We start from the raw sequence: 57,671 nt of genomic DNA on the forward strand, positions 1-57,671 counted from the left end.
CGGAAGGACTGGTGGAGCGCTTAGAAGTGAGAATGCCGGTATGAGTAGCGAAAGATGGGTGAGAATCCCATCCACCGTATGACTAAGGTTTCCTGAGGAAGGCTCGTCCGCTCAGGGTTAGTCGGGACCTAAGTCGAGGCCGACAGGCGTAGACGATGGACAACAGGTTGATATTCCTGTACCACCTCCCCGCCGTTTGAGTAATGGGGGGACGCAGTAGGATAGGGTAAGCGTGCGATTGGTTGTGCACGCCCAAGCAGTAAGGCGTGGAAGTAGGCAAATCCGCTTCCTGTAACGTTGAGCTGTAATGGGGAGCTCTTTAAGAGCGAAGTACCTGATTTCACACTGCCAAGAAAAGCCTCTAGCGAGGCGGGAGGTGCCCGTACCGCAAACCGACACAGGTAGTCGAGGAGAGAATCCTAAGGTGTGCGAGAGAACTCTCGTTAAGGAACTCGGCAAAATGACCCCGTAACTTCGGGAGAAGGGGTGCTCTCGAAAGAGAGCCGCAGTGAATAGGCCCAGGCGACTGTTTAGCAAAAACACAGGTCTCTGCAAAACCGTAAGGTGACGTATAGGGGCTGACGCCTGCCCGGTGCTGGAAGGTTAAGAGGAGGGGTTAGCGTAAGCGAAGCTCTGAATTGAAGCCCCAGTAAACGGCGGCCGTAACTATAACGGTCCTAAGGTAGCGAAATTCCTTGTCGGGTAAGTTCCGACCCGCACGAAAGGCGTAACGATCTGGGCACTGTCTCAACGAGAGACTCGGTGAAATTATAGTACCTGTGAAGATGCAGGTTACCCGCGACAGGACGGAAAGACCCCGTGGAGCTTTACTGTAGCCTGATATTGAATTTTGGCACAACTTGTACAGGATAGGTAGGAGCCAGAGAACTCGGAGCGCCAGCTTCGAGGGAGGCGTCGGTGGGATACTACCCTGGTTGTGTTGAAATTCTAACCCGTACCCCTTATCGGGGTAGGAGACAGTGTCAGGTGGACAGTTTGACTGGGGCGGTCGCCTCCTAAAAGGTAACGGAGGCGCCCAAAGGTTCCCTCAGAATGGTTGGAAATCATTCGTAGAGTGTAAAGGCACAAGGGAGCTTGACTGCGAGACCTACAAGTCGAGCAGGGTCGAAAGACGGGCTTAGTGATCCGGTGGTTCCGCATGGAAGGGCCATCGCTCAACGGATAAAAGCTACCCCGGGGATAACAGGCTTATCTCCCCCAAGAGTCCACATCGACGGGGAGGTTTGGCACCTCGATGTCGGCTCATCGCATCCTGGGGCTGTAGTCGGTCCCAAGGGTTGGGCTGTTCGCCCATTAAAGCGGTACGCGAGCTGGGTTCAGAACGTCGTGAGACAGTTCGGTCCCTATCCGTCGTGGGCGTAGGAAATTTGAGAGGAGCTGTCCTTAGTACGAGAGGACCGGGATGGACATACCGCTGGTGTACCAGTTGTCTTGCCAAAGGCATCGCTGGGTAGCTATGTATGGACGGGATAAGTGCTGAAAGCATCTAAGCATGAAGCCCCCCTCAAGATGAGATTTCCCATTACGTAAGTAAGTAAGATCCCTCAAAGACGATGAGGTAGATAGGTTCGAGGTGGAAGTGTGGCGACACATGGAGCTGACGAATACTAATCGATCGAGGACTTAACCACTAACTTGAATGGTCGTTAGTCAATGTCTTTATCCAGTTTTGAGAGAACAAAAATTATTTTTAAAAAGTATTGCTTTTTTAAGAAAAAAGTAATATAATAATTCTTGTCTCAAATAAGTGATTCGAAAATATGATAGAATTCACTTGAGTCTAGTGATGATGGCAAAGAGGTCACACCCGTTCCCATACCGAACACGGAAGTTAAGCTCTTTAGCGCCGATGGTAGTTGGGGGCTTCCCCCTGCGAGAGTAGGACGTTGCTAGGCATAATACCCAGGAGGATTAGCTCAGCTGGGAGAGCACCTGCCTTACAAGCAGGGGGTCGGCGGTTCGAGCCCGTCATCCTCCACCATATTAAGCCGGTGTAGCTCAACTGGTAGAGCAACTGACTTGTAATCAGTAGGTTGAGGGTTCAAGTCCTTTCGCCGGCACCATTTGTACGAGCCATTAGCTCAGTGGTAGAGCATCTGACTTTTAATCAGAGGGTCGAAGGTTCAAGTCCTTCATGGCTCACCAGTTTTATTTAAATTTACGCGGGTGTGGCGGAATTGGCAGACGCACTAGACTTAGGATCTAGCGCCGCAAGGCGTGGGGGTTCGACTCCCTTCACCCGCATTAATGTTATAAAAATGCACATGCGGAAGTAGTTCAGTGGTAGAACACCACCTTGCCAAGGTGGGGGTCGCGGGTTCGAACCCCGTCTTCCGCTCCAAATGTGCCGGGGTGGCGGAACTGGCAGACGCACAGGACTTAAAATCCTGCGGTAGGTGACTACCGTACCGGTTCGATTCCGGTCCTCGGCACCATTTATATGCGCCCGTAGCTCAATTGGATAGAGCGTCTGACTACGGATCAGAAGGTTGTGGGTTCGACTCCTGCCGGGCGCGCCATATATACGAGAAGTAGCTCAGCTTGGTAGAGCACTTGGTTTGGGACCAAGGGGTCGCAGGTTCGAATCCTGTCTTCTCGACCATTTTTATTGGGGCCTTAGCTCAGCTGGGAGAGCGCCTGCCTTGCACGCAGGAGGTCAGCGGTTCGATCCCGCTAGGCTCCACCATGAACTTTGAAAACTGAACAACAAAACGTTAATGAATATAGTTTCTCATTAAATTGAGGAACAAAATTTTGGACATCAATTTTGATGCCAGCAATTTTTTGAGCTTTATCAAATTCTTTTATGGAGAGTTTGATCCTGGCTCAGGACGAACGCTGGCGGCGTGCCTAATACATGCAAGTCGAGCGGACCTTTAGAAGCTTGCTTCTGAAGGTTAGCGGCGGACGGGTGAGTAACACGTGGGCAACCTGCCCTATAGTTGGGGATAACTCCGGGAAACCGGGGCTAATACCGAATAATTCATTTCATCACATGTTGAAATGATGAAAGATGGTTCTGCTATCGCTATAGGATGGGCCCGCGGCGCATTAGCTAGTTGGTGAGGTAACGGCTCACCAAGGCGACGATGCGTAGCCGACCTGAGAGGGTGATCGGCCACACTGGGACTGAGACACGGCCCAGACTCCTACGGGAGGCAGCAGTAGGGAATCTTCCACAATGGACGGAAGTCTGATGGAGCAACGCCGCGTGAGTGAAGAAGGTTTTCGGATCGTAAAACTCTGTTGTAAGGGAAGAACAAGTACAGTAGTAACTGGCTGTACCTTGACGGTACCTTATTAGAAAGCCACGGCTAACTACGTGCCAGCAGCCGCGGTAATACGTAGGTGGCAAGCGTTGTCCGGAATTATTGGGCGTAAAGCGCGCGCAGGCGGTCCTTTAAGTCTGATGTGAAAGCCCACGGCTCAACCGTGGAGGGTCATTGGAAACTGGAGGACTTGAGTGCAGAAGAGGAAAGTGGAATTCCAAGTGTAGCGGTGAAATGCGTAGAGATTTGGAGGAACACCAGTGGCGAAGGCGACTTTCTGGTCTGTAACTGACGCTGAGGCGCGAAAGCGTGGGGAGCAAACAGGATTAGATACCCTGGTAGTCCACGCCGTAAACGATGAGTGCTAAGTGTTAGGGGGTTTCCGCCCCTTAGTGCTGCAGCTAACGCATTAAGCACTCCGCCTGGGGAGTACGGTCGCAAGACTGAAACTCAAAGGAATTGACGGGGGCCCGCACAAGCGGTGGAGCATGTGGTTTAATTCGAAGCAACGCGAAGAACCTTACCAGGTCTTGACATCCCATTGACCGCTATGGAGACATAGCTTTCCCTTCGGGGACAGTGGTGACAGGTGGTGCATGGTTGTCGTCAGCTCGTGTCGTGAGATGTTGGGTTAAGTCCCGCAACGAGCGCAACCCTTGTTCTTAGTTGCCATCATTTAGTTGGGCACTCTAAGGAGACTGCCGGTGACAAACCGGAGGAAGGTGGGGATGACGTCAAATCATCATGCCCCTTATGACCTGGGCTACACACGTGCTACAATGGACGGTACAAACGGTTGCCAACCCGCGAGGGGGAGCTAATCCGATAAAACCGTTCTCAGTTCGGATTGTAGGCTGCAACTCGCCTACATGAAGCCGGAATCGCTAGTAATCGCGGATCAGCATGCCGCGGTGAATACGTTCCCGGGCCTTGTACACACCGCCCGTCACACCACGAGAGTTTGTAACACCCGAAGTCGGTGAGGTAACCTTTTGGAGCCAGCCGCCGAAGGTGGGACAGATGATTGGGGTGAAGTCGTAACAAGGTAGCCGTATCGGAAGGTGCGGCTGGATCACCTCCTTTCTAAGGATATTAACGGAATATAAGCCTAGGGCTTATACCATTAACGTTTTGTGTTCAGTTTTGAAGGTTCATTAGAAAAGCGGAAAACACCGCTTAGCTGAACCGGATACTGGAAGTCTTGAGTAGAAATGCTTGCATTTCGCACGAAAGACTGAAGTAGACGCGTCAGCTGGTGTTTGGAGCTAGACATTAATAGAACTTTCTTTATATTGTTCTTTGAAAACTGGATAAAACGACATTGATAGCAACAAACAAAATTCAAGTAATTTATTGTAAGTTCTTAAAATCTTCTCTGTTTGAGAAGTGTAACTAACTTTTAGGTTAAGTTATTAAGGGCGCACGGTGAATGCCTTGGCACTAGGAGCCGATGAAGGACGGTACTAACACCGATATGCTTCGGGGAGCTGTAAGTAAGCTTTGATCCGGAGATTTCCGAATGGGGGAACCCACTGCTCGTAATGGAGCAGTATCTTGACGTGAATTCATAGCGTCATGATGGCACACCCAGGGAACTGAAACATCTAAGTACCTGGAGGAAGAGAAAGAAAATATTCGATTCCCTGAGTAGCGGCGAGCGAAACGGGAATAGCCCAAACCAAGAGGCTTGCCTCTTGGGGTTGTAGGACACTCTATATGGAGTTACAAAAGAATGGATTAGGCGAAGCGATTTGGAAAGATCCGCCATAGAAGGTAAAAGCCCTGTAATCGAAAGTCCATTCTCTCTTGAGTGTATCCTGAGTACGGCGGAACACGTGAAATTCCGTCGGAATCCGGGAGGACCATCTCCCAAGGCTAAATACTCCCTAGTGACCGATAGTGAACCAGTACCGTGAGGGAAAGGTGAAAAGCACCCCGGGAGGGGAGTGAAATAGAACCTGAAACCGTGTGCCTACAAGTAGTTAGAGCCCGTTAATGGGTGATAGCGTGCCTTTTGTAGAATGAACCGGCGAGTTACGATTACGTGCAAGGTTAAGTTGAGAAGACGGAGCCGCAGCGAAAGCGAGTCTGAATAGGGCGAAAGAGTACGTGGTCGTAGACCCGAAACCAGGTGATCTACCCATGTCCAGGGTGAAGGTGAGGTAACACTCACTGGAGGCCCGAACCCACGCACGTTGAAAAGTGCGGGGATGAGGTGTGGGTAGCGGAGAAATTCCAATCGAACTTGGAGATAGCTGGTTCTCTCCGAAATAGCTTTAGGGCTAGCCTCGTGATGAGAATACTGGAGGTAGAGCACTGTTTGGACTAGGGGGGCATCTCGCTTTACCGAATTCAGACAAACTCCGAATGCCAGATATTTATACACGGGAGTCAGACTGCGAGTGATAAGATCCGTAGTCAAAAGGGAAACAGCCCAGACCACCAGCTAAGGTCCCAAAGTAATCGTTAAGTGGAAAAGGATGTGGCGTTGCTTAGACAACCAGGATGTTGGCTTAGAAGCAGCCATCATTTAAAGAGTGCGTAATAGCTCACTGGTCGAGTGACGCTGCGCCGAAAATGTATCGGGGCTAAACGATTCACCGAAGCTGTGGATGTGCATCTAAGATGCACGTGGTAGGAGAGCGTTCTAAGGGCGTTGAAGTCAGACCGGAAGGACTGGTGGAGCGCTTAGAAGTGAGAATGCCGGTATGAGTAGCGAAAGATGGGTGAGAATCCCATCCACCGTATGACTAAGGTTTCCTGAGGAAGGCTCGTCCGCTCAGGGTTAGTCGGGACCTAAGTCGAGGCCGACAGGCGTAGACGATGGACAACAGGTTGATATTCCTGTACCACCTCCCCGCCGTTTGAGTAATGGGGGGACGCAGTAGGATAGGGTAAGCGTGCGATTGGTTGTGCACGCCCAAGCAGTAAGGCGTGGAAGTAGGCAAATCCGCTTCCTGTAACGTTGAGCTGTAATGGGGAGCTCTTTAAGAGCGAAGTACCTGATTTCACACTGCCAAGAAAAGCCTCTAGCGAGGCGGGAGGTGCCCGTACCGCAAACCGACACAGGTAGTCGAGGAGAGAATCCTAAGGTGTGCGAGAGAACTCTCGTTAAGGAACTCGGCAAAATGACCCCGTAACTTCGGGAGAAGGGGTGCTCTCGAAAGAGAGCCGCAGTGAATAGGCCCAGGCGACTGTTTAGCAAAAACACAGGTCTCTGCAAAACCGTAAGGTGACGTATAGGGGCTGACGCCTGCCCGGTGCTGGAAGGTTAAGAGGAGGGGTTAGCGTAAGCGAAGCTCTGAATTGAAGCCCCAGTAAACGGCGGCCGTAACTATAACGGTCCTAAGGTAGCGAAATTCCTTGTCGGGTAAGTTCCGACCCGCACGAAAGGCGTAACGATCTGGGCACTGTCTCAACGAGAGACTCGGTGAAATTATAGTACCTGTGAAGATGCAGGTTACCCGCGACAGGACGGAAAGACCCCGTGGAGCTTTACTGTAGCCTGATATTGAATTTTGGCACAACTTGTACAGGATAGGTAGGAGCCAGAGAACTCGGAGCGCCAGCTTCGAGGGAGGCGTCGGTGGGATACTACCCTGGTTGTGTTGAAATTCTAACCCGTACCCCTTATCGGGGTAGGAGACAGTGTCAGGTGGACAGTTTGACTGGGGCGGTCGCCTCCTAAAAGGTAACGGAGGCGCCCAAAGGTTCCCTCAGAATGGTTGGAAATCATTCGTAGAGTGTAAAGGCACAAGGGAGCTTGACTGCGAGACCTACAAGTCGAGCAGGGTCGAAAGACGGGCTTAGTGATCCGGTGGTTCCGCATGGAAGGGCCATCGCTCAACGGATAAAAGCTACCCCGGGGATAACAGGCTTATCTCCCCCAAGAGTCCACATCGACGGGGAGGTTTGGCACCTCGATGTCGGCTCATCGCATCCTGGGGCTGTAGTCGGTCCCAAGGGTTGGGCTGTTCGCCCATTAAAGCGGTACGCGAGCTGGGTTCAGAACGTCGTGAGACAGTTCGGTCCCTATCCGTCGTGGGCGTAGGAAATTTGAGAGGAGCTGTCCTTAGTACGAGAGGACCGGGATGGACATACCGCTGGTGTACCAGTTGTCTTGCCAAAGGCATCGCTGGGTAGCTATGTATGGACGGGATAAGTGCTGAAAGCATCTAAGCATGAAGCCCCCCTCAAGATGAGATTTCCCATTACGTAAGTAAGTAAGATCCCTCAAAGACGATGAGGTAGATAGGTTCGAGGTGGAAGTGTGGCGACACATGGAGCTGACGAATACTAATCGATCGAGGACTTAACCACTAACTTGAATGGTCGTTAGTCAATGTCTTTATCCAGTTTTGAGAGAACAAGCTCTCTACAATGAAATAGGAACTTCGCCTAAGAGCGCAACATCCATGTTGCAACGGCGAAGCCAGTACATCCTTGTACAAGTCTAGTGATGATGGCAAAGAGGTCACACCCGTTCCCATACCGAACACGGAAGTTAAGCTCTTTAGCGCCGATGGTAGTTGGGGGCTTCCCCCTGTGAGAGTAGGACGTTGCTAGGCAAATAAAAACCACCACTATAATTTAGTGGTGGTTTTTCGTATGTGTAATAATTTCAAAAAGGACGAAGCACTACAAGCAGCATCGCCCTCAAGCATAATTTCTTCTCCTATTAGAACTCCAATACTTTTCTTAAATCATTAATATATGATTGACTTACTGGAAGCTCTATCCCACTTTTTAACTCCACAATAAAATTCGATGCTAAATCTTTAGAAATCCTTTTAATAAAATAAATATTAAGGATATATGAGCGATGTATTCTTACAAAAAACTCAGGCAGCTTTGTTTGTAGTTCCTTCAAAGTAATATTTGTTTTATATTGTTCATTATGCGCGTAGAACCATGTTCGTTTTTGTAAACTTTCAATATATGAAATTTGTTCAATGGGTATCGGTGTCCAATCTTCTTCTTGTTTTCCCGTTAAAAACTTATAAGGCTTTCGCTTTTCCTCTGTATATGAGGATGGAAGAATAACGATTAAGGCGGCTTCTTGCTGTTTGAAATAAATTGGATACCCTATTGCATAATAGGGTTCACCCAAAACTGTATGATCCATAAGTGCTTCTGTTTTTTTTCTTGTTTTGAGGACACGTGAAGCAATGCTCTCTGGATGAATAGAACTTTCCAAATCTAAGTGAAAATGATGTTTACTCTTCGAATGGTAAACATACGAATCCCCCATAGCAATCGCGATTGAAGCATCTTTAGATATCCAGTCTTCTAATATAACTTTAAATTGATCAAATTCTTCCCTCGAAATTTGAAAATTTTCATTCCCCATGTAAAAATATCCCCCTTTGTTTCTTTCTTAATTTGAACTTCATCTTACTTAAATACCCTTTTATCCCAAAAAAACACTATTTCGTCAGAAAATAATGAAAATATTTAAATACTGTTATATATTAATTTACAACAAATACTTCTGTTATGGAACAGTTAAAAATGAATTATTTCACAAAACAGAGTATTTAAACAAAGGGGAAGGTGTTTATATAATGGTAACAAGACAAGAAAGAATCGATGCAATTAAGAAAGATTGGGCAGAAAATCCTCGTTGGAAAGGGATTGAACGCGGATACACTGCTGAGGAAGTAGTAAAATTACAAGGATCATTCGTTCAAGAGCAAACTTTAGCTAAACGTGGTGCTGCTCGCCTATGGAAATCTTTACATGAAGAGCCATTCATTAATGCGCTAGGAGCACTAACAGGTAATCAAGCAGTACAACAAGTAAAAGCTGGTTTAAAAGCAATCTACTTATCTGGTTGGCAAGTAGCTGCAGATGCAAACGTAGCTGGTCAAATGTATCCTGACCAATCATTATACCCAGCAAACTCTGTACCACAAGTTGTTAAACGTATCAATCAAGCTTTACAACGTGCAGACCAAATCGATCACGCTGAAGGTCGCGAAGATGGTTTTGATTGGTTCGCTCCAATCGTAGCAGACGCTGAAGCTGGTTTTGGTGGACCATTAAACGTATTCGAACTTGTTAAGGGTATGATTGAAGCAGGTGCATCAGGCGTACACTTAGAAGACCAATTAGCTTCTGAGAAAAAATGTGGTCACTTAGGTGGTAAAGTATTACTTCCAACACAAAATGCTATTCGTAACTTAATTGCAGCTCGTCTTGCTTGTGACGTAATGGGTGTAGATACAATCTTAATCGCACGTACAGATGCTGATGCTGCTGACATGGTAACATCTGATATTGACCCACGCGATGCAGAATTCTTAACTGGTGAACGCACTCCAGAGGGATTCTATCGCACAAAAGCAGGTATCAAACAAGCAATCGCACGTGGTTTAGCATATGCACCATATGCTGACTTAATCTGGTGTGAAACTTCACATCCATCATTAGAGGAAGCTCGTGAATTCGCTGAAGCAATCCATGAGAAATTCCCTGGAAAAATGTTAGCTTATAACTGCTCTCCATCATTCAACTGGAAAGCAAAATTATCTGATAAAGAAATCGCAGAATACCAACGCGAGTTAGGTAAACTTGGATACAAATTCCAATTCATTACACTTGCTGGTTTCCACAGCTTAAACTACTCAATGTTCGAGCTTGCGCATGATTACAAAGATAACGGTATGGCTGCATACTCAAAATTACAACAAGCTGAATTCGCTGCAGAGTCTAAAGGCTACACAGCAACTCGTCACCAACGTGAAGTAGGTACAGGTTACTTTGATGAAGTGGCACAAACAATTTCTGGTGGTCAGTCTTCAACTACAGCAATGGCTGGTTCAACTGAAACAGAGCAATTCGTATAATAATTATGGAGTGCCTTGGATAAAATCTATTAATTAATCAAATATGTAAGAGATTTATCAGAGGTACTTTAAATATAAAGATAGTTTTGGTACTTAAAGCACAATGTTCGTTGATGTACTTATAGCAAAACAAAGGGAATTTATTGGGGATAAAAGAGCGATTTAAACATGGGGTTCAGATTATCAAAAGGTTGCCTCCTAAATTGATAATCTAATAAATAATTCAATAGCAAATGGGGATGTCTGCCTTACTAGTAACTTTTCTAGTAAGGCTTTCTTTATAACAATAACTATTAAAAGAGCTTTGAAAAAGGGATTTTTGTGGATTTGTAGAATATAAGACTAAACTTCATACATAGCAAAGGGGAGATTATGGATGAGAAATAAAGAATTACTTTTGGTACCGGGTCCTACACCGGTAGTAGATGAAATCTATGATGCATTAGCAAGTGAAACAAGGGGGCATACAGATCCTCGCTTTGTATCAATTTATAAAAGTGCCATCGAGAGAACAAAAGAATTACTGCAAACAGATGGGGAAGTATTTGTAGTAGCAGGTTCTGGCACTCTTGCAATGGAAATGGCCATAGTCAATACAGTTGGCAAAGGGGAAAAATTACTTGTCATTAGTCACGGATATTTTGGAGACCGATTTACACCACTGGCTAAAAGTTTTGGCATTGAAGTTGAAGTTCTACAGTCGGAGTGGGGCAAACAAGTTGATACAGCTTTAGTTGAAGCAAAGCTAGCAGAAGGGCAATATAAAGCTGTTACGATTACCCATGCAGATACTTCAACAGGGGTTGTATCGGATTTAGATGTTCTTGTACCAATCATTAAGGCTTCAGGAGCATTAGTAATCCTCGATGGTGTTGTAGCGACTGCAGCACTTGAAGAAAATATGAGTAAATCATATGGGGAGCCTGACTACAAAATTGATGTAGTATTAACAGGGTCCCAAAAAGCAATAGGGATTCCTCCAGGGCTTGCAATTGTTGCGTTTAATCAGACAGCATTAAAAGCGAGAGAAGAATTGGGACAAGTATCTGCTTATTATAGCGATATATATAACTGGCTACCGATTATGCAAGATCCATCAAAATACTTTGCAACACCTCCTGTTAATTTAATTTATGCTTATGATACAGCATTAAAAATTGTACTTGATGAAGGCATTCAAAAGCGTGAAATACGTCATATTGCTTTCGGTCAAGGAGTACGTGCAGCATTACGTACTTATGGAATGGTCCCTCTAGCTTCTGAAGAAGTTGCAGCTCCAACTTTAAGCTGTATTTTATATCCAGATGGAGTAAATGATACAGCTTTTCGTTCAAAACTTGCTGAAAGAGGCGTAATTGTTGCTGGTGCTCTAGCTCATTTAGCAGGCAAAGCTTTCAGAATTGGACATATGGGGAATACAACAGCCCAAATGCTTGAACAAGCTATTCAAACAATTGGTGAAGTTCTTCAAGAGCAAGGATTAAAAGTTAATCCAGAAGCTGCCGTAAATGCTCTGAATAATGTAATAGGTGAAGTTGTTAATTCTTAAATAAATCAAAAGGCTCCTTAAAAACAATTTGTTTCTAGGAGTCTTTTCATATTAAGAAGTTTAATTAAATATATTATCAGAAGTAATAATATGGCTAGAGAAGGAGCTGTTAAGATGGATGTCCAAAAATTAAAGAAGCAAATTGATTTTTCACAAAATAGAGTTGAGGCAGATTTTATTTTAAAGAACGCTAATATTGCAGATGTCTTTTCACTCTGTTGGAGAAAAGCTGATATTGTTGTAGCGAACGGCATGATTGTTGCACTGGATGAGCAAGAAAAGTTTAATGCAAAGTCAATTGAAGATGCGAATGGAAAATATGTCGTTCCAGGACTTATTGATGCACATATTCATATAGAATCTTCTATGTTACCTCCTTCTCAGTTTAGCGAAATTTTATTACCCCATGGAATTACTTCAGTTATTTCAGACCCTCATGAAATTGTTAATGTATCAGGTGCAAAGGGTATGCAGTTTATGTTGGATGATGCAAAAAATGCACTAATGGACATCTATTATATGTTGCCATCAAGTGTACCAAGTACCTCTTTTGAGCATGCAGGTGCCACTATGAAAGCAAAAGATTTAGCTCCATTCATTCAAAATGAAAATGTATTAGGTCTTGCAGAAGTCATGGATTTTCCAGCGGTATTAAATACTGATTTCGATATGTTAGATAAACTATCTTTAGCAAAACAATATAATAAGGTTATTGATGGCCATGGAGCAGGTTTAACTGGTGAACAACTTCGAGGATATCGTGCTGCAGGAATTCGCACCGATCATGAATGTGTTACTGCAGAGGAAGCTAGGGAGAGAATTAAACAGGGGATGTATGTTTTAATTCGTGAAGGCTCTGCAGCTAAAAATTTGCAGGATTTATTGCCCGCTGTTACACCTATCAATGCCCGCCGTTTTGCTTTTTGTACGGATGATAAGCATTTGGATGAGTTAATGGAAGAGGGAAGTATAAATTATGCAGTAAGCCTTGCAATTAAGTATGGCATGAATCCTCTTCAGGCAATTCAACTTGCAACCATTAATGCTGCTGAATGTTATCGTCTTGATGGTAAAGGTGCTATTGCAGAAGGGTATATTGCTGATTTTATTATGCTAGATGATTTACATAAAATGAAGATTGCAGCCGTTTGGAAAAATGGTGAGAAAGTTGTTACAGATGGAAGTTTACTAAAGACGTGTAAGCAAACAAAGGAGATTGATCAAACTATACTTCATTCAGTTAATATTCCAAAGCTATCAAAAAAAGATTTCGAAATTCGATTTAATGAAGGGAATCGAGCAAATGTTATCGAAATAATACCAAACCAGATAATAACCAAGCATGTTGTGAAAGAAGTCGATGTACAAAATGGAGTGTTTATCCCTTCAATTGAAAATGATTTACTGAAAATTGCAGTGATAGAACGACATCATTCTCTTGGTTTAAAAGGGCTTGGGATTGTTCACGGATTAGGTTTAACAAAAGGTGCAATCGCCACAACCATTGCCCATGATTCGCATAATGCGATTGTTGTTGGAACAAATGATGAAGATATGTTAACTGCACTTGAAGCGTTACAATCGATGCAAGGTGGTTTAGTCGTAGTAGAGGGAGGAAAAGTAATTGGCTCATTAGCTTTACCAATTGCAGGGTTAATGACAACACTATCTCCTGAAGAAGCTGCTATAAAACTTAAAGAGGTTCATGATGCACTAAATGAAGTACATCATGATATATCATTTCATCTATTTTTAACTGTTTCATTTTTAAGCTTACCAGTAATCCCAGAGTTAAAGTTAACGGATACAGGTTTGTTTGATGTTAAAAGTTTTCAACATATACCAGTGGAAGTAGTTTCTAAGAATACTGTTGTGTAGGGCAGTATTCTTTCGTTTCCATTGAATTCCAAAGTTTAGAGAGATAGAATTTATTATAGGTTTAAAACTTTTTACAGAGGGGATGCACTGTGGTAAGAACAGTTGTAGTTATACCTGCACTTAATCCATTAAACTTAATCATAGATTATGTGATTAAGTTAAAAGAATTAAATATTGATAAAATTATTATTATCAATGATGGTAGCGATGAAAAATATAATACGATATTCAAAAAGCTACAGAATATTGAATGGTGTATTGTATTAGATCATAAAGAGAATTTAGGTAAGGGTAGAGCATTAAAAACAGGCTTTTTATACGTCTTAACTCAATATAAAAAAGTAGATTCAATTATCACTGTAGGAGCGCATGGACAACACAGAATTGAGGAAGTAGGACAAATTCTTCATCATGCGGAACTTTTTTCAGATGGAATAATTCTTGGCGTAAGAAATTTTCATACAAAAGATATGCCTCTTATTAGTACAATCGGAAATAAAGCTGCTTCCGTGTTATTTGAACTGTTCTTCCATAAACGTTTGCTTGATACACAAACAGGCTTACGTTGTATTCCAAAGCAAGCTCTTCCTTGGTTAATAAAGGTAAAAGGGGAAGATTTCAGTTTTGATACAAATATGTTGGTGGAGGCATTGAAAAGAAAGGTACCAATATATGAAATTCCGATAGGTCATGCGCGGGTTAAGAAAAATTCAATTATGTTTTATGATGAAATTACAAATGCACATAAACTGATTCAACAAATTATTACTACATATACAAGAAGTAAGAAGCAACATGAGTAAATGGAACCTTTGCTCTTCCAACTCGTAAACATAGATGTACTGCAAAAAGGGCTGATTTATAAAGTATCTTTATGTAGTACTTTTTTAATTAGTTGGTAATGCTATAAAAGACAGCACTGTATGTACTTAAGGAGGATGTAACATGGATGAAAAGTTGGAATTAGAAACCGTTATAAAAGGAAAAGGAAAACATTATGCGCCTAATAAATTTATAAATAAAGTGAAAACTTATGGACTAAATTTAGGTTTTAGAGCTTTACATGCAGCGGCTACATTATTTAGTGCGTTGAAAAGTCCAGATTTACCAAAAGAACAAAAGCTGTTGATTCTTGGTGTTTTAGGATACTTTATTCTGCCGATTGACCTTATAGCGGACTTTTTACCAACAGTTGGTTTAGCCGATGATGCGGTTGTTATATTTAAAGCCTTGTCTGTTGTATATTCTTCCATTACTGATGAAATGAAAGAAGAAGGTCATGAATTATTAAAGAAATTGTTAGGTGATAAATATATGCCGACAATTGAGTATGAAATTTAAACTTGTTTAAAATCCAAAGCCGAAATCTCTGAGGTGAAGTACTGTGTTAAAACGAATAACATTTCTCGTCATTGTCATTGTACTTATTAAGCCGACGTATGATTTCGGCTTAACTTTCTTTGAAGAAGCAAAGCAATACTTCAACGAGAACAATATTACGATTGAAGATGCAACTACCCAAGTAATTTCTACTGTATCCAATACTGCTAAGGATACGCTTATTTATACCGCTGCAACTGTGAAAAATGCTGAATTACCAAGCACAGTGAAAACAGTTGATGAACTAGCTGATGCGTTTTACTACTATTTTAGTAATTGGGTAACAGATTTTGAAATAACCTATGTAGGTAGTACAACGGATATAGAAAACTTAATTGAGAGTGCGGTAGAGTTAGCTGCGCAGCGGGATCATTATATTCTAGGACACTTATCAAATCGAAAAATTGAATACGAGTATGGCCGCTTTGATGCAAAAATTAAAGTTCATCAAACGTATTTAACAAATGCTGCCCAGGAACAAATCGTTAATGAAAAAGTAGCATCAATCCTTGCAACAGCAACACCAGAAACAATGTCTGATTTTGAAAAAGTAAAATTTGTAAACGACTATATTGTGAAAAATACAGTGTACAGTGAAGATTCTATCGCTAGTCCACATAGTGCATGCGCGGTAGTTGCTGAAGGAAAAGGTGTTTGCCAAGGATACGCGCTCTTAGCTTTAAAATTGTTGCAAGGCTTAGGTATCGAAACGAAATACGTTGTAGGTGAGGTTTATACAGGTGGACATGCTTGGAATCTAGTAAAGGTTGATGGAGAATGGTATCATCTCGATACAACGTGGAATGACCCAACGCCAGATCGTAAAAATGTTGTTCGTTATGAGTATTTTTTAATGAATGACGCAAAGATGAAAGAAGACCATACGTGGATTTTATCTGATTATCCAAAAGCAACTAGTAATAAATATGCTTTTATGGCACAAATCGATCATGCCTATGAAGTAGACGGGATCATTTATTATAGCAATGTAAATGAGGATAATATTCTTTACCGTATAAATCTAAACACAGGTGAAAATGATCGTTTAACCGATAGTCGAGCTCAGTATATTGTAGGATTTGGGGATTGGATTTACTTTAGTAATTATTCAAAAGGAGCATATTTATCGAGAATACGAAAAGACGGCTCAGATGAAATGGTTTTATATAGAGAAAAAGTAGAAGACTTATATATACAGGATGGGTATCTATACTTTTCGACAGATGATGGATTAAAAAGGTTTGAATTATAGAAATCGCGGCTTACAATGGTAGGCCGCGATTTTTCGCTCTTCGTACAATATATTCAATTGGAGGTTCTTCACATAAATGAAAATGAATCATTGGGAAGTGATCATTCATTAACCTTTGAAATTGGCTTAAAATATATGGATGATATCTAAAGATACTTCCATTTAAAAATAATGTGAAGGATTCATCAATGCTAGGTAACTTTTTCAACGTTGAAACAGCTAACTCTGCTAGTTCTTTAGCAGCTTGTTGACTAATCGTAAGTGCCACTTCATCACTTAACTCAACTGCTTTAGGTAATACGGCACTAATGCTAGCAAGCTTTGCATTCGTATAATCTGGAGCATATAGCCAGGTCATAAGTTGTTCGGTATTTTTTATATTTAATTTTCCGAATACAAGTTCCTTTAAAATGGTTGGCGTTTGATTGCGCCCGTCTTCTAAGCGAAATAAGGAATTTACGATTTCTTTTCCAATCCAATAGCCGCTACCTTCATCACCAGTACGATGTCCCCAACCACCAGTTCGATAAATATTATCTTCCTGGTCTGTTGCAAAGCAGATTGCCCCTGTACCAGAAATAATTAAAGCCCCACATTTGTTTGAGTCGACTAATCCTAACAAAGTGGCTTGAACATCATTCTCAACAATGATTGTGTTAATGGCTAGGGGGCTTTTTTCAATTGCATTTATAATCATCTCTTTGACAATGGTTAAATCCTGCTCTGTATCAATACCCGCCATGGCAAAAATAGCTACATCTATCGTTTTAAGTTTAGTAGAGTTATAAATATCGATAAGCAGTTGTTCAATTAATTTCTCCACTTGTTCTATTCCTATTGCTTGATAATTAGAGCCTGTAGCTGTTTTTTCGAAGATACATTCTCCGATACAAGAACGTACCGAAATAGTCGTTTTCGTGGCGCCACCATCAACGGCTAACAGTATTGGATTAGTCATGTTTATTCCAGCCTTCAAGGAATTGATACAGCTGTTTTTCGCAATTTTGAAGGTGTGTTGTTTTTCCTGTTAACCAGTTTTCAAGTAAAGGGGAAACTGCTTGAGCTTGAGTTAAGGAATTACGCATTGTTTCTGGCGCAGGTCCACCTGTTAATGAACGTACATGGACAAAAAATTCGGGTTTTAACACTTTATAAAACTCTTCTTTTGATATTTTCAAAGGTTTACCTGTAATTTCAAGGGATTTTTCATTGGCCAATTCCCACGTTAATTTTTCTAACGATTCTTCTTTAGAATTTAATAGCGTTTTAACGCAGCTGCTCACAATACGATGTGATTGACGGAATGAAATACTCTCCGAACGAACTAATGAATCCGCAAGTTCCGTTACATTAGCAAAGCTATTTTCTGCCCGTTTCAGTAATTTTTCTTTGTTAACATCCATCGTAACAACTACACTGCCAAATAGCTTATAAATGCCTCTTAACTTTTCCATAGCACGCCATAAATAGGGCTGCATATCGTCTTCTGTATCTACAATATCCCCGAACGGTGTATTATGAATCATTTGTAGCACGGTAGAGGCATCACCATACACAGAGGATAAAAGGGATCTTGTATGCTCTATAGAAACTGGATTGCGTTTTTGAGGCATAATAGAACTTACTTGCACATATGGACTTGCAAGATTAATAGCATTAAACTCTTGAGTAGCCCAAAGTAAGAAATCTTGCGAAGTGCGACCAAGATTCAATGCAGCTAGTTGTACGACACCTGCTAATTCAGCAATATAATCTGCACCCGCAACAGCGTCCCACGCATTTTCAATAACACCGTCAAATCCGAGGAGTTCTTTCATTCGATCACGATTAATATTAAAACCGGTAGTTGTTAATGCAGCTGCCCCCATACTACTTTGATTGACTGTTTCATATGCTGCCTGCATCCGTTTAAAGTCTCGAGAAAGTTGGTCAATTACTGCTTTTAAATAATGGGCAAAAGTAGTTGGTTGTGCTTGCTGTGTATGTGTATAACCAATCATAATTGTATCCACGTGTTCCTGTGCAAAAGCAATTAATGATGATCTAAGGGCAAGTAGTTCCTCCATTAATGCAAGCAATTTTTCTCTTAGAGTCATACGATAAATAGCAATGCCCATGTCGTTGCGAGAACGTCCAATGTGTAAGTTTCCCGCAACATCACCAGCTAATTCAATCAGTTTATTTTCAATACGGAAAAATAAATCTTCAAACTGAGGGTTATAGTCTCTTTGTTCAAAATAATTTAAATCCAGTTTAGCTATCGCCTGCCCGATTTGCTTAGCATCCTTATGTGAGATAAGTTGCTGTTCCTCAAGCATTTTTAAATGGGCGATATGTATATGCACCATCGACTTTAAAAAATGCTTTTTTGCTTCGTCATAGGCAGGTTGAAGCACCATTTGACGATAACTATTAGAAGGAAATCGGTCTCCTTCGATTTTATTTATTCGGCTCCTAAAATCTTGAAACACCATAGAATCGCCTCCGAAAAAATACATATCCATCCCCATTTTATCTAAATTGAAGCCTACTTGTACTATATATCAACGCTTTAAAGCACAATATTATGAACATGATACTTACTACTATTAGATGTTAGATTAATTTTTTTCTTTGGGCTAGTACAGTTGGTAAGGTCATGCCAATAAGAACTAGTACAATCCCGAAAATTTGTAACATTGTTAATTTTTCATGTAGTACAAGACTTGCTGCTAGTATTGCAACAGGTAATTCCATCGCACTTAAAATAGACGATAGCCCTCCACCAACTTTAGGACCTGCAATAGAAAATAATAGAATAGGCAGGATAATTCCAAAAAATCCTAGTGCTAAGCCAAACCACAGTAAGTTCGTTTGGATTAATGTACCATTCCAAATAATTTCTGGTGTTAAAAAGATGCTGATCATAATGAGTGCGACAAAGGACATGAAAAATGTACGAGTGATGGTCGAAATGCCCTCAACTTGTCGTGAATTGATTTGTAAAAAGATTGCAAAGCTTAGTGCTGATGCTAAACCGAATACCCATCCTTGCCACGGGATATTGGATAAGTCAACATCCAAAACGCCTGCTGAAAGAATTGTTCCAGCAAATAAAAAAAGAAGGGAAAAACCTTCTGGACGACTAGGTAATCTTTTTCGTCTGATACAATCGATGAGCATTCCAATCCATGTAAACTGAAATAACATAACAACTGCAAGAGAGGCTGGTAAATAGTCTAACGATTTGCCATAAACAATACCTGTTGTTGATGTGAAAATACCTGCAAAAATTATCGTTATTACACCGGCTTTCGTTAAGCGCGGCATTGTTCTTTGTGTAATGAGAAATAAAATAAGCGCTAAAATAAAACCGACTACATATTGACTTGTTACAGCTTCGGCAGAAGTAAACCCATATCCCATCGCTACTTTAATAATTGTGGATAAGATTCCATAGCTACTAGATGCTATTACAATAAGAAGTGCATAAATTAGTTGTGAATTCATGTTGTGACCTACCTACTATTTAATTAGATTTTCTTGACCATATGATAAAAAGGTTCATCAATAATCGTCCATGGTTCTGTAATGACATACCCAACTCGTTCGTATAAATTGTGTGCTTGCTCCTTTTGAATTTCGACATTTAAAGATATTTTTGAAAAGCCTTTGCTCTTTGCTACTTGTTCTGCAAAGTTTAGCAATTTTGTTCCAATTCCTTGTCCTCGTGCAGAATCGTGTACACAAATGGTATCCACATAAAATTCATCATCATGCGCTTCAATTTCAATGGTTGTTACGGGAGCGTTTTTTGATTTAAGACGTTTTTCTAACGATTTATCTAATTTTCTACCATCTAAACCACTGTACACCACAAGGATTCCTGCTATATCTGTTGTCTCAATATTAACTGCAACATACGTATTTAAATAGGAGTGACGATTATCCGTATGGGTAAATAACGTTTCTAGTTCATCAATAATTTGATTGTAATCAGATTGACCTGTTAAACGATTTGCAATTTCCCCGATTGCATCATAAATTAATGGTGCTACATACTTTGCATCATCTGGTTCTGCTTGTCTTATGGAGATATTCATATAATCCTTCCTTTCAAAAGAATTATAGCAAAATATTGAAGGGAATTATGACTTTTTCCCTTGTCTGAATAGTTTAAAACTTTAAGGCTGTGTAAATTTTATGGTAATCTTATTTCAGCACATATTCGGAGGTCAGACAACTTTATGAGTCACCCAAACAAAGACTTTGTTTTAGTATACGGAGACGCTTTTGTTGATTATATAGCGAATGATAAAACAAACACATCCTTTACAACTTTTTTAGGTGGGGCAACTGTGAATGTAGCAGCAGGTATTAGCCGAATTGGTGCACCTTCAGCACTAATCACTATTACTGGCGATGATGAAACATCAGAATTTGTTCGATCTGAAATTAGTAAAGAGGGCGTAAATATAGATTATTCCATTATCGTTCCAGAAAAACGTGTTAGTGGGGTATATGTACATTTAACAGAAGAGTGTGAGCGAGTATTTAAAGATTATGTAGATGAGACGCCAGATTTACAAGTAGAACCACATCAGTTAAATGAAGAGGCTTTTAAAAGAGCATCGATTTTTAATGTTTGTTCTGGTACAATGTTTCATCCAACAGCTCTAGCTACAACTAGAAAAGGTGTAGAAATGGCTAAGGAGAAGGGCGCTATTATTGCTATTGATGCAAATATTCGTCCTTTACGTTGGAGTAGTGAAGAAAATTGTAGAGAAACAATCATATCCTTTTTTGAGGATGCTCATATTTTAAAATTAACAGATGAAGAACTATTTTTCTTAACACAAACCGATAATCTTCAAGATGGCATAGAAATACTTAATCAATATTTGGTGTCAATTGTGTTAATAACTGTTGGTGCTGATGGAGCATATGCAGTGTTAAATGGTGAGGTTATTCATGTGCCAACTGAAAGAGTAGAAGCAGTTGATACTACTGGAGCAGGAGATGCATTTATGGCGGGAGTATTACGAACTGTCCATTACAATGGGTTACCAACTACTCAAGATGAACTAATCAAATGTGTTAGTTTTGGAAATAAACTTGGTGCATTTGCTGCAACAAAGGCAGGCGCATTATCAGCGCTTCCTAAATTAGTAGAAGTCAACCAATGGTTATAAAAATCGACCGCCGACAACGATTGTTCCGTTGTCGGTTTTTTTATTCAAAATTATACTTAAGGTAACAAATGAAAAGTATAGGAGTGGAGAAAATGGGAGAGTTACAAGCAGTTCCGTGGGCGTTAATTGCTCCATTATTATTCATACAATTAATCTTAATGGTTGTAGCTTTAATTGATTTATCAAGAATCCATGCAACAAACGGACCGAAATGGCTATGGGTGATTATTATCATTTTTGGTAATTTACTTGGATCTATTGTGTACTTTATTATAGGGAGAAAACAATCATGACTCTTATTACCGTATCGGATTTAACAAAAACTTTTGGCAATCAAACAGTAGTTGACAATATATCTTTTTCCATTGAGCCTAATACGTCAACAGCGTTAATCGGACCAAATGGAGCAGGAAAGACAACGACTTTGTCCATGCTAACAGGTTTATTGAGCCAAACATCCGGTAGTATTAAGATGGAGGGCGTAAAAGATATGCGTTCTGTTATTGGATTTTTGCCCCAGTATCCAAAATTCTTTTCATGGTTATCCGCTCTTGAATATACAGAAATGGTCGCGAAACTAAGCGGTGTAGAAGTAAAACAAGCAAAATTACAATCACAAAAAATATTAGAGTATGTTGGTTTAGGTGCTGCCCTTCATAAAAAAACAGGTACGTTTTCTGGGGGAATGAAGCAACGTTTGGGTATTGCACAAGCCCTTGTCCATAAACCAAAATTACTTTTATTAGATGAACCGGTTTCTGCTCTTGATCCAGTAGGACGTAGAGAAATTATGAATTTATTAAAGGAAATTCAAAATGAAACGACAATTCTTTATTCTACTCATATTTTAAATGATGCAGAAGAAATGACAGATCAACTTCTCTTTTTAAGAGGTGGGAAATTAGTAGAAAAGGGATCTTTAAAAGAAGTGCGAGCTCGTTTTGAAGAGCCTCGATTCAAAATTAAATTTAGCTCCAGTCAACAAGCATTACAATTTGCTAGTCAGTCAGAACTTCATTGTCATGTAGAAGGAGAAAAGGTTTTTGTAGAAATTGTTCATGAGCAACCAACGATGCAACATATGCTAAACCGTCTTGCAAATAGTCAGTTCTCCATTGAAAGCATTGAAAAGGTCACAGCAAGTTTAGAAGAAATCTTCATGAAGGTGGTTGGAAGCTATGAGTCAGTTTAAAGTATTAGTAGGTAAAGAGTTACGTGAGAGCTGGCGTAGTTTTAAATTATTATGGCTTCCCCTTGTGTTTATTTTACTAGGTGTGAGTGATCCAATATTAAATTATTACATGATGGATATTTTAAAGGCAGTGGGAGGTATGCCAGAAGGATTTCAAATGGTAATGCCTGAATTTTCAGCTGCCGATATTATTGCAGCATCAACAGGCCAATTTCAATCAATTGGATTAATAGTTTTAATTGCAACCTTTGTTGGTACGATTAGTAGAGAGCGCCAAAATGGAACTGCAACGCTTTTATATGTTCGCCCTATATCACATAGTGCGTTATTTTTAAGTAAATGGTTTGTGGCGACTCTTGTGGCAATGATTAGTGTTATTGCAGGGTATGCAGCAAGTTTATATTACACAGTAATTTTATATGGTCCTGTAGAATGGAATCGTTTTATCGCAATGCTTGCAACCTATTTATTATGGATTTGTTTAGTAATGGCTTTAACAGTAGCAATGAGTGCTTCTTTTAAAACCGTTGTTGCAGCAACATTAACGATTTTTCTCGTAATCGGTGGTACAATCTTTGAAAGTTTAGTTGGTAGTTTTACATCTGTTTCACCATGGAAATTACCAAGCTCATCCTTAGCATTATTAAGCGATTTTTATGATGGAACAGATTTTATAATAAATTTATGTTTATCCTTTGGGTTGCTAATTATCTTTATCCTGATTGGCATAATGATGTGCAAACGTAATGCATCGACAACTAAAATTTAAACTATAGTCTATCACATATACGTGATGGGCTATTTTATTTAGATTTCAATTGGAATATAATAGAATTTGACTATAAATATCCAGATTTTTCTTAAAATAAGATTGGGAGGTGGATTGGATGACTACCAAGTTAAGAAATTCAGATCGCTTTTTAATAGCTTTTAATCGAATTAGTTTAACATTAAGGGAAATTATTGAAGCAAAAGAGTTTATGCCCTTTTACCGATTAGTAGATTACGGAAAAAAGAAAAGTGCATTAGTCCGAAAATATGAAGATGATTTACGCTCATTTGCAGATTTACGCAACGCCATCGTTCACCATCGTACGTCAGCAGAATTTGTCATTGCTGAACCTCACACAAAAGTAGTAAGCCGAATTGAATATATTGATCACGTATTATCAAAGCCAAGATTAGTAGGACAAGTTTTTCACAAGAAAGTGCTTTGTTTTCAAATAAACGATTCATTAAAGTATGTATTAAACGTTATTCGTCAACGAAAGTTTACGCAATTTCCAGTTTATGAAGGTCACGAATTTCGTGGACTTGTTACAACAGTAGGTATTACCAATTGGTTAGCGACTACAATTTCAGGCAACCAAATTCCGAAAAAGATGCCTACATTATACGATATTTTGCACCACGAGAAAAATCGTGTAAATTATAAATTTGTTAGTCGATACATAACAATTTACGATGCTGAGGAAATTTTCAAACAGGGTGTAGAGCGCGGGAAACGTTTTGAAGCACTGTTAATTACTGAGCATGGAAAACCACAACAAAAACTGTTAGGCATTATCACACCGATTGACATTATGAAAGTAGATTAAAAAATAAAGTGGTAAAGTTAATTAGGTTCTTTACCACTATCATTTCGTAGGCTAATATACAATGAGCCATTTTCAAGCACTTGTGCATAATAAACATCTTTTAAATTTTGTATTTTTTTCTTACGAAGCTTATTCAAAACCCATTCTTCTGTTAATCCAATCTCCGTTAAGTTTTCTGAGAGTATTTTGCCATTTGAAATTACCTCGGTTGGAGCGTAGGGAGGAATGGATACGTCAGCTTTCACATCTTGCTTTGTTGCTGAATCATGGGCAGGCTTTTTTAATACACTGAGTTCTCCATTTGTTTCGAAAATTGCATAATGAACTTCATCGAAGGAGAAGATACTTTGCTCTCTTAATAACATGGCAAGTTCATCAACATGTAAGCGAGACTTCTTCAAAGCTTTATCCATAATAACTCCATTTTTTACTAAAATCATTGGTTTATCATCCAATAATACACGTATCTTTTTTGAACGTAGCGTAAGAAAACCTACGAGTAATGTTAAAAATGTCCACCATACTAATCCTGTTATTCCATCCCAAAAAGACCCATCTGCTTTTGAGGATATTTCTGCAGCGATTGAACCGAATGTTATGCCAGTTGCGTAATGGAAAAAGGTAAACTGACTTACTTGTTTTTTTCCAATAATCCGGGCAACTATTAACATTGCTGAGAAGGCAATCGTTGTTCTTACTATCATTTCAAAGAAGTGTACATTTGTAAAATCTCCCATGTTGAATCTCCCTTCCTTCATTTCTTAGCATGAACAAAAGAAAGATTTGTATACGAAAAAAGGAGGTGTCTGAAAAGTCATTTTGAGACAACTCCTTTGTGACTGTCGCTTACGCTTTCGTCACAGATAAATTGCGACGAGGATGGTGGAAATTTATTTCGACTACCGCAGGAACAATAATTCATAAGAGATATTTATCAAGAAAGAAAAGAGGTGTCCAAAAAATTATTACTTTTTGGACACCTCTTTTAATGCTTATAGACTAATGAATTGGACTCAATATTGAATGAATGAGGTGTGGATTACTAACAAAACCTTCTTTAATCGTTACTTCATTCATTTTGTTTTCATAAGAAAATTTGAATATACCATTATCAAAATCTGTCCCAATTTCTTTAAAGAATATTCCTTCTAAATATTCTGTTTTAGGACAAGTGAATACAATTTTGTAGTTCTCTACATCACGGATTACATAAGCACGGACACCCTTTTCAAATGTCCCATATAATTCATCTTCTACTGGACGTTTTACAGCAACGATGTGGAAATCAGCAAACGGAACTTCTTTAAGTAACACGTTTAAAAATGATCCTTTTGTTATCTCTTCCCATCTACTTTGGGCACTTTGTCCAACGATAATTTGTGTAATTCCATAATTTTTAGCAACTTCAGCAACAACCTTTTGAATAGGGCGTTTTTCATTGTCACATATAATGAATTTTTCAACTTGTAATTCTTCGGCTAATTGCGTCCAACGTTCAATATACCCTGACTTCTCTGCATCAAAACTATCGATTGGTTTTGAGTCAACAGTTAGTATATAGAGTGGACAATCCAATAATGTCGCAAGTTTATGTCCACGACGAATAAGTCGTTCACCATTAAGTCCGTAATATACACAAACTAAAATACTCTCATCCAATCTCTTTACATGATTCATCGTAGTCTGCTCCTCTTAAAAATAGTTCAATATATCAAAATAATAATGGCAACTGAGAAAAATGACGTTTTAAAAAGAAAATAGGGAAGCTAATTAAGTGCAAATGGGTAATTTCTATTGTATACTTTTACATGTAATAATAATTATTATTTTAGTACATTTAACAAAAAAATTACAACTTCGGAAAGTAGTAGCTGTTTTAATTTAATCGCCATCTCTATATGACACAATATTATGATGTTCAACCTTTCATAAGTCAAGGGATTGGGATATAAAAAGATAGGAGCTATTACGAAACTAGGAGGTCAGTAGATTGTGACATTTGAGCTTGCCATTATCCTGTTACCTTTTATTGTAGCAGCGTGCATTCCTATTTTTTATAGGCGACTACCCAAAAAGGTTATCGGTTGGGTTGTTTTAGTGGTCCCTTTAAGTTTGTTCCTTTTATTAACTACATATATCCCTCGTATTGCGAAGAACCTAACGTTTTCCAATAATTATGAGTGGATCCCCTCATTTAATATAAATTTCACAACATACCTCGATGGTTTAAGTTTAATATTTAGTTTACTTATTACGGGTGTTGGAAGTTTAGTAATCTTATATTCCATCTTTTATTTATCTAAAAAAGAGTCGTTGCACCATTTTTATTGCTACTTGCTGTTATTTATGGGGGCAATGCTTGGCGTTGTATTTTCAGATCATTTATTAGTTTTATATGCATTTTGGGAGTTAACAAGTGTCTCTTCCTTTTTGCTCATTGCTTTTTGGCATCATCGTAAAGCTTCACGAGCAGGGGCTAGGAAATCAATGACCATTACTGTCTCAGGTGGAATTGCAATGTTAGTAGGGTTTCTAATGTTGTATTCAATGAGCGGAACGTTTAGCATACAGGAAATCATATCAAATATTGCTGGTATTAGTGAGCATGCATTATTTATCCCAGCACTTGTATTAGTTCTTTTAGGAGCATTTACAAAGTCTGCACAATTTCCCTTTCATATTTGGCTTCCAGATGCAATGGAAGCGCCAACCCCGGTTAGTGCCTATTTACACTCAGCTACGATGGTGAAAGCCGGTATTTACATTGTAGCTCGGTTTACGCCAATTTTTGGAGGCGAGATGACTTGGTTTTGGGCAGTCACTGGTGTTGGACTATTAACATTATTTTGGGGTTCATTTAATGCTGTGAAACAAGTAGACTTAAAAGCTTTACTTGCCTTTTCAACAGTTAGTCAACTAGGACTTATTATGAGTTTACTTGGGTTAGGCTCTATTGCTGTTTATTTAGGCTATAGTCAAGATTCAATTATTTATACACAAGCAGCCTTTGCAGCACTGTTCCATTTAATTAATCATTCTACATTTAAGGGCGCACTGTTTATGATGGTGGGAATTGTAGACCATGAAATTGGAACAAGAGACATTCGCCGACTTGGTGGACTCATGCCGATTTTACCTTTTACATTTACTGTAGCATTAATCGGTAGTTTATCGATGGCAGGGATGCCTCCATTTAACGGTTTTTTAAGTAAAGAAATGTTCTTTGCAGCTACCTTAAAAATTACACAATTAGATGTGTTTTCGATTGATAGTCTTGGTGTCGTAATACCAGTCATTGCATGGGTAGCTAGTATATTTACTTTTGTTTATTGCTTAATTATCGTTGGAAAAACCTTCTTCGGAAAAATTAAGCCCGATATTTTAGATAAGAATCCTCACGAAGCACCGATAGGTATGTTAATTCCTCCATTTATCCTGATTGGACTAGTAGTAGGAATCTTTGTGTTTCCAAATTTATTAGGTCATTATATTTTACAACCTGCTATGGCAAGCATTTATCCTACATTCCCATCAACAGAAGAATTAACACCACATATTTCTGCGTGGCATGGATTGAATATGGAATTATGGATGACAATTGGGGTAGTCATTTTAGGAGGTACCCTATATTACTTTTTAAAACGGTGGAAGCCAATTTATCGATGGATTCCACAAAGATTTACGTTAAATTCACTATACGAAACAATAATTAGCTTTAGTGAAAACGTATCAGAGAATTTAACAAAACGTTATATGACCGGGAATCTCACTCATTACTTTTCTTATATTTATATGGTGTTTGTCATTGTTGTTGCGGGCATCTTTTTCTTAACAGATTCCTTTGAATGGAGTTTGATGAGTAACTCAAGTGTAGAAAGCTTTGAATTAATTTTAGTGTTTGTTGTAATTTTTGCAGCAGTAGCAATCCTTTTTACAACATCACGTATCGCCTCCGTGTTATTAAATGGGGTACTGGGCTATTCCGTTGCATTTTTCTTTGTTATTTTCCGCGCACCCGATTTAGCATTAACACAACTTGTAGTGGAATCCGTTACAACAGCACTGTTTCTAATTTGTTTCAAATTTTTACCTGATTTAACACCAGAGCGAACATCGAAGCGGGTTAAATTTACAAATGGGGTTATTTCAATTCTTGTAGGTGCAACTGTTACGATCGTTGGTTTAGCTGTTATAAACTATGAAAAATTTGAAACGATCTCAACCTATTTTGAAGACGCCTACAATCTAGCAGGTGGGAAAAATATCGTAAATACAATTTTAGGTGATTTCCGGGCGTTTGATACGATGTTAGAAGTGGTCGTTCTCTTTATAGCAGGCTTAGGAGTTTATACAATCATTAAGCTAAAAGCGAAAAAGGGGGATGCCGATATTGAAAATTAATGATGTAATCTTACGCACAGTTGTAAAAGGTGTCGTATTTATCATTTTAACTTTAGGTGTTTATTTATTCTTTTCAGGGCATAACGCACCAGGTGGAGGTTTCATAGGAGGGCTTGTGTTAGGTTCGGGAATAGTTCTTCTATACATCACTTATGACCTTGAAACAGTGCATAAAAAAATGCCCTTTGATTTTAAAAAAGTAGCTGCATTAGGGGTTCTATTAGCAACAGGTTCTGCAATTGGATCTCTGTACTTTAACGCGCCATTCCTTTCTCAAACAGATGGGTATTTTAATATCCCTATCTTAGGAGAGAAGCATTTAACAACAGTTACAATTTTCGAAGCTGGTGTCGCCTTAACTGTAATAGGAACACTTGTGACGATTATCTTAAGTATAAGTGAGGATGAATAGTATGGAGTCTTTAATTGTCGTATTAGTTGGAATTCTAGTTTCAGTTGGTACCTACTTAATCCTCTCTCGACATATGATTCGTGTCATTGTAGGAACCGCTATATTATCCCATGCAGTCCACTTATTAATATTAGCTATGGGTGGATTAAAAAAAGGGATTGTCCCATTACTTGGTCAATCTGAAGGCGAGTTTACAGATGCCTTGCCTCAAGCCTTAATATTAACTGCAATTGTTATTAGTTTTGCCACTACGGCATTTTTGCTAGTACTGGCTTATCGAACGTATAAAACGAATGGAACTGCTGATTTTCGTGAATTGAGGGGAGTTTCTGATGAATAATTTAATCGTACTTCCCCTAATTATTCCAATTATTACAGGCATCATTCTCGTATTTCTACGAAGTTCCATTATGCTACAACGTGTTATTAGTATAATTACAATGATTACAGTTAGTGTCATTAGCTTTTTACTATTAGATATTGTCCAAACGGAAGGAATTATTAGGCTAGACTTTAGCGGCTGGTTACCTCCATTTGGTATTTTGTTTGTAGCGGATTCCTTTGCTTTGCTGCTTGTTTTAACTGCAAGTGTTGTAACAACGATTTGTTTACTGTACGCCTTTTCAACTATTGGTAAAGATAACGAAAAGATGTTTTTCTACCCGTTTGTGATGTTTTTAATAGCAGGGGTAAATGGATCATTTTTAACTGGGGATATTTTCAACTTATTTGTTTGTTTCGAAGTGATGTTACTCGCATCTTATGTACTAGTAGCGATGGGTGGTAAAAAGGTTCAACTTCGAGAATCTTTAAAATATGTATTAATAAATGTAGTGGCATCATGGTTGTTCTTAGTTGCACTTGCATTTCTATATGGGACAGTCAAAACATTAAATATGGCCCATATTGCAGAACGTGTTGCAGAAGCTGGTCAAGAGCCATTACTAACTACAGTAGCTATTTTATTCCTACTTGTTTTTGGCTTAAAAGCAGGTTTACTATTATTCTTTTGGTTACCAGGTTCTTATAGTGTGCCGCCAGCTGCAGTGCAGGCTTTATTTTCTGCATTATTAACAAAGGTAGGGATTTACGCTTTAATCCGTACATTTACATTAATGTTCCCTTTAAATCAAGAGATTACCCATTCTTTGATTGGTATTATGGCTGGAATCACAATCATTGCTGGTTGTCTGGGTGCATTGTCAGGTAGGGATGTTTATACCATTGGAACGTATAACGTCATCATTGGTGTTGGTTTTATTTTAATTGGTTTAGCAGCAGGAACAGAAACCGCCATGACAGGTGCTGTTTATTATTTAATGCACGATATGGTTTCGAAAGCTCTATTATTTTTAATTATTGGAATGATGGTTTATTTAACAGATGAAACCATAATAAAAAATATGAGTGGATTAATTCGTAACTATCCTCTATTTGGATGGATCTACTTTATTGTCTTGCTTGCTTTAACTGGAATCCCGCCTTTAAGCGGTTTTGTTGGGAAAATATTAATTGGTCAAGGTGCATTAGAAGCTGAGTCTTACATATTGTTAGCGATTGGTTTTGCTTCGAGCATTATTGTTCTATATTCTCTGTTAAGAATCTTCTTAGCTTCATTCTTTGGTGAAACTACTATTAGTTTTGAAGATCGTAAGCGGATTCCAAAGGGTGCTTATAGCTCCTTTATATTACTAGCAATCTCAATAGTATTTATTGGAGTTGGGGCAGAGTCGTTGGCAGTATATGTGAAAGATGCAGTAAACACATTAATTAATCCATCTGTCTACATTGATGCAGTGTTAAAGGAGTGAGTGGGTTGTTTGGTCAATTTTTATTAAATCTATTTATAGCACTATTGTGGCTGTTATTAGTTGATGCACCTACTCCAGAAATTACAACTTTCTTTAGCGGATTTGTAGTAGGAATAGGAATTTTATATGTCATGCATCGTTTCTTTGGTACAAGATTCTATTTAAATCGAGTAATTAAATTAATCAATTTGATCTTGTTATTTATAAAGGAAATCTTAATATCCAGTTTTTCTGTTATGAAACAAATCCTTACACCAAAATTAAATATCACGCCTGGTATTTTCACTTATAAAACAAACTTAGAAGGTGAATGGGAAGTTACGGCATTGGCGTTGTTATTAACTCTAACTCCAGGTTCTGTTGTAATGGAGGTCTCAGAAAAAGGAGATGTGTTTTATATTCATGCTATGGATATAGAACAATCGAAGGAAGAAGTTATTCGATCGATTGGGAAATATGAAAAAGCAATTATGGAGGTGACACGAGAATGAAAGAAACTATTATGTTAGTTGCATTAACTTTATTTATGATAGCGATAGCTATTCTTCTATATCGTGTCATAATGGGACCTTCAATGCCTGATCGCGCCATTGCATTAGATACGATTGGTGTGAATCTAATTTCTGCGATAGCCATCGTATCCATTCTTTTGAATACGAAAGCCTTTTTAGAGGCAATTTTAATTTTAGGTATTTTAGCTTTTATTGGAACGATTGCCTTTTCGAAATATATCGAAAGGGGTGTTATTGTTGAACGCAAAGGAGATAATTGAGTGGGGTGCAATTCTACTAATTTTACTAGGCGGTATAATTAGTGTAATTAGTGCTTTGGGATTGATTCGATTACCAGATGTATATACACGATCCCACGCAGCTTCAAAAAGCTCTACGTTAGCAGTATTAGTTAGTTTAACAGGTGCTTTCATTTATTTTTGGTTTCATGATGGATATGTGAGCATCCGTTTAATATTAGGTATTATATTTGTGTTTATTACAGCGCCTGTTGCCGGACATTTAATTTGTCGCGCGGCTTATCGTTCCCGAGTACCATTAGCGGAAGGTTCAGGCGAGGATGAATTAAAACCATTATTGTTTGCAAATGAAGAAAATAAAGAGTTAAAGATAGATAATAATTAAGTTATCCACAATTTGATACATCCACTTTTCACGTTAAGTAGCGTAAAAGTGGATGTTTTTTTAATTGTGGATAATATTTTTTCATCTTATGGGGGAGAATTGGATTTTTAATGTGGACAACTGATGCAACTGAGGATAAAGGTGTGGAGAACTTCGGATTAGTGGATAAGATAGATTAGAATTGTGGATAATTTTTTGAAAAATGAAGGATGTCGTCAGAAATTTTATCCATTACCTTATACTTGAATGTCGTTAAGCATATGAAATAATATGGAGAAGTGTGATTTTTTGAATAAAACTAATCAATGAATTGAGCGAGTAGCTTTGAAAAAAATATTAATTTTATTTTCCATAATTATTGGGGTTTATTTATTTTTGTATATAAATAATCACTGGATTGTTATTACCGAACATATCTATGAATCGGAAGAGGTACCGAAAAGTTTTAATGGTTTACGAATAGCACAGGTGTCTGATTTACATGATGCAACATTTGGAATAGAACAAGGTAAGCTTGTTGAAAAAGTACGAGAATCGAATCCAGATATCATTGTGATTACAGGTGATGTGATTGATAGCAATCGATATGATTTACAACAAAGCCTTAATGCAGTGGAGCAATTTGTGGAGATAGCCGAGGTTTATTATGTAATAGGAAATCATGAAGTAGCAATAAATGAAGTAAGTGAAATTTATGGAGCATTGAAGGAATTAGGTGTACATGTCCTGCCAAATACTTCTGTTACGCTCGAACGTAATGAAGAATATCTTAATATCCTTGGTATTGAGGATCCTTTAAATGGGTATGAAACGCAAACCATGTTAAATGTAGCGAAGTCAGAAATTAATGAGGATTATTTTACAATTTTATTAGCCCATCGTCCAGAAATGTTTTACACATATGTTGTTAATAATATTGATTTAGTGTTTTCAGGACATGCCCACGGTGGACAGGTACGTATACCATTTATCGGCGGGTTATTTGCACCTTCACAAGGTTTTTTCCCAACGTATACTGCTGGGGTGTATGAAGAGGACGAGACAACAATGGCAGTTAGTCGTGGATTAGGAAATAGTACCGTTCCATTTAGAATACTTAATTTACCTGAAATCGTTGTAGTTGAGCTGAAAACGAAATAAAGGATGAATCTGAAAAGTATTTTAGTTCTCTGTGTGACGGTCGCTTCGCTTTCTGTCACAGATAAATTGTGATGAGGATGGTGGCATTTTAATGCGACCACCGCAGAAGTAATATTTTATTTAAAAGGTGTCCAAAGAGTTTTGACTTTTTGGACACTTTTTTTAATTCGTTCTTTTAAATAAACTTCAATATATACACTGTGTAAATGGTGGATATTTAATAAAAATAAAAAATATTTACTATTAAATTCATCTTATGGTAACCTAATAATATCTAGTTAATTTTACGAAATTATACATAATGAATTTGGTAGATTCTATAAAATCTTTATTTAACCTGCCATTAAGGGGCGTAAATTTTATGTAGGGAGACATAGTCATGAATAAATTTACGAATTGTCTAATGGAATGTGAAGATTTTAATAAAAGAAAAATCTATTATTATATACCTATCTCAACATTACAATTTTTTATTACGTATCAAAGGTATCATAATGATCATTGTCTTTTATTACAAAGATTATTTAATGGAACCATGTTTGAAAAATCAGAACTACTTTATGGGGGAAATAAACCGCCAAAAAGTATATCAACTAGATTAGAATTTGAAGGTTGTATGGTTTATTTAAAGGGAAAAATTGTATTAGATAGGTTTTTAATTAGTAAGAAAGAATATCAAGAAATTAAGGCAAATATTGAACGCTTACATAAATATGGATTGGAAAATTACTTATGCATAAAGAAAATTACAAAATAAATTGAAAGCAGTATTTCTTAATAACCGAAATACTGCTTTTTCCTATTTTATCACTTGTTTTATCATATGTTGTAACAGCTCTTGTGCAGAAATCAGTTTCTCTCCGCCACCTTGTACAAATGCATCATTTCCGCCACCCTTACCATTAATTAATGGCAATACTTCACTTGAAACATTCTTCATGCTAATTTCAATACTACTACCGCGGGCAGCAATAAATTGAAGCTTGTCCTCATTCTGAGCAACAAGTAAAGAAATTGCATTATCTTGAAGTGAAATAATGGCGCGACCAAGCTTTTGTAAAGTTTGAACCGTACGATTTTCAAAGAGTGCGGTAACTATACCATTTTCACCAGATTCCAATAACTCTTTTGCTTCATATTGTAATAACGTATCCTGTGCTTCTGAAAGTGCTTTCTCAGTGGCTTTTGCATTTAGTAAAACCTTGCGTAGTGTCTCAGCTGCATTTTCTTCTGGTACACTTAATTGTTTTGAAACATCTGATAACACTGTTTTTCGCATTGCAAGTTGATTAAGAATACGGTTTCCACAAACGAAAGAAACTCGTGTGATTTTCTTCATTTTTTCTGTTCCCATAATTTTGATGGAGCTTACTTGGCCAGTGGAAGTAGGGTGGGTACCTCCACAACCGTTATAGTCATAGTCAGGGATAATGACTAAACGAATATCTTCATCGACAGATACCTCTTTTCTCAAATTGTATTGAGAAAGCTCGTCTTTATTTACCCATTTTATTTCGATTGGTCGATTTTCTAAAATGATTTCATTGGCTCTTTTTTCGGCGAGGGCAAGTTGATCTTCGGTAATGTGTTCCGTATTTAAATCAATTGTTACTAGTTCACTTCCGAGATGGAAACTAACTGTTGCGATGTCGAAGAGTTCTACAAATGCTGCAGTTAAAATGTGTTGGCCACAATGTTGTTGCATATGATCAAAGCGTCGTTCCCAATCTAGATAGCCTCGTACTTCTCCAGTGAAATTGCACTCTTTTTCAGTGTAATGGCGAATTTCATCATTTACTTTTTCAACATCAATTACCCGAATGTCATTTATGAAGCCAGTATCATGTGGTTGACCTCCGCCAGTTGGATAAAAAGCAGTGTTTGAAAGGATGACATATGGACGATTTCCATCTACACCAGTTTTCAAAACTTGAGCAGTAAATTCTTTTATCATTACGTCTTGGTAAAATAATAAATTACGCATTTGTCAGGTTACTCCTTTAAGAATGATTAATTTTATTTTGTCATATATGGTGAATTGTGTCACATTACAAGGCTTTTAATTGACCATAACTCAATTTTGATTATTATATAGAGATAGAAGTCTCTTTGTAAGAGGATACGTTAAAGGAGAAATTGAATAAATGGAGATAACACAATTTTCGGTAGAGGAAATAAAAGACCCTACAAATATCATTGAGGGAAAACGTTTCGAGTTTTTAATAGATGTAGAAGTAGATGAAGAAGATGAACTTTATTCTGAAGCTGGAATTGAAATTCGAGTGTTGATTGGTCAAAATGAAGAAGGAGAAACGAAACTTCTAAATTACTTCATTATGGATAAGGGAGAAAATAAGTACTTAGATTTTGGTTTGGAAGATGAAGAAGAATCAATGATTTTGGAATTCTGTAAAGAACAAATTGTAAATGAATAATAAATTTAGGGGTATCCAAAAGTGAAAATTTTCTAAATATATCTTAGGAAAAAATGCTCCTGCGGTGGTTAACACCATCCTCATCGCAATTTATCTGTGATGAAAGCGATAGCGACAATCACAAAGTGACCGTCTCACAAAAATGATTTTCAGACGGCCACTTTTTTATTGATTTTATAGGACTGAAAATTTAGAATATTTACAATGTATAAAAATACACATTTCATAAAAAAGTACTGGGGTGATACAGTGGATACACAAATTGCTGTAATTTGTTCAAACGAATTTGCAAAACGAGTAAAAACAATTGAAACAGAACTCTCATCAATTAAACTTCAATACTATACATATAGAAACCCACAGGAGGCGACAGCACTTATTGGGCAGATTAAACCGTGCGATGCAGTATTTTTTTCGGGCTCATTGCCTTATTTTTATGCAAAGAAAAAGTGTGAGGAGCTTCCAATACCAACACACTATTTAAAGCAAGATGGGACGGCCATTGCTACAACGTTACTTGCATTAACAAACAGAGGAACTACACTGCAAGAAGTATCCATTGATATTACTGACCCAAATATTGCAACAGGTATATTAGAAGATATAAGTACTAATGAATTTCCATGGATGTATAAAATAGAACCAAATGTCGATATTGAGGAAATTGTAAAGTTTCATTATGATCTTTATCAAAATCAAAAAACAACTCAAGCGGTAACTAGTATTCATGCAGTTTATGAAATTTTACAGAAGCAAAATGTGCCTGTCATAAGAATGATTGACCCAAGAAGTTCTATTATTAAAGGGATTAGTGAAACTAAAAACCTTGCCATTTTATCTAAAAGTCAATCAGCAAAAATTGCGGTAGGTTACATACAATTTGAGAGTAATAGAGAAATTCAAATTAACGAACTGGGTCAGTTCACCTTATTATTTAAAACGAGATTAATTGAGGTAGAAAGAAATTTATTTACTTTATTTACTACTCAAGGAGATGTTCAAAGAATATTTGAATACTTATCAGAAATACAGTGGAAAAGGTTAAGTGATACGTCTTTTAAATTGGCATTTGGATATGGTAGTAATATCGAAGAGGCAACACAGAATGCAAAAGATGCTCTTCTTTTAACAAAATCAAATACTGCATATGTATTGACAGAACATAAACAATTACTTGGACCATATCCTAAATATCATCGTTGTATTGAATTACGTACACAGGAACCTGTACTCGTTGAAGTGGCAAAATCCACCTCATTAAGTCCTGCTAATCTTTCGAAGGTAATTCAATTTAGTAAGTATCATACAGCCAATGAATTTACTGCTCATGATTTGGAATCATTTTTACAGGTAAGCAGACGTACATCAGAACGTATTCTAAAAAAGTTAGTTGATCATCAATATGCTGAGGTTGTTGGAGAAGAAATGACATACCAACAGGGAAGGCCGCGCGCGGTTTACCGATTGAATTTTCCAACATACCTTTAACTCTTTGCATAACTAAATATCAAAAAAAGGAGGTTAATCATTTTAGATTAACCTCCTTTTTTTTAGTTAGTAGTCGTTTGTAATTCTTCTAATTCTTTTAGCTCATCAATTCGATCTAATTCTGCAATTTCTTCTTCAGATAATTTCTGAATTGTGAAGCCTATAAATGCATATATAATTGAGAGAATTGGAACAACGTAGTTTACTACCGCATAAGGTGCATATTCCATTGCTCCTACACCCAGTGTACCAAGAATAAATACACCACAAGTATTCCATGGAATAAATACCGATGTTAATGTTCCACCATCTTCTAAAGCACGAGATAAGTTTTTTGAATGTAATCCTTTTTTACGATATGTTGATGCGAACATTCGAGCAGGTACAACAATCGAAATATATTGTTCTGAACATGTAGCATTTGTTGTAAAACAAGCTAAAATTGTAGTCGCTATTAAACTACCAGTTGATTTTGCTAATTTTATAATTTGATTCATAATGGATTGCAACATACCTGAATATTCAAGTATTCCACCGAAAGTCATCGCAACAAGCGTCATTGAAACAGTATACATCATTGAGTCAAGGCCACCACGATTAAATAGGTTATCTACCATTTCATTACCTGTTTCAATAACATATCCGCTTTGTAATGAAGCGATTGCTTGAGCTAATGTATCACCTTGAATGATTACTTGCGATAATGTACCTAATAAAATACCAATTACTAATGAAGGAATTGCTGGTACTTTTAAAGCAACAAGTACGATAACAGCAACAGGAATCAATAAAAGCCAAGGCGAGATTGTAAAACTCTCTTCTAAAACTGATAGTGTTTGTTGAATACTCGCTGTATCGATATTACTTTCCTTATAGTTCATCCCAATGATTCCATAAACAATTAAGGCAATTAAAATACCTGGAATCGTTGTATAAAACATATGTTTAATATGTTCAAAAAGGTCAGTGTTTGTTAATCCAGATGCTAGGTTGGTTGTATCAGATAAAGGTGACATTTTATCTCCGAAATATGCCCCTGAGATTACTGCCCCTGCTATTATTGGAGCCGGAATCCCCATACTAAGTCCAATCCCCATACCTGCAACACCGATTGTTCCCATTGTTGACCATGAACTTCCGATTGCAAGAGAAACGACAATACAAATTAATGTAATCGTTACCAAAAAGAAAGATGGAGTAATAATCTGTAAACCGTAGTAAATCATTGTTCCAACTACGCCGCCACCAATCCAAGAACCAATTACTAGTCCTACTAAAATAATAATAACGATAGCTGGCAATGCGAGTTTAATTCCTTTGTACATCATTTCCTCAAGTTCTACCCATTTAAAACCTTGTTTCCAAGCAACTAGAGCAGCAACAGTTGTACCAACGATTAAAGGAATATGTGGTCCTTGTTCAAGGAAGATAATTGTAATAATCATCGTTGCAATCATGATTATTAATGGCAACAAAGCCCAAAATAGAGGTATTTCTTTTTTACTTAACTCTTTTTTGTCTCCCATCTTAAATCCCCATTTCTGATAATTGTATTACCCTAAAAAATATGACGTTTAATAGTCGTTTAATTTTATAGAGTAATAGTATAAGTTTTATTATTTGGTGTCAATATATTTTGAAATGTCTATCATGTTTAATATAATTGAAAATACGAGAATAATCGATACATATAATAGAATTTCCATTTATTAAAATAATCTGATAATTTATTAAATAATGTTAGGTAAAATGCTGTTATATTGTTATAATACTGTTAATAGTAATGCAAACTGTATTAATACAGAAGAGCGTAATATAGAAGTAAGGTAATGGTTGGTACATTTGTGTTTTAAAGGGGGATGGGGAAGATGTCAATTTTACAAGGGTTAAAGATTCTCGATTTTTCATCAATGTTACCTGGAGCGTTTGCTACAATGATGTTCGCGGATTATGGAGCGGATATTATCCATATTGAGTCTTCAAAAAGGGTGGACATGATGAGAATTATGCCACCATATGATCACGAACGTGAGTCATTTATTCATCAACATTTAAATCGATCGAAAAAGTCAATTAGCTTAGATTTAAAAACACCTGAGGCAATCGATATTGTTAAGTCATTAATACATGAATATGACATTGTGATAGAGGGGTTTCGACCAGGTGTGATGCAACGATTAGGTCTTGATTATGACACGTTAAAATGTGAAAATCCAAAACTTATCTATTGTTCTATTACTGGCTATGGTCAAACCGGTCCTTACCGAGATCGGCCAGGACACGATAATAATTTTTTATCTATCGCAGGGGTTCTTGATCATTCACGCCTTAAAGATAAAAAACCTGTACCAATGGGTATTCAAATGGCAGATATTGCAGGAGGAGCGATGCACGCAGCAGTAGGGGTGCTAGCTGCAGCATTACACCGAGAAAAAACGGGACAAGGGAAATATATCGATGTATCAATGGTAGATGCAGTATTCACAATGAACGCTTTATATGGAACAACATATTTAACAAGTGGACATCTAGCACAAGCAGAAGAAGAAATTTTAAATGGCGGCACATTTTATGATTACTATAAAACAAAGGATGGCAGATATTTTTCTGTTGGTAGCCTTGAGCCGCACTTCCGTAAGTTACTTTGTGAAGCTTTAGACATTCCTGAATTAATCCAAAGTACATTTAATGATTCAACTTATACACAAAAACGATTTAAAGAAGCAGTGAAAGATGCGTTTTTAACAAAAACTTTTGATGAGTGGTTAGAAGTATTTAATGAGGATTTCCATGGATGTGTAGAGCCTGTTTTAACTTTTAAAGATTCCTGTGAACACCCACAATTAGCTGCTCGTAACATGATTGTTGAAATACCAGATCGAGAAGGCAATGTACAAAAACAAATTGGAGCAGCGATTAAATTTGACCAAGAGGAACCAACATATAAGTTTGTAGGAGCAAAGCTGGGTGAGCATAATACTGAGATTCTAGAAGGGTTAGGGTATTCGAATGAGGAAATTGAAGCGCTGAAGAAAAAAGGGGTATTACAGTAGGAGAGGATTTTTTCTTTCGATGCAGAAAAGAATGCATTCTGTATCAGTAAAGATAACAGAAAGAATAAGGTTCAAAATTTTTGCGCCTGCCACTAACGTTATCGGTGCAGAAAAAGATACGTCTCTACCCGTAGAGACGTATCTTTTTTGAAACCAAGACATATCTTGAAACGTATTTCTATATATAGACGTCAAATATTAAGGGAATCTTAATTTTTACATTACAAGTTTCTTAATATTTTATAGTTAATATACGTATATGATTTGGTTTCAGGGGTGATTCAGATGAGTAAAGTCATTTACATAGTACTTACAGAGACTGGCTCTCTGTTATCAAGGGCAATTCAGTTATATACGCAAGAGAATTTTAATCATATATCAATTTCTTTTGATGAAGAATTAAGAGAAATGTACAGTTTTGGGAGGAAGCGAGAGAATAATCCGTTTATTGGGGGATTTGTTCATGAAAATCCTTCTTCTAAGCTATTAGGAAGTGCTAGTTGTGCAGTATATGAGTGCCCAGTGACAGAAGAACAATATTATTTATTAAAGGAACATGTACAGCATTATAAATTGAATAAAAATATATATAAATATAATTTTATTGGGTTATTTGGGGTTGCCTGTCGATTGAAAGTTAAGAGACATAATGCCTTTTTCTGCTCTCAATTTATCGCAACCCTCTTCCAATATGTAGGGCTATCCCTTTGTGGAAAGTGCCCTTACTTTATGAAACCTACTGATTTTACAAAGCTTCCATATTTACAATTGCGTTATACTGGTACCATTCATGAATATATTCAAATTTACCGGACAAAACCTATGAGAAACGTCCCAGTATCTTCTATACAATCTATAGCTTAAGCTTTTACGTATTTTGATACAAATTCTCGGAGCTCGTAATAGTGTGAGTCGATTTTAAGATATTTGTTATAAACCTCTATTAATTTCTCAAAAAGCTCATATTGCTCAGTTGCAAAAAATACCTTCAATAGATTACAAACATGATTTGACGTTTCAATGGCAATTTCATAATATGGGCTTTTTTCATTTTGATAATCGTTAAGCCAAATTTCAATTGATTGTAATACATGTTGTGGTGAATTATGAACAATATAAGCAATATCTCTCTGTACGGTAGCTTCTATTCGATGCAGCATGTCTTGATCGAATTGAGGTGCATTGAAATAGTCGTAAATACTAGAGCATGACGCGATTTCATGTTTCTTTAGTAAGGAGACTACTTCATCAAATTGCTCATTTTGAATAAGTGCATCAATTAAAATATAAAAAATTTGTTCTAAATAATTTTTGTTATATCCTTTAACCAGTGTAGCTGGCTCAGGTTTTAAGTTAGGTAAAACATTACTATATTCTACAAGTAATTCAATGGAATGATTAATAAGACGATCTTGATGAATTAAATACCTTCCATATTCAATTACTTTTTCAATATCATTTTGCTCCGATGCATTCATTGCTAACATATAGACTAAAAGTGCATTTTCCTTTTCAGATAGAGCCCATTTTCCATTTCCCCAAGAAGAAAGTATCCACTCAATTAACCTATTTAACTTCTTATAATGTCGTTTTCCACCATTAAAATGTAAGATGAGATTAAATAAATGTAGTTCCTTTAATTGATAGGATCGGACGTTTTGCTCATCAAGTTGTTTTATGAGGTTATTCGTAACAACGACTGATTGATTCAATGTATAATGTTTTTCTAATATAAATTTAAAGCAATCTATTAATTGCATGACATCTTTAATTTTTTGTAATGGCGTTTGCAAAAAAATAGAGTATATTTTTTTTGCAAATAAAATATTCCAAAATTCATTTTTATCATTATAGATAATATGTAAAAAAAACTTTTTGCCTATTTGGAATAAATTTATTTGTTGAAGGCCGCCTGCAGGAAATGATAGTTTGATATCTTTACCGAAAACGAGAGCTAATAAATTATCAAATTCAAAATGATTATGTATAAGTAAATGATCAAAAATTGCCTTTTTACCAGTTTTAGATGTAATGAATGAATGGAGGCGTTCATTCGCATTCTCTATATCAATGGTTGTAGTCTGTAACGTTGAGTGTAAAAATAAATCAATATTTCCCCAAAATTCTTCAACAGTGGAGTAGATAATATTCTTAGCTTTTTCCTTCGTAATGAGAATAGAATCGAGAGCAAGTAGGGAGCCAAAAACGCTATCATCAATTTCCTTTTTACATGGACAAACTCTTTGAATGGCTTCTTCAAGAGAGTTGTCAATCTTGCCCTTTGTTTCGGCGAGAAGTAGCTCATCAATTTTCAGCAAATTAAACCCTCCCATAAAAGAGATCCTTATCTTGAATATACCAAATTTTCGCAAAGAAAATGAATCAAATATTTAAAACATTAATTTTTATTATTTTTCATAGTATAGGCCGCTAAAATTGTAGCAATATAAATGACTACCGTAACTAATATACTTCCGATTGATATTTTCCCTGTATTGAAATAATTTTTTACGATGTTAACTGTGAAGAGCACAGAAATAAAAAGGCAAATGTAAAAATGTCTTTTACTTTTTTTATTCATAAATGATTCCTCTCTAAATTAATTTTATATATGTTAACAGAAGTAAATTTCCTTTGCAAAGAGTGTTAAGATAGGGGATAGATATTAGTTAAATGCGAGGAAATATATATGAATTACTTATCAATGATATTCTTTCAAATTGTAGCACCAATCTTGGTATTACTAATCGTAGGTGTGATGTTACAAAAGAAGTTTCGATTTAATTTAAAGGCAATGTCCCAACTCATTACATACTGTTTTATGCCAGTGGCAGTATTTTTAAATATTTATGAAACTACTATTGAAATGGCCGTTTTAGGGCAAGTAGCTATCTTTATTACATTGTTTATTGGATGTCAAATGCTAATAAGTCACTTTATTGCAAAAATGTTAGGTTTAAATCGAATGGAGTCTGCAGTTTTTAAAAACAGTGTCGTCTTAATCAATTCAGGAAATTATGGGATTCCTGTAGCCCAAATGGTCTTTTCTACTCAACCAATCGGAGTTGCAATTCAAGTCATTCTCGTTATATTTCAAAATATGACGACCTATACTTATGGTCTATATAATTTAATTTCAACGACAAAATCTGGATTAGAGATCATAAAAGATTTTACGAAGATGCCAATTGTTCATGGTTTAATATTAGGCGTACTATTAAATGTATTAAATTTTGAAATCCCTCAGACATTTCGTATTCCTCTTGATCATATTTCGGATGGGTTTATTGCAGTTGCGTTAATTACACTTGGTGCACAGCTTTCTCAAATCGAATTAAAAACAATGATTAATAAAACGATTATAATTAGTTGTTTTACAAGGTTAGTGATAGGACCTGCAACAGCACTTCTGATTATTTATGTATTAGGTCTCGATGGGGTAGTGGCTCAATCATTATTCATTGCAAGTGCCTTTCCGACATCTAGAAACAGTTCGAGTCTAGCTTTAGAATATGATGTAGAATCGAATACGGCAGCTCAAACGGTGTTATTCTCAACAATTGTTAGCTGTTTAACTGTTACAGTAGTCATATATTTATCAACTATATTATTTACATAGCATCTTTCATTTGAAAGATGCTTTTTTTTATAAAAAAAGCTTTGTGTACCGAGTAAACTCGATAAACACAAAGCTTTTGGATTTGGATATCAATGAGATGAGATTAGAATCTAGTAGATAGATTCATAATCTATAAATCTATTAAATTATTGCCCAACCTTTGTTAAGTATGGGTTTGAAAGATCCATACCGTCTAAAGTTAAACCAAGTGCTTTTGCTACACCTTCACCATAAGCTGGGTCAGCTAAATAGCAGTGTAAGATATGACGACGTTGGATGAATTCTTCAACACCTTGTAAGTTTGCAGCAGTGTTATCGAATAGACGTTGTTTTTCTTCTGCTGTCATTAAGTTGAATAGTTTACCAGGTTGTTCGAAGTAGTTGTTGTCATCTTCACGGAAGTCATAGATGCCAGCACCACCATCAAGTTCTAGTAATGGTTCTTTTAAGTCAGTGTTATGTTCCCATTCACCATAGCTGTTTGGCTCGTAACCTAATGTAGAACCCAAGTTGCCATCAAAACGCATTGCACCATCACGATGGAATGTGCGGAATGGGCATTTTGGAGCGTTTACAGGTAACATGTAGTGGTTTACACCTAAACGGTAGCGTTGTGCATCAGCATAAGCAAAGATACGTCCTTGTAACATACGGTCTGGTGAGAAACCAATACCAGGAACAATGTTAGAAGGAGCAAATGCAGCTTGTTCAACTTCCGCAAAGTAGTTATCTGGGTTTTTATTTAATTCAAACTCACCTACTGGAATTAGAGGGAAGTCTTTTTTGTACCATACTTTTGTTAAGTCGAATGGGTTGTATGGTAATTCTTTCGCTTGTTCTTCTGTCATTACTTGAATGTACATTTTCCATTTAGGGAAATCTCCACGCTCAATTGCTTCATAAAGGTCGCGTTGAGAAGATTCACGGTCTTTACCTATAATTTCAGCTGCTTCAGCATCCGTTAAGTTTTTAATACCTTGTTCTGTACGGAAGTGGAATTTTACCCATACACGTTCATTATCTTCATTAATTAAGCTATAAGTATGAGATCCGAAACCATGCATATGACGGTAACCATCTGGAATACCACGGTCAGACATAACGATTGTTACTTGATGTAATGCTTCCGGAAGGGATGTCCAGAAGTCCCAGTTACTATTTGCATTATGCATATTTGTACGTGGGTCACGTTTTACAACATGGTTTAAATCAGTGAAATGTAATGGATCACGGAAGAAGAAAACAGGTGTATTATTACCAACTAAATCCCAGTTACCTTCCTCAGTGTAGAATTTTAAAGCAAATCCTCGAATGTCACGCTCTGCATCAGCTGCACCACGTTCACCAGCTACTGTTGAGAAACGAGCAAACATAGGAGTTTGTTTACCTACTTTTGAGAAAATTTTTGCTTTTGTATATTTTGTAATGTCGTGAGTTACAGTGAAAGTACCGAATGCACCAGAACCTTTTGCATGCATACGACGCTCAGGAATAACTTCACGGTTAAAGTTTGCTAATTTTTCTACTAACCAAACATCTTGTAGTAAAAGTGGTCCACGTTTTCCAGCAGACATTGAATCATGGTTACTTACTACTGGAGCACCACCAGCAGTTGTAAAACGGCGTCTTTTATCATTAGTCATCATTAATTACCTCCTAAAGTAAAACTCTACGTAAATTACTATAACAAATCTAAATCATAATTTCTACTAAATTATAATAATTCTTTTTAAGAAATTTATATTTTATAGTTTTTACTATTTATAAGTTGGAAAAGAAGTGACTGTTACAATCGTTGATATGTCGTAATTTGTTGTAAATACTCGATATGTCTGCGATATTAATCATGTGTATTTAATGTGAAAAATAAAGGGAAATCGTACAATGATAGTGTACAAGAAGAGTTTATTATTGTTGTTATTGAAAATATTCCTATCTAATTGAAAATTGAATTGTTAAATCTTATTGAAATAATGGCTAGTCTTATTAACAATTCGTGAAGTATACCGACAGTTAACCAGAGTAAATACATTGAAAGGAATCAATGAAATTGGAACTGACATTAACTTTTATTATTTTAGGTATCACAATTATATTGTTTACCACAAATAAGGTTCGTGGAGATTTAGTGGCTGTTACAGCTTTACTTGCATTTGTTGTATGTGGAATATTGACTCCGGTTGAAGCGTTAGCCGGATTTTCTAATTCGGTTGTCATTATGATTGCAGGTCTCTTTGTTATAGGAGCAGGTCTATTAAGAACAGGATTAGCTGGAGTGGCAGGCAATTTGTTATTGAAATGGTCAGGGGATAGTGAATTAAAATTATTTGTACTACTTCTAATCATCGTTGCAACTGTAGGGGCATTTATGAGTAATACGGGTACAGTTGCCTTGATGTTACCAATTGTTGTAAGTGTAGCGATGAGTATTAAGGTAAGTCCATCTAAATTTTTATTACCTCTTTCATATATTGCGAGTATGTCTGGGCTTATGACGTTAATTGCATCGCCACCAAACTTAATTGTTAGTCAAACATTAGAGGACAATGGTTATGGAAAATTGGGGTTTTTTGATATAACACCAATCGGGATTATTGCAACAATAACAGTCATTATTTATTTGGTCATTGTTCGCAATAAGTTATTGCCTAATGAAAAAAGTAGAATCAATAATGATGCGGGATATAAGTTATCGCCGAAGAAAATTGTGAAGGAATATCATTTAAACGATCGACTTTTCCGAATTTATGTTCCGGAAGACTCAAAAATTATTGATCGTCCACTTTCTGATTTGAAGTTACCTGCAATTTATCAAATTTATATTATGAAGATTCACCGTCATCAAAATGAAGGAATAAAGTTAATGCCGATGACTTATCAAGAAATGGCAGGTCCTTCAAGTATCATTCATCCTAAAGATGAATTTTATGTTCAAGGTGAAAAAGAAGATGTAATGAAGTTTATTGAAGATTATGGACTTGAATTAAGAGAATTTGAAACTGAAGATAAAGGATACTTGATTTCAAAACAAATCGGTGTTGCAGAAGTTTTATTAACGCCACAATCGCGTTTAATTGGAGAAACAGTAAGTAATATTGGTTTTCGTGAAAAATATAATTTGAATATTTTAGGGATCAATCAAAAAGGGGATTATTTACTCCAAAATATGGCCAATAAAAAATTGCGGTTTGGAGACGCCATTTTAGTGCAGGGGACATGGGAGGAAATTGAATTATTATCTAGAGAAACCCATGATGTTGTAGTAGTAGGAAAACCTAAGGAACATGCAGGGGTGGCTGCTGCAACAGGAAAAGCTCCGATTGCAGCCGTTATCTTACTGTTAATGATTGTGGGTATGGTTTTTGAAGTATTAGATGCTGTGATTTTAGTGTTGATTGGTGCTGTGTTAATGATTATGACCGGATGCTTACGGAATATGGATGATGCCTATGAAAAGATAAATTTTGAAAGTATCGTTCTTGTTGCAGCAATGCTTCCAATGGCAACAGCACTGCAGAAAACTGGAGGAATGACAATCATTTCAGATGGCATGATTGATATGCTTGGTCGTTATGGTCCTTATGGCGTTTTAATTGGGATTTATGTAATTACAATTATCTTTGGGCAGTTTGTTAGCAATACGGCAACAGCTGTATTATTTGCACCAATCGCCATGAATGCCGCAATAATATTGGATGTTAGTCCTCATACTTTCATGATTGCTGTTGCGGCTGCTGCGGGAATGGCCTTTGCCACACCAATCGCATCCCCAACAAACTCGTTAGTATTGACAGCTGGTGGCTATAAATTTATGGACTTTGTGCGTGTCGGAGTCCCGTTACAAATCATTATGTTTATTGTTATGATGATAGCCATTCCATTAATTTATCCATTTTAAATTTCTATGGGCAGTTTCCGTTGGGAGACTGTCTTTATTATTTAGCTCCACCACATTTGAAGTTTTTATGTCATATATGTAAAATACATCTTTTTCATGTGTCGAATATTGTTGTCATCGCTATTTTATCACTTCAAAATGAAGATAACGGAGGCGGGGAAATGAATATACAAGAGACGGAGCAATTTTTAATTCAATATAAGAATGAAATGGGTTTAAGCGATGATTGGTACGAAAATAGATTATCTGAAATTAAATTAATGAACGAATACATACCTACTACGGATGAATTAATTTTTGGTGCTAAAGTTGCTTGGCGTAATAGTAACCGATGTATTGGACGCCTTTTTTGGCAATCATTAAAAGTGTTTGATGAACGTCTATTAGAAACAGAAGAACAAATGTTTCAAGCTCTACTCCGACATATTGAATATGCTACGAATGACGGTAAAATCAGACCGGCAATTACAATATTTAGAGAAAATGATGTTCGTGTTTGGAATTACCAATTGATTCGATATGCTGGATATGAAGGGGAGAATGGTATCATTGGCGATCCAGACTCCATTGCGTTTACAAAGGTTTGTCAAAAATTAGGCTGGCAAGGAAAAGGAACCCCTTTTGATATTTTGCCTATTGTAATCCAAATTGGAAATAATGAACCGAAGATGTTCCCTATTCCAAATGAATATGTTCTAGAAGTTCCAATACGCCATCCAGAATATGACTCCTTTTCTGAACTTAGATTAAAGTGGTATGCAGTTCCAATTGTATCAAATATGAAATTAAGTTGTGGGGGAATTCAGTACAATGCAGCACCATTCAATGGATGGTATATGGGAACTGAAATCGGTGCGCGGAATTTTGCAGATGAATATCGCTATAACATGCTCCCAAAGGTTGCAGAGATATTAGGACTGGATACAAAAACCAATAGTTCTTTATGGAAAGATCGTGCTCTTGTAGAGTTGAATATTGCTGTTCTTCATTCTTTTAAAGAAGATGGAGTAAGTATTGTCGATCATCATACAGCAAGTCAGCAATTCAAATTGTTTGAAGAACAGGAGATCGAAAGGGAGCGTCAAGTGACAGGGAATTGGACATGGCTAATTCCACCTGTATCGCCTGCAACTACCCATATCTTTCACAAGCCAATCGCGAACATAATAAAAAAACCTAATTACTTTTATCAAAAGAATCCTTATTAATTAAAAGAGATGTGCCAATTTCCAGCACATCTCTTATCTTTTCTTCAGAATCATTTCAATTAACTCATCACGATCAATTAAGTATACATCGTTGGATTCTGCTAATTTTTCTGCTTGTCTTGTAAAATAACTATTTGTTACGACCCAGGCTTGAGTTGCATCATACATTTTTAGTGCTCCGATTATTTCTTGGACCGCTTTGACACCAACAGAACCAGAATAACGTTTAGCTTGAACCGCGATTGTATCTTCGCGATCTTGTAATATTAAATCAGCTCCGTAATCTCCTGATGTTTTTGTATAGGATACTTTAAATCCACGTTTTTTAAAGAGCATGCCTAAATATTGCTCGAACTCTTCGCCGGTCATCGCATCAATTTGTTTAATACCCGCTTTTCTTAGACGAGCATAACCTCTTGTTCCACGCCAAATTTTGAAAAAAATCACGAGAACAACGAAGACAATAATGGTAGTTAGTGCACCATTTGTAGAATGAGTATAATACCAACCCGCATATCCAACGATGGCTAATATTAAGAGTGATGGAAATAGTTTTATTCTTTTTTTCTTTTTCTCTTTGCGCTTTCGCAAAACCGTTAACCCCTTTTAATGCAATAATAATACTATTGTATCATAAAAAGGGTACATATGTTTGTATTTATAAATAACGCTCTTTTGCACTTATAAAAGATGCAACAAATAGAATAATTGATGAAACAATAAATAATAAAATTGGAAGATTCCAGCTTAGTGTTGCATCGTGTAAATAGCCAAATAACACGGGTCCTACTGCTGCAAGTAAATAACCAACTGATTGAGCGAAACCTGAAATTTGCGCGGCTTCATAGGCTGTTTTTGTTCGTAGAGTAAAGAACATGAGCACAAGACCAAAAGATGCGCCTCCAGCAAGACCTAAAAATATCATCCATAATGCAGTTAATTCTGTCCACTTAAAGTAAATACCGATAAAAGCGATAATATAGCACGCTGTAAAGAAATAAACGATGGATCGTTGAGATTTTAGCTTCTCAGAAAGTATCGGAATTAAAAAAGTCATCGGAAGCTGTGAATACTGCATAATCGAAGTCATCCAGCCTGCACTTGATTCGGTAAATCCTTGAGAAATTAAAATTTCCGGCAACCATGTTGTTGAGCAATAGAATAATAAAGATTGGAATCCCATAGCAATTGCTATTGCCCAAGCTAAAGGGGAATGCCAAAGTTTTTTCTCACTTCCATTACTATTAGAATTACCTATAGAACTTAAATCTACTTTCTCTCCTCGTAAAAGTGGAATCCACACAATCAAAGTAATTAAAGTGATTACAATTGAAGAGGCCAGAGCACCTTGCCAACCAAATGCTGGATTTGCTGCAATAGGATGACTAATTCCTAAAGCCACACCAGCTGAAACATTCATTGAAACGGTATAAATTCCTGTTAAAAGACCAATATGATATGGATATTTTAATTTGAAAAAGCCTTGCATTAGTACATTTCCAAACGCAATTGCAATCCCTATTAGAGCAGTACCAAATATTAATAAAGAGATAGAACCGAATGAGCGTAATGCAATCCCGATAGTAAGCAAGATGATAGAATAATATAATGTCTTTTCCATCCCAAATTTACGTGAAATGCCTGGAACAAAAGGTGAAACGATTGCAAATGCTAATAACGGAATCGTTGTTAAAAAACCTGCAAGGACATTTGAAATACCTAGTCCTTCTCGAATATCACCAATAATTGGACCAACTCCTGTTATTGGCGTTCGAAGTGTCATTGCAAAAAATATGATGGCAATAACAAACACTATAGTTGATGTTGATTTCTTCGGTCTGTCTTTTTGGTTTTGTTTGAGTGTAGCCACTATAATGCCTCCAAAATCTTTATAATTACTCCTTCAAATGAACGATGAAGAAGACCAAATTAAATCATACATCTTTATCCCCTAATAAAACAAATGAACAAAATTAGCTTAACTTACTATTTGCAACTTATCCACAATCAATGTACATTTATTAGTTGGACATACTGTATTTATGTGAACAACAAAAGGAGATCACATCATGAATAACTCAGAAGAAAATAATCATCAGCAGCAAGAGCTGAAAAGGGGATTGAAAAGTCGCCATATAACCATGATTTCATTAGGAGGAACAATTGGAACAGGGTTGTTCTTAGCTAGTGGAGCATCAATTGCTCAGGCAGGTCCTGGTGGTGCATTAGTTGCTTATGCTTTAATTGGTGCAATGGTGTATTTTTTAATGACAAGTTTAGGGGAAATGGCTGCTTACATGCCAACGTCAGGTTCCTTTAGCACATATGCAACAAAATTCGTTGACCCAGCATTTGGATTTGCGATGGGTTGGAATTATTGGTATAACTGGGCAATTACGATTGCTGCTGAAATCTCAGCAGTAACACTAATTATGAAATACTGGTTTCCGAATAGCTCATCAGCACTTTGGACAGTATTGTTTATTATAGTAGTACTTACATTTAATCTGTTATCTGTTAGAGCGTATGGTGAAGGTGAATATTGGTTCGCAATGATTAAGGTCATAACGGTTATTATCTTTATTATTGTATCTTTTTTAATGATTATCGGAATTTTAGGTGGGAATGACCCGATTGGTTTTGAAAACTTCTTTGCAGGAGATGCGCCATTTAATGGAGGCTTTTTAGCTATCTTTGGTATCTTTTTAGCTGCAGGATTTTCATTCCAAGGAACAGAATTGTTAGGGATTACAGCTGGGGAAACAGATAATCCAGGTAAAAATATCCCAAAAGCAGTTCGCTCCGTATTTTGGAGAATTTTATTATTTTACATTTTGGCTATCCTCGCAATTGGATTATTAATTCCTTACACAGATCCACGGTTGTTATCAGAAGATGTTGCAGTTTCTCCGTTTACATTAGTTTTTGATAAATTAGGAATTGCCTTTGCTGCATCTGTTATGAACGCAATTATTTTAACTGCAATGCTTTCTGCAGGGAATTCAGGATTATATGCTTCTTCACGTATGCTATGGCAATTAGCGGTTGATGGTAAAGCGCCAAAAATCTTTGCGAAACTAAGTAAGCGTGGAATTCCTGTATATGCTTTACTAGCTACATTAGCAGTAGGATGTTTAGCATTCTTATCATCCTTCTTTGGTGACGGATTAGTATATATGTGGTTATTAAATGCTTCGGGTTTATCTGGGTTTATTGCTTGGGTTGGAATTGCAATAAGTCACTATCGTTTTAGGAAAGCGTTTGTGCTACAAGGGAAGAATCCTTCACTTCTTCCATATAAAGCGCCGTTTTATCCATTTGGACCATTATTTGCGTTCATCGTATGTTTGATCGTTATAGTTGGTCAAAATTATAGTGCGTTTATTGGATCTTTTGATTGGTATGGAATTGCAGTTTCTTATATCGGAATTCCATTATTTATAGCACTTTGGTTAGGCTATAAAATTAAACATAAAACAAAAGTTGTTCCACTTGAAGAGTGTGACTTAAATAATTAAACTAAAGGGAAGTCGACAAAATTCAAGCTTTTTGAAATTTTGTCGATTTTTTTAACTTGAAATATGAACAAAAAACCATCTAAAGTTTCGATAATATAATAAAGGTATGTAAACATGAAAAAAGGATGTCGAGATTATGACTGTATCAACAGGATTTAATAGAAAAATTCAAAAGTGGGTTTTAAACGAACAAGGTAAGGTTGCGTTTCAGCCTTTTAAAGTGGACGGTAATCCTTATAAATCAAAAATCTTTTTAGTTAGTGCTACACCAGAACCATACATCTCTGTTGACCCTCTTGATATAAGATTACATATTGATTCATTGGTAGATTCTATCGCTTTCCAAGAACTATACTACGATGAGATAAAAGCATCCTCTAGAGAGTATAAAGGTTGTTTGAATTTTGTTATTTGGGCAAAGGAACACTTAAAGGAAAATGTCGTCCTATCCTATATCAATTCCCTTTATATAGATTGTCCGCAACAGCTTAAGCATCTTAAAAAACAAAAAGATCCACTTTACCAACAAGGTCTGGATGTGTTTAAAGAAGTATTAGTTGAATTTTCACCTAGTTTATTAATTGTTCAAGGTACTACAGCTTGGAAACAATTTCTTGAGCATTTTGAGACTCAATTAATCGATTTTGATTCAAAAGGGTTAACAGTACAACAATTAGAATCTAAAGGTGTAGTGGCTAAAATGCAGTTGGACAGTGGAGAAGTTGTGAATATTTTAGTATGTCGAAGTATGGGCTATTTCGGAAAAGAAGGCGCATCCTTTACAGAATTTAAAAACGCGTTGGAACAGTTATTATGAGATAAAACCGAACGTTCGTGTCTACGTTAGATTAATTTACTACTAATTTCCGAATAATTTGAATCGTTTTATTATTTGTAAGGTTATTGCATTCGACATTATTCGTGTTTATAATGAGGACATTCTTAACATAAACATTACATTAATTTCACTCATATAATAGCGGGAATATGGCTCGCAAGTTTCTACCAACTTACCGTAAATAAGTTGACTATGAGAGGCAATGTTTAGATGACGAATGTTCTTCAATAATTGAAGAATGCTTGTTTTCTATTCACTTTCGAATTTTAACTCGGAAGACTTGTCCCACTCATAGGGATTAGTTTTCCGAGTTTTTTATTGTCAAAAACTTATACGGAGAGGATTAACAACAATGAAATCGCTAAAGGAAAAAATAGTACAAGAAGGCAAAGTGCTATCAGATACAGTATTAAAAGTTGATACATTTTTAAACCACCAAATTGACCCATTACTTATGAAAGAAATCGGGGAAGAATTTGCAAATCGCTTTTCAGATCAAGTGATTACAAAAGTTTTAACGATTGAATCTTCAGGTATCGCACCGGCAACAATGTTAGGTTTAGTCATTGGAGCACCAGTTGTATTTGCTCGTAAGAAAAAGTCTTTAACTTTAGCAAATAATGTGTATTCTTCAAAAGTATTTTCATTCACAAAAAATGAAACAAATGAAATTTCTGTTTCAAGAGACTTTTTATCACCAGACGATAATGTTTTAATCATTGATGATTTCTTAGCGAACGGGGAAGCAGTAAAAGGCTTGCTTGATATTGCTGAACAAGCAGGTGCTAACGTAATCGGTGTTGGAATTGTCATCGAAAAAGGCTTCCAACAAGGTGGACAAAACCTACGTAAACAAGGCATTCGTGTTGAATCTTTAGCAAATATTAAAACTTTAGCAAATGGACAAGTAGAATTTTTTGATTAATTAATCAACCAACCTAAGGAGGAACTGTTCTAATGAACAACGCAAAAGCAACGACGCTTGGTATTCAACATTTACTCGCTATGTATGCAGGTGCAATTTTAGTACCATTAATCATTGGGGGAGCGTTAGGTTTTGATTCTTCTCAAATGACATATCTTGTAGCGATTGACATTATGATGTGTGGTATTGCAACTTTGCTTCAAGTAATGAGAGGTAAGGCTTTTGGAATTGGCTTACCTGTAGTATTAGGATGTACATTTACTGCAGTATTTCCTATTATCGCGATTGGTACAGATAAAGGAATTGGTGCAATTTACGGAGCAGTTATTGCTTCAGGGATCATTGTTGTATTAATCTCAGGTTTCTTCGGGAAATTAGTAAAATTCTTCCCACCAGTTGTTACGGGTTCAGTAGTAACAATTATCGGGATTTCTTTAATTCCAGTTGCGATTAACAACATGGGTGGCGGACAAGGTGCTGAAGATTTCGGCTCAGCATCAAACATTGCTTTAGCTATGACGACTTTAGTCATTATTCTATTAATCTATCGTTTCACAACAGGTTTTACTCGTGCGATTTCAATTTTATTAGGTTTAGTAATTAGTACAGTTATTGCTGCATTTATGGGGAAAGTAGATTTCTCACCAGTAACAGATGCATCATGGTTCCATATGGTTCAACCTTTCTATTTTGGAATGCCAACTTTTGATATTGGTGCGATTATTACAATGACGTTAGTAGCGATGGTATCTTTAGTAGAATCATCTGGCGTTTACTTTGCACTAAGTGATATTACAAAACAAAAATTAGAATCAAAAGATTTAGCTCGTGGTTACCGTTCAGAAGGTTTAGCTTCAATTATTGGTGGTATTTTTAACGCATTCCCATACACAACATTCTCTCAAAATGTTGGTTTATTAAAAATGACAGGTGTTAAAGAGCGTAAAGTTATCTTTATTACAGGGATTATGTTAGTAGCACTTGGGTTCTTACCAAAAGTAGCAGCATTAACGACAATTATTCCAACAGCGGTTCTTGGTGGAGCAATGTTAGCGATGTTTGGTATGGTTGTAACACAAGGTATTACAATGTTAGCTCCAGAAATTTCTCTTTCACCAGAAAATGCAATGGTAGCAGCAATTGCAGTAGGACTTGGCGCAGGTGTTGTATTTGTTCCAGATATCTTTGCAGTGTTACCAGAAGGAATTTCAATCTTAACTTCTAACGGAATTGTTTGTGGTTCGGTTACAGCAATCGTATTAAACATTGTGTTTAATATGATTGGTTCGAAAAAAGTAGACCCAATGTATACAGAAGCGAAAGAAGCAGTGGACGTTGCTAAAGTTGCGGAAGTAAAATAAAAAAATATTAATTAGGTGTTTCTAAACTTTCTTTTGAGAGTTAGAAACACCTTTTTGTTTTGGTTAAAAAATTTCAAAATTCTTCGTGCAAAAATTCTGATGAAGACAAAAACATCATGAATTTTGAGCAGAATTTGCGTTCATCATCTGAATGAAAACAAAAATCCCATGAATTTCGTTATGATAATGTATTCATAACCTCGATGAAGACAAAAATCTTATAAATAATGAGGAGAACCTGCATTCATAACCCTGATTAAGACAAAAATCACATGAAATTTGAGCAAAAACTGTATTCATAACCCTGATGAAGACAAAAATCCCATGAATTTTGAGCAGAATTTGAATTCATAACCTCGATGAAGACAAAAAATACATAAATTTCGAGGAGAAACTGTATTCATACCCCAATGAAGGCAAAAATCCCATGAAGTTCACGATAAATCTGCATTCAAACAAATACAAATTATTATCTTGATTCCACTTTCTCCAAATCTGGCAGTGCCTCCATTGCTCCAATTTTCTCACAAACAATTGCTCCTACCTTATTGCCAAATGTAATAATCTGCAACCAATCTTCAAAAGATAATTTATGCAAAGACTTAATTTTACTTAACTGATACAAAACCGCACCGACAAATGCATCACCAGCTCCAGTTGTATCTACAGCCTTAATTGGAATGGAAGGGACTACTAATGACTTCTTATTATCTGAGAAATAGGTTCCTTTTTCACCTAAAGTCACAGCAACATAACGAGCACCTAACAAATGGAGAGAAGACACTGCTTTTTGTATATCTTGTTCACCCGTAATAATAATCAACTCTTCATCACTTAATTTAATAAAGTCACTTTTTGCGATGCAATTAAAAGATAGATCTATAAACGTCTCTTCTTGTCCGTTCCATAAATCGCTTCTGAAATTTGGATCAAAGGAAATAAAGCTATTGTTTCTTTTGGCTAATGCAAGTAATTCAAAATATGTTTGCTGTAATGGTCCAGGTAGAAGGGCGGTAGCAGAACCAAAATGCATGATATTGAAGGAATCTAATAAATCAATTGAGATTTCATCCATCCTCAAATGTGCATCCGCTCCCCGATTAAAAATAAAGTCCCTTTGTCCGTTTTCTTGTAGAGAAACGAATGCTAAGGTAGTAGGGTAATGTCTATCTTTGAATAAAAAATTCGTATGAACATCCATCGTGTTTAACGTGTTTTCAAGAAATTCACCAAATGGATCTGCTCCTACTTTCCCTAAAAAGTAAGCATGTCCACCTAATTTAGCAATAGCAGCACAAACATTGGCAGGAGCACCACCAGCATGTTTAATAAAATTTTGGCCTTGTTGAAGATTAACATTTCGTTCAGTACAGAAAAAATCTATTAATAATTCACCAACGCATAAAATTGAATGTGTCATCATGTATTTTTCCTTTCACCCAAATATTTTTATTAATGTCATTATATATGATTGCATTTTATAAAAATATGTGTATAATAATGACTTGTTGACCGATTCTGTATTTCAGTCATTTTTGATAGGGGGGATGTTAGTGGATCGCAGACAGGTAATATTACAAGGTGCTACAAAATCTTTCTCAATGTTTGGCTATAAAGCAACAACAATGGAACAAGTTGCAAAATTAGCAAATGTAGGAAAAGGGACGATATATAATTTCTTTACGAATAAAGAAGAGCTATTGCAAGAAGTAGTAATTTCAATGATTCGTGACATGAAGGCAGAGGCAGAACAAACGTTATCGCCAAATGCAAGTTTTATCGAAAATGCACACAATGGATTAATGAAGATGCTTCAATTCCGTGAGCAACATTTACTGTTTGCCAAACTGATTGAGGAAGAAAAAGCGATACAAACCCCAGCTGTCAAACAAATGTTAGTGAAAATTGAAGAGGAAATTGTTACGTTTTTAGCGGACCGCCTTCGTTTAGGAATTGAAAAAAATGAAGTTCGACCATGTAATCCAGACCTTGTTGCATTTCTATTGTTGAAATCGTATCTAGCAATGATTGTAGATTGGCAATTAACTCATGAAGAAGCTCTTCATGAAGAAGAAATATTAGAGCTTTTTAAAGAAACAATCTTTAGAGGGATTGCAAATGGGGCATCTGAATAGTTATTCTGAGGTGCTTCATTTGTGACTGACGCATCGCTTTTGTCACAGATAAATTGCGACAAGGATGGTGTAACCACCGCAGGAGCAATAATTTTTAACATTTATTTTATAAGTATTTAAAAGGACTGTGCAGAG

Annotated in this window: 46 protein-coding genes, 9 tRNA genes, 5 rRNA genes and 1 riboswitch (1 of these 61 running past the window's edge); of the genes, 46 read left to right on the forward strand and 14 right to left on the reverse strand. The window is 36.9% G+C overall.

The features are described 5' to 3' along the window. The 14 genes from NKR20_RS00635 to rrf (NKR20_RS00700) all read left to right on the forward strand — a co-directional run. Window positions 1-1,652, forward strand: a 23S ribosomal RNA gene (locus NKR20_RS00635) (it extends 1,266 nt beyond the left edge of the window). A gap of 148 nt (window positions 1,653-1,800) precedes the next feature. Continuing rightward, window positions 1,801-1,916 (forward strand): 5S ribosomal RNA (rrf, locus tag NKR20_RS00640). 10 nt (window positions 1,917-1,926) lie between these two features. Continuing rightward, window positions 1,927-2,002: transfer RNA gene (locus NKR20_RS00645), tRNA-Val, on the forward strand. 6 nt (window positions 2,003-2,008) lie between these two features. Continuing rightward, a tRNA-Thr gene (locus tag NKR20_RS00650) sits at window positions 2,009-2,084 on the forward strand. 7 nt (window positions 2,085-2,091) lie between these two features. After that, window positions 2,092-2,166: transfer RNA gene (locus NKR20_RS00655), tRNA-Lys, on the forward strand. 17 nt (window positions 2,167-2,183) lie between these two features. Then, window positions 2,184-2,265: transfer RNA gene (locus tag NKR20_RS00660), tRNA-Leu, on the forward strand. 22 nt (window positions 2,266-2,287) lie between these two features. After that, window positions 2,288-2,362, forward strand: a tRNA-Gly gene (locus NKR20_RS00665). A gap of 5 nt (window positions 2,363-2,367) precedes the next feature. Next, window positions 2,368-2,456, forward strand: a tRNA-Leu gene (locus NKR20_RS00670). Window positions 2,457-2,463: 7 nt separating this feature from the next. Beyond that, window positions 2,464-2,540, forward strand: a tRNA-Arg gene (locus NKR20_RS00675). Between the two features lie 6 nt (window positions 2,541-2,546). After that, a tRNA-Pro gene (locus NKR20_RS00680) sits at window positions 2,547-2,623 on the forward strand. Between the two features lie 8 nt (window positions 2,624-2,631). Beyond that, window positions 2,632-2,707: transfer RNA gene (locus NKR20_RS00685), tRNA-Ala, on the forward strand. A 117-nt stretch (window positions 2,708-2,824) separates the two neighbouring features. Further along, window positions 2,825-4,373: ribosomal RNA gene (locus tag NKR20_RS00690) — 16S ribosomal RNA — on the forward strand. A 319-nt stretch (window positions 4,374-4,692) separates the two neighbouring features. Beyond that, window positions 4,693-7,610, forward strand: a 23S ribosomal RNA gene (locus tag NKR20_RS00695). A gap of 132 nt (window positions 7,611-7,742) precedes the next feature. Beyond that, window positions 7,743-7,858, forward strand: a 5S ribosomal RNA gene (gene rrf, locus NKR20_RS00700). Together the 16S, 23S and 5S rRNA genes with 9 tRNA genes alongside form the textbook arrangement of a ribosomal RNA operon. Before the next feature lie 110 nt (window positions 7,859-7,968). Here rrf (NKR20_RS00700) and NKR20_RS00705 read toward each other — a convergent pair. Then, window positions 7,969-8,640, reverse strand: a complete 672-nt coding sequence (locus tag NKR20_RS00705; protein WP_121213693.1) for a LytR/AlgR family response regulator transcription factor — start codon at window positions 8,638-8,640, stop codon at window positions 7,969-7,971. A gap of 214 nt (window positions 8,641-8,854) precedes the next feature. Here NKR20_RS00705 and aceA point away from each other — a divergent pair, with 214 nt between their 5' ends. From aceA to NKR20_RS19510, 6 genes are all read left to right on the forward strand, one after another. Continuing rightward, window positions 8,855-10,138, forward strand: coding sequence for an isocitrate lyase (gene aceA, locus NKR20_RS00710; RefSeq protein ID WP_121213692.1), 1,284 nt, complete (start codon window positions 8,855-8,857; stop codon window positions 10,136-10,138). Window positions 10,139-10,514: 376 nt separating this feature from the next. After that, entirely contained in the window at window positions 10,515-11,687 is a 1,173-nt protein-coding gene (locus tag NKR20_RS00715) for a pyridoxal-phosphate-dependent aminotransferase family protein (protein ID WP_253422786.1), read from the forward strand. 90 nt (window positions 11,688-11,777) lie between these two features. Next, entirely contained in the window at window positions 11,778-13,565 is a 1,788-nt protein-coding gene (ade, locus tag NKR20_RS00720) for an adenine deaminase (RefSeq protein WP_253422789.1), read from the forward strand. Between the two features lie 89 nt (window positions 13,566-13,654). Then, entirely contained in the window at window positions 13,655-14,368 is a 714-nt protein-coding gene (locus NKR20_RS00725; RefSeq protein ID WP_253422792.1) for a glycosyltransferase, read from the forward strand. A gap of 142 nt (window positions 14,369-14,510) precedes the next feature. Continuing rightward, a complete protein-coding gene (locus tag NKR20_RS00730; protein ID WP_253422795.1) occupies window positions 14,511-14,906 on the forward strand; it encodes a YkvA family protein in 396 nt (131 codons plus the stop codon). Window positions 14,907-14,949: 43 nt separating this feature from the next. Beyond that, window positions 14,950-16,197, forward strand: coding sequence for a DUF5050 domain-containing protein (locus NKR20_RS19510; RefSeq protein WP_121213688.1), 1,248 nt, complete (start codon window positions 14,950-14,952; stop codon window positions 16,195-16,197). Window positions 16,198-16,207: 10 nt separating this feature from the next. Here NKR20_RS19510 and NKR20_RS00740 read toward each other — a convergent pair whose 3' ends face one another. From NKR20_RS00740 to NKR20_RS00755, 4 genes are all read right to left on the reverse strand, one after another. Then, on the reverse strand, window positions 16,208-17,155 hold the full coding sequence (locus NKR20_RS00740) for an N-acetylglucosamine kinase (protein ID WP_121213687.1): 948 nt from the start codon (window positions 17,153-17,155) through the stop codon (window positions 16,208-16,210). Further along, window positions 17,148-18,671, reverse strand: coding sequence for an argininosuccinate lyase (argH, locus tag NKR20_RS00745; protein ID WP_121213686.1), 1,524 nt, complete (start codon window positions 18,669-18,671; stop codon window positions 17,148-17,150). Before argH ends, NKR20_RS00740 begins: the two co-directional genes overlap by 8 nt. Window positions 18,672-18,792: 121 nt before the next feature. Then, window positions 18,793-19,686, reverse strand: coding sequence for an EamA family transporter (locus tag NKR20_RS00750; protein ID WP_121213685.1), 894 nt, complete (start codon window positions 19,684-19,686; stop codon window positions 18,793-18,795). Between the two features lie 23 nt (window positions 19,687-19,709). Next, window positions 19,710-20,279: a GNAT family N-acetyltransferase gene (locus NKR20_RS00755; RefSeq protein ID WP_253422798.1), complete on the reverse strand. Its 570-nt coding sequence runs from the start codon at window positions 20,277-20,279 to the stop codon at window positions 19,710-19,712. 144 nt (window positions 20,280-20,423) lie between these two features. Here NKR20_RS00755 and NKR20_RS00760 point away from each other — a divergent pair, with 144 nt between their 5' ends. The 5 genes from NKR20_RS00760 to NKR20_RS00780 all read left to right on the forward strand — a co-directional run bounded on the left by NKR20_RS00760 (window position 20,424) and on the right by NKR20_RS00780 (window position 24,158). Beyond that, a complete protein-coding gene (locus NKR20_RS00760) occupies window positions 20,424-21,368 on the forward strand; it encodes a carbohydrate kinase family protein (protein ID WP_253422800.1) in 945 nt (314 codons plus the stop codon). A 92-nt stretch (window positions 21,369-21,460) separates the two neighbouring features. Next, on the forward strand, window positions 21,461-21,661 hold the full coding sequence (locus tag NKR20_RS00765; RefSeq protein WP_121213682.1) for a PLDc N-terminal domain-containing protein: 201 nt from the start codon (window positions 21,461-21,463) through the stop codon (window positions 21,659-21,661). After that, window positions 21,658-22,560, forward strand: coding sequence for an ABC transporter ATP-binding protein (locus NKR20_RS00770; RefSeq protein ID WP_253422801.1), 903 nt, complete (start codon window positions 21,658-21,660; stop codon window positions 22,558-22,560). Before NKR20_RS00765 ends, NKR20_RS00770 begins: the two co-directional genes overlap by 4 nt. Beyond that, complete coding sequence (locus tag NKR20_RS00775; protein WP_253422803.1) at window positions 22,547-23,329, forward strand: ABC transporter permease; 783 nt, start codon at window positions 22,547-22,549, stop codon at window positions 23,327-23,329. Before NKR20_RS00770 ends, NKR20_RS00775 begins: the two co-directional genes overlap by 14 nt. A 118-nt stretch (window positions 23,330-23,447) precedes the next feature. Then, a complete protein-coding gene (locus NKR20_RS00780) occupies window positions 23,448-24,158 on the forward strand; it encodes a CBS domain-containing protein (RefSeq protein WP_253422805.1) in 711 nt (236 codons plus the stop codon). A gap of 17 nt (window positions 24,159-24,175) precedes the next feature. On the opposite strand, the gene NKR20_RS00785 is transcribed toward NKR20_RS00780, so the two are convergent. Further along, the gene (locus NKR20_RS00785; RefSeq protein ID WP_245987456.1) at window positions 24,176-24,895 is read right to left on the reverse strand and encodes a YetF domain-containing protein; all 720 of its coding nucleotides are present in this window, start codon (window positions 24,893-24,895) and stop codon (window positions 24,176-24,178) included. 262 nt (window positions 24,896-25,157) lie between these two features. Beyond that, window positions 25,158-25,835 (reverse strand): adenine nucleotide alpha hydrolase family protein, encoded by a 678-nt coding sequence (locus NKR20_RS00790; RefSeq protein ID WP_121213678.1) that lies wholly within the window; start codon window positions 25,833-25,835, stop codon window positions 25,158-25,160. Window positions 25,836-26,147: 312 nt separating this feature from the next. On the opposite strand from NKR20_RS00790, the gene NKR20_RS00795 reads away from it, so the two are divergent. The 9 genes from NKR20_RS00795 to NKR20_RS00835 all read left to right on the forward strand — a co-directional run bounded on the left by NKR20_RS00795 (window position 26,148) and on the right by NKR20_RS00835 (window position 33,815). Continuing rightward, a complete protein-coding gene (locus NKR20_RS00795) occupies window positions 26,148-28,559 on the forward strand; it encodes a Na+/H+ antiporter subunit A (RefSeq protein ID WP_253428000.1) in 2,412 nt (803 codons plus the stop codon). Continuing rightward, the gene (locus tag NKR20_RS00800; protein WP_121213676.1) at window positions 28,549-28,971 is read left to right on the forward strand and encodes a Na(+)/H(+) antiporter subunit B; all 423 of its coding nucleotides are present in this window, start codon (window positions 28,549-28,551) and stop codon (window positions 28,969-28,971) included. The genes NKR20_RS00795 and NKR20_RS00800 overlap by 11 nt, the downstream gene beginning before the upstream one ends. A 1-nt stretch (window position 28,972) precedes the next feature. Continuing rightward, the gene (locus tag NKR20_RS00805) at window positions 28,973-29,311 is read left to right on the forward strand and encodes a Na(+)/H(+) antiporter subunit C (protein WP_121213675.1); all 339 of its coding nucleotides are present in this window, start codon (window positions 28,973-28,975) and stop codon (window positions 29,309-29,311) included. After that, on the forward strand, window positions 29,304-30,782 hold the full coding sequence (locus tag NKR20_RS00810) for a Na+/H+ antiporter subunit D (RefSeq protein ID WP_253422807.1): 1,479 nt from the start codon (window positions 29,304-29,306) through the stop codon (window positions 30,780-30,782). Before NKR20_RS00805 ends, NKR20_RS00810 begins: the two co-directional genes overlap by 8 nt. 5 nt (window positions 30,783-30,787) lie before the next feature. Continuing rightward, a complete protein-coding gene (locus NKR20_RS00815) occupies window positions 30,788-31,273 on the forward strand; it encodes a Na+/H+ antiporter subunit E (protein ID WP_121213673.1) in 486 nt (161 codons plus the stop codon). Further along, on the forward strand, window positions 31,270-31,554 hold the full coding sequence (locus tag NKR20_RS00820; RefSeq protein WP_121213672.1) for a Na(+)/H(+) antiporter subunit F1: 285 nt from the start codon (window positions 31,270-31,272) through the stop codon (window positions 31,552-31,554). The genes NKR20_RS00815 and NKR20_RS00820 overlap by 4 nt, the downstream gene beginning before the upstream one ends. Continuing rightward, a complete protein-coding gene (locus NKR20_RS00825) occupies window positions 31,532-31,918 on the forward strand; it encodes a Na+/H+ antiporter subunit G (RefSeq protein ID WP_121213671.1) in 387 nt (128 codons plus the stop codon). Before NKR20_RS00820 ends, NKR20_RS00825 begins: the two co-directional genes overlap by 23 nt. 324 nt (window positions 31,919-32,242) lie before the next feature. Beyond that, entirely contained in the window at window positions 32,243-33,058 is an 816-nt protein-coding gene (locus NKR20_RS00830) for a metallophosphoesterase (RefSeq protein ID WP_121213670.1), read from the forward strand. Between the two features lie 379 nt (window positions 33,059-33,437). Next, window positions 33,438-33,815 carry a hypothetical protein gene (locus NKR20_RS00835; protein WP_253422809.1) on the forward strand — a complete coding sequence of 126 codons (378 nt, stop codon included), beginning with the start codon at window positions 33,438-33,440 and terminating at the stop codon, window positions 33,813-33,815. A 42-nt stretch (window positions 33,816-33,857) separates the two neighbouring features. On the opposite strand, the gene NKR20_RS00840 is transcribed toward NKR20_RS00835, so the two are convergent. After that, window positions 33,858-35,042 (reverse strand): alanyl-tRNA editing protein, encoded by a 1,185-nt coding sequence (locus tag NKR20_RS00840; RefSeq protein ID WP_253422810.1) that lies wholly within the window; start codon window positions 35,040-35,042, stop codon window positions 33,858-33,860. Between the two features lie 160 nt (window positions 35,043-35,202). On the opposite strand from NKR20_RS00840, the gene NKR20_RS00845 reads away from it, so the two are divergent. Next, window positions 35,203-35,493 (forward strand): DUF6509 family protein, encoded by a 291-nt coding sequence (locus NKR20_RS00845; protein ID WP_253422813.1) that lies wholly within the window; start codon window positions 35,203-35,205, stop codon window positions 35,491-35,493. 249 nt (window positions 35,494-35,742) lie between these two features. Beyond that, entirely contained in the window at window positions 35,743-36,981 is a 1,239-nt protein-coding gene (locus NKR20_RS00850; protein WP_253422816.1) for a hypothetical protein, read from the forward strand. A gap of 62 nt (window positions 36,982-37,043) precedes the next feature. On the opposite strand, the gene nhaC is transcribed toward NKR20_RS00850, so the two are convergent. Beyond that, a complete protein-coding gene (nhaC, locus tag NKR20_RS00855) occupies window positions 37,044-38,507 on the reverse strand; it encodes a Na+/H+ antiporter NhaC (protein ID WP_253422819.1) in 1,464 nt (487 codons plus the stop codon). Window positions 38,508-38,849: 342 nt separating this feature from the next. Between nhaC and NKR20_RS00860 the strand changes: the two genes are divergently transcribed. Both NKR20_RS00860 and NKR20_RS00865 read left to right on the forward strand, forming a co-directional pair. Then, entirely contained in the window at window positions 38,850-40,034 is a 1,185-nt protein-coding gene (locus tag NKR20_RS00860; RefSeq protein ID WP_253422822.1) for a CaiB/BaiF CoA transferase family protein, read from the forward strand. Between the two features lie 285 nt (window positions 40,035-40,319). Further along, the gene (locus NKR20_RS00865) at window positions 40,320-40,898 is read left to right on the forward strand and encodes a hypothetical protein (protein ID WP_121213662.1); all 579 of its coding nucleotides are present in this window, start codon (window positions 40,320-40,322) and stop codon (window positions 40,896-40,898) included. Here the strand turns inward: NKR20_RS00865 and NKR20_RS00870 are convergent. Next, window positions 40,895-42,352: a hypothetical protein gene (locus tag NKR20_RS00870; protein WP_253422825.1), complete on the reverse strand. Its 1,458-nt coding sequence runs from the start codon at window positions 42,350-42,352 to the stop codon at window positions 40,895-40,897. The two genes, NKR20_RS00865 and NKR20_RS00870, sit on opposite strands and share 4 nt — an antisense overlap. 371 nt (window positions 42,353-42,723) lie before the next feature. Here NKR20_RS00870 and NKR20_RS00875 point away from each other — a divergent pair, with 371 nt between their 5' ends. Continuing rightward, window positions 42,724-43,653 (forward strand): AEC family transporter, encoded by a 930-nt coding sequence (locus NKR20_RS00875; protein ID WP_253422828.1) that lies wholly within the window; start codon window positions 42,724-42,726, stop codon window positions 43,651-43,653. 146 nt (window positions 43,654-43,799) lie between these two features. On the opposite strand, the gene NKR20_RS00880 is transcribed toward NKR20_RS00875, so the two are convergent. Further along, the gene (locus NKR20_RS00880; RefSeq protein WP_419095281.1) at window positions 43,800-45,299 is read right to left on the reverse strand and encodes a catalase; all 1,500 of its coding nucleotides are present in this window, start codon (window positions 45,297-45,299) and stop codon (window positions 43,800-43,802) included. Window positions 45,300-45,697: 398 nt separating this feature from the next. On the opposite strand from NKR20_RS00880, the gene NKR20_RS00885 reads away from it, so the two are divergent. Together NKR20_RS00885 and NKR20_RS00890 are read left to right on the forward strand one after the other, a co-directional pair. Next, window positions 45,698-47,551: an SLC13 family permease gene (locus NKR20_RS00885; RefSeq protein WP_253422831.1), complete on the forward strand. Its 1,854-nt coding sequence runs from the start codon at window positions 45,698-45,700 to the stop codon at window positions 47,549-47,551. 161 nt (window positions 47,552-47,712) lie between these two features. After that, the gene (locus tag NKR20_RS00890) at window positions 47,713-48,759 is read left to right on the forward strand and encodes a nitric oxide synthase oxygenase (RefSeq protein WP_253422834.1); all 1,047 of its coding nucleotides are present in this window, start codon (window positions 47,713-47,715) and stop codon (window positions 48,757-48,759) included. A 33-nt stretch (window positions 48,760-48,792) separates the two neighbouring features. Here NKR20_RS00890 and NKR20_RS00895 read toward each other — a convergent pair whose 3' ends face one another. After that, window positions 48,793-49,350, reverse strand: coding sequence for a restriction endonuclease (locus NKR20_RS00895; RefSeq protein ID WP_121213656.1), 558 nt, complete (start codon window positions 49,348-49,350; stop codon window positions 48,793-48,795). Window positions 49,351-49,417: 67 nt separating this feature from the next. Next, complete coding sequence (locus NKR20_RS00900) at window positions 49,418-50,629, reverse strand: CynX/NimT family MFS transporter (RefSeq protein ID WP_253422838.1); 1,212 nt, start codon at window positions 50,627-50,629, stop codon at window positions 49,418-49,420. A gap of 199 nt (window positions 50,630-50,828) precedes the next feature. Between NKR20_RS00900 and NKR20_RS00905 the strand changes: the two genes are divergently transcribed. From NKR20_RS00905 to NKR20_RS00920, 4 genes are all read left to right on the forward strand, one after another. Next, the gene (locus tag NKR20_RS00905) at window positions 50,829-52,277 is read left to right on the forward strand and encodes an amino acid permease (RefSeq protein WP_253422840.1); all 1,449 of its coding nucleotides are present in this window, start codon (window positions 50,829-50,831) and stop codon (window positions 52,275-52,277) included. 136 nt (window positions 52,278-52,413) lie between these two features. Next, complete coding sequence (locus NKR20_RS00910) at window positions 52,414-53,094, forward strand: hypothetical protein (protein WP_253422842.1); 681 nt, start codon at window positions 52,414-52,416, stop codon at window positions 53,092-53,094. A 132-nt stretch (window positions 53,095-53,226) separates the two neighbouring features. Further along, window positions 53,227-53,328: riboswitch (purine riboswitch) on the forward strand. Between the two features lie 139 nt (window positions 53,329-53,467). Further along, the gene (locus NKR20_RS00915) at window positions 53,468-54,040 is read left to right on the forward strand and encodes a xanthine phosphoribosyltransferase (RefSeq protein WP_121213653.1); all 573 of its coding nucleotides are present in this window, start codon (window positions 53,468-53,470) and stop codon (window positions 54,038-54,040) included. Between the two features lie 32 nt (window positions 54,041-54,072). Then, complete coding sequence (locus tag NKR20_RS00920; protein WP_121213652.1) at window positions 54,073-55,401, forward strand: nucleobase:cation symporter-2 family protein; 1,329 nt, start codon at window positions 54,073-54,075, stop codon at window positions 55,399-55,401. A 469-nt stretch (window positions 55,402-55,870) separates the two neighbouring features. Here NKR20_RS00920 and NKR20_RS00925 read toward each other — a convergent pair whose 3' ends face one another. Beyond that, on the reverse strand, window positions 55,871-56,824 hold the full coding sequence (locus NKR20_RS00925; protein WP_253422844.1) for a carbohydrate kinase family protein: 954 nt from the start codon (window positions 56,822-56,824) through the stop codon (window positions 55,871-55,873). 130 nt (window positions 56,825-56,954) lie between these two features. Here NKR20_RS00925 and NKR20_RS00930 point away from each other — a divergent pair, with 130 nt between their 5' ends. After that, entirely contained in the window at window positions 56,955-57,536 is a 582-nt protein-coding gene (locus tag NKR20_RS00930) for a TetR/AcrR family transcriptional regulator (RefSeq protein WP_253422846.1), read from the forward strand. Window positions 57,537-57,671 lie beyond the last annotated feature (135 nt).

The sequence above is a fragment of the Ureibacillus endophyticus genome, assembly GCF_024159215.1.
Classification (GTDB): Bacteria; Bacillota; Bacilli; order Bacillales_A; family Planococcaceae; genus Ureibacillus; species Ureibacillus endophyticus.

What these genes read in the sequence shown, in the direction of transcription:
- NKR20_RS00805 (WP_121213675.1), top strand. Translation starts at nt 28,973, where the DNA reads ATGGAGTCTTTAATTGTCGTATTAGTTGGAATTCTAGTTTCAGTTGGT.
- NKR20_RS00705 (WP_121213693.1), bottom strand. Translation starts at nt 8,640, where the DNA reads ATGGGGAATGAAAATTTTCAAATTTCGAGGGAAGAATTTGATCAATTT.
- NKR20_RS00905 (WP_253422840.1), top strand. Translation starts at nt 50,829, where the DNA reads ATGAATAACTCAGAAGAAAATAATCATCAGCAGCAAGAGCTGAAAAGG.
- NKR20_RS00845 (WP_253422813.1), top strand. Translation starts at nt 35,203, where the DNA reads ATGGAGATAACACAATTTTCGGTAGAGGAAATAAAAGACCCTACAAAT.
- NKR20_RS00785 (WP_245987456.1), bottom strand. Translation starts at nt 24,895, where the DNA reads ATGGGAGATTTTACAAATGTACACTTCTTTGAAATGATAGTAAGAACA.
- NKR20_RS00880 (WP_419095281.1), bottom strand. Translation starts at nt 45,299, where the DNA reads ATGATGACTAATGATAAAAGACGCCGTTTTACAACTGCTGGTGGTGCT.
- NKR20_RS00915 (WP_121213653.1), top strand. Translation starts at nt 53,468, where the DNA reads ATGAAATCGCTAAAGGAAAAAATAGTACAAGAAGGCAAAGTGCTATCA.
- NKR20_RS00770 (WP_253422801.1), top strand. Translation starts at nt 21,658, where the DNA reads ATGACTCTTATTACCGTATCGGATTTAACAAAAACTTTTGGCAATCAA.
- NKR20_RS00790 (WP_121213678.1), bottom strand. Translation starts at nt 25,835, where the DNA reads ATGAATCATGTAAAGAGATTGGATGAGAGTATTTTAGTTTGTGTATAT.
- NKR20_RS00865 (WP_121213662.1), top strand. Translation starts at nt 40,320, where the DNA reads ATGAGTAAAGTCATTTACATAGTACTTACAGAGACTGGCTCTCTGTTA.
- NKR20_RS00885 (WP_253422831.1), top strand. Translation starts at nt 45,698, where the DNA reads ATGAAATTGGAACTGACATTAACTTTTATTATTTTAGGTATCACAATT.
- NKR20_RS00835 (WP_253422809.1), top strand. Translation starts at nt 33,438, where the DNA reads ATGAATAAATTTACGAATTGTCTAATGGAATGTGAAGATTTTAATAAA.
- nhaC (WP_253422819.1), bottom strand. Translation starts at nt 38,507, where the DNA reads ATGGGAGACAAAAAAGAGTTAAGTAAAAAAGAAATACCTCTATTTTGG.
- NKR20_RS00740 (WP_121213687.1), bottom strand. Translation starts at nt 17,155, where the DNA reads ATGACTAATCCAATACTGTTAGCCGTTGATGGTGGCGCCACGAAAACG.
- NKR20_RS00755 (WP_253422798.1), bottom strand. Translation starts at nt 20,279, where the DNA reads ATGAATATCTCCATAAGACAAGCAGAACCAGATGATGCAAAGTATGTA.
- NKR20_RS00760 (WP_253422800.1), top strand. Translation starts at nt 20,424, where the DNA reads ATGAGTCACCCAAACAAAGACTTTGTTTTAGTATACGGAGACGCTTTT.
- NKR20_RS00750 (WP_121213685.1), bottom strand. Translation starts at nt 19,686, where the DNA reads ATGAATTCACAACTAATTTATGCACTTCTTATTGTAATAGCATCTAGT.
- NKR20_RS00840 (WP_253422810.1), bottom strand. Translation starts at nt 35,042, where the DNA reads ATGCGTAATTTATTATTTTACCAAGACGTAATGATAAAAGAATTTACT.
- NKR20_RS00860 (WP_253422822.1), top strand. Translation starts at nt 38,850, where the DNA reads ATGTCAATTTTACAAGGGTTAAAGATTCTCGATTTTTCATCAATGTTA.
- NKR20_RS00810 (WP_253422807.1), top strand. Translation starts at nt 29,304, where the DNA reads ATGAATAATTTAATCGTACTTCCCCTAATTATTCCAATTATTACAGGC.
- NKR20_RS00875 (WP_253422828.1), top strand. Translation starts at nt 42,724, where the DNA reads ATGAATTACTTATCAATGATATTCTTTCAAATTGTAGCACCAATCTTG.
- NKR20_RS00730 (WP_253422795.1), top strand. Translation starts at nt 14,511, where the DNA reads ATGGATGAAAAGTTGGAATTAGAAACCGTTATAAAAGGAAAAGGAAAA.
- aceA (WP_121213692.1), top strand. Translation starts at nt 8,855, where the DNA reads ATGGTAACAAGACAAGAAAGAATCGATGCAATTAAGAAAGATTGGGCA.
- NKR20_RS00765 (WP_121213682.1), top strand. Translation starts at nt 21,461, where the DNA reads ATGGGAGAGTTACAAGCAGTTCCGTGGGCGTTAATTGCTCCATTATTA.
- NKR20_RS00715 (WP_253422786.1), top strand. Translation starts at nt 10,515, where the DNA reads ATGAGAAATAAAGAATTACTTTTGGTACCGGGTCCTACACCGGTAGTA.
- argH (WP_121213686.1), bottom strand. Translation starts at nt 18,671, where the DNA reads ATGGTGTTTCAAGATTTTAGGAGCCGAATAAATAAAATCGAAGGAGAC.
- ade (WP_253422789.1), top strand. Translation starts at nt 11,778, where the DNA reads ATGGCTAGAGAAGGAGCTGTTAAGATGGATGTCCAAAAATTAAAGAAG.
- NKR20_RS00775 (WP_253422803.1), top strand. Translation starts at nt 22,547, where the DNA reads ATGAGTCAGTTTAAAGTATTAGTAGGTAAAGAGTTACGTGAGAGCTGG.
- NKR20_RS00910 (WP_253422842.1), top strand. Translation starts at nt 52,414, where the DNA reads ATGACTGTATCAACAGGATTTAATAGAAAAATTCAAAAGTGGGTTTTA.
- NKR20_RS00820 (WP_121213672.1), top strand. Translation starts at nt 31,270, where the DNA reads ATGAAAGAAACTATTATGTTAGTTGCATTAACTTTATTTATGATAGCG.
- NKR20_RS00780 (WP_253422805.1), top strand. Translation starts at nt 23,448, where the DNA reads ATGACTACCAAGTTAAGAAATTCAGATCGCTTTTTAATAGCTTTTAAT.
- NKR20_RS00925 (WP_253422844.1), bottom strand. Translation starts at nt 56,824, where the DNA reads ATGATGACACATTCAATTTTATGCGTTGGTGAATTATTAATAGATTTT.
- NKR20_RS00920 (WP_121213652.1), top strand. Translation starts at nt 54,073, where the DNA reads ATGAACAACGCAAAAGCAACGACGCTTGGTATTCAACATTTACTCGCT.
- NKR20_RS00890 (WP_253422834.1), top strand. Translation starts at nt 47,713, where the DNA reads ATGAATATACAAGAGACGGAGCAATTTTTAATTCAATATAAGAATGAA.